General features: G+C 38.6%; 46 protein-coding genes and 3 pseudogenes. 35 read left to right on the forward strand and 14 right to left on the reverse strand.

Translation table 11 applies throughout. The annotated features are described in order from the left end of the window. The first annotated feature begins 133 nt into the window (after positions 1 to 133). The 17 genes and pseudogenes from EDC17_RS10685 (at position 134) to EDC17_RS17270 (ending at position 13,375) form a co-directional block, all read left to right on the forward strand. A complete protein-coding gene (locus EDC17_RS10685) occupies positions 134 to 532 on the forward strand; it encodes a tetratricopeptide repeat protein (RefSeq protein WP_132778072.1) in 399 nt (132 codons plus the stop codon). A 218-nt stretch (positions 533 to 750) separates the two neighbouring features. Continuing rightward, complete coding sequence (locus EDC17_RS10690; RefSeq protein WP_243646121.1) at positions 751 to 1,272, forward strand: sigma factor-like helix-turn-helix DNA-binding protein; 522 nt, start codon at positions 751 to 753, stop codon at positions 1,270 to 1,272. A 188-nt stretch (positions 1,273 to 1,460) separates the two neighbouring features. Next, positions 1,461 to 2,156: an SMUG2 DNA glycosylase family protein gene (locus EDC17_RS10695; RefSeq protein WP_132778073.1), complete on the forward strand. Its 696-nt coding sequence runs from the start codon at positions 1,461 to 1,463 to the stop codon at positions 2,154 to 2,156. Beyond that, a complete protein-coding gene (locus EDC17_RS10700) occupies positions 2,146 to 2,526 on the forward strand; it encodes a DUF488 domain-containing protein (RefSeq protein WP_207895744.1) in 381 nt (126 codons plus the stop codon). The genes EDC17_RS10695 and EDC17_RS10700 overlap by 11 nt, the downstream gene beginning before the upstream one ends. A gap of 430 nt (positions 2,527 to 2,956) precedes the next feature. Further along, complete coding sequence (locus EDC17_RS10705; RefSeq protein ID WP_132778074.1) at positions 2,957 to 3,340, forward strand: metallophosphoesterase family protein; 384 nt, start codon at positions 2,957 to 2,959, stop codon at positions 3,338 to 3,340. A 963-nt stretch (positions 3,341 to 4,303) separates the two neighbouring features. Beyond that, positions 4,304 to 5,761: an alpha,alpha-trehalose-phosphate synthase (UDP-forming) gene (locus tag EDC17_RS10710; RefSeq protein ID WP_262708188.1), complete on the forward strand. Its 1,458-nt coding sequence runs from the start codon at positions 4,304 to 4,306 to the stop codon at positions 5,759 to 5,761. Between the two features lie 12 nt (positions 5,762 to 5,773). Further along, positions 5,774 to 6,466: pseudogene (otsB, locus tag EDC17_RS17260) on the forward strand (trehalose-phosphatase); the annotation flags it as partial. Positions 6,467 to 6,502: 36 nt separating this feature from the next. Then, positions 6,503 to 7,018: a trehalase-like domain-containing protein gene (locus EDC17_RS17490; RefSeq protein WP_317126052.1), complete on the forward strand. Its 516-nt coding sequence runs from the start codon at positions 6,503 to 6,505 to the stop codon at positions 7,016 to 7,018. 206 nt (positions 7,019 to 7,224) lie between these two features. Next, the gene (locus tag EDC17_RS17495; protein WP_317126054.1) at positions 7,225 to 7,395 is read left to right on the forward strand and encodes a glycoside hydrolase family 15 protein; all 171 of its coding nucleotides are present in this window, start codon (positions 7,225 to 7,227) and stop codon (positions 7,393 to 7,395) included. A gap of 82 nt (positions 7,396 to 7,477) precedes the next feature. Continuing rightward, on the forward strand, positions 7,478 to 8,080 hold the full coding sequence (locus EDC17_RS17500) for a glycoside hydrolase family 15 protein (RefSeq protein WP_317126055.1): 603 nt from the start codon (positions 7,478 to 7,480) through the stop codon (positions 8,078 to 8,080). Positions 8,081 to 8,083: 3 nt separating this feature from the next. Then, positions 8,084 to 8,305: a glycoside hydrolase family 15 protein gene (locus tag EDC17_RS17505; RefSeq protein WP_317126053.1), complete on the forward strand. Its 222-nt coding sequence runs from the start codon at positions 8,084 to 8,086 to the stop codon at positions 8,303 to 8,305. A gap of 628 nt (positions 8,306 to 8,933) precedes the next feature. Next, positions 8,934 to 9,530: a phage integrase SAM-like domain-containing protein gene (locus EDC17_RS16870; RefSeq protein ID WP_165894404.1), complete on the forward strand. Its 597-nt coding sequence runs from the start codon at positions 8,934 to 8,936 to the stop codon at positions 9,528 to 9,530. A 212-nt stretch (positions 9,531 to 9,742) separates the two neighbouring features. Next, on the forward strand, positions 9,743 to 10,429 hold the full coding sequence (locus tag EDC17_RS10725; RefSeq protein WP_132778076.1) for a VOC family protein: 687 nt from the start codon (positions 9,743 to 9,745) through the stop codon (positions 10,427 to 10,429). A gap of 187 nt (positions 10,430 to 10,616) precedes the next feature. Further along, positions 10,617 to 10,811, forward strand: a complete 195-nt coding sequence (locus EDC17_RS10730; protein WP_028297204.1) for a hypothetical protein — start codon at positions 10,617 to 10,619, stop codon at positions 10,809 to 10,811. Next, complete coding sequence (locus EDC17_RS10735) at positions 10,811 to 11,221, forward strand: type II toxin-antitoxin system YafQ family toxin (RefSeq protein WP_132778077.1); 411 nt, start codon at positions 10,811 to 10,813, stop codon at positions 11,219 to 11,221. Before EDC17_RS10730 ends, EDC17_RS10735 begins: the two co-directional genes overlap by 1 nt. A gap of 594 nt (positions 11,222 to 11,815) precedes the next feature. Further along, positions 11,816 to 12,595, forward strand: coding sequence for a hypothetical protein (locus EDC17_RS17265; protein ID WP_243646122.1), 780 nt, complete (start codon positions 11,816 to 11,818; stop codon positions 12,593 to 12,595). Positions 12,596 to 12,601: 6 nt separating this feature from the next. After that, complete coding sequence (locus EDC17_RS17270) at positions 12,602 to 13,375, forward strand: Fic family protein (RefSeq protein ID WP_243646123.1); 774 nt, start codon at positions 12,602 to 12,604, stop codon at positions 13,373 to 13,375. A 443-nt stretch (positions 13,376 to 13,818) separates the two neighbouring features. Here the strand turns inward: EDC17_RS17270 and EDC17_RS10745 are convergent, their stop codons facing one another. Then, positions 13,819 to 14,256 carry a Fic/DOC family N-terminal domain-containing protein gene (locus EDC17_RS10745; protein ID WP_132778078.1) on the reverse strand — a complete coding sequence of 146 codons (438 nt, stop codon included), beginning with the start codon at positions 14,254 to 14,256 and terminating at the stop codon, positions 13,819 to 13,821. A gap of 347 nt (positions 14,257 to 14,603) precedes the next feature. Between EDC17_RS10745 and EDC17_RS10750 the strand changes: the two are divergent. Continuing rightward, positions 14,604 to 15,133: pseudogene (locus EDC17_RS10750) on the forward strand (transposase); the annotation flags it as partial. Between the two features lie 80 nt (positions 15,134 to 15,213). On the opposite strand, the gene EDC17_RS10755 reads toward EDC17_RS10750, so the two are convergent. The 7 genes from EDC17_RS10755 to EDC17_RS10785 form a co-directional block, all read right to left on the reverse strand. After that, positions 15,214 to 15,960 carry a dienelactone hydrolase family protein gene (locus EDC17_RS10755; RefSeq protein WP_132778079.1) on the reverse strand — a complete coding sequence of 249 codons (747 nt, stop codon included), beginning with the start codon at positions 15,958 to 15,960 and terminating at the stop codon, positions 15,214 to 15,216. Positions 15,961 to 16,034: 74 nt separating this feature from the next. Then, positions 16,035 to 18,719: a carboxypeptidase-like regulatory domain-containing protein gene (locus tag EDC17_RS10760; RefSeq protein ID WP_132778080.1), complete on the reverse strand. Its 2,685-nt coding sequence runs from the start codon at positions 18,717 to 18,719 to the stop codon at positions 16,035 to 16,037. Between the two features lie 5 nt (positions 18,720 to 18,724). Continuing rightward, entirely contained in the window at positions 18,725 to 19,642 is a 918-nt protein-coding gene (locus tag EDC17_RS10765) for a GLPGLI family protein (RefSeq protein WP_132778081.1), read from the reverse strand. Between the two features lie 65 nt (positions 19,643 to 19,707). After that, a complete protein-coding gene (locus EDC17_RS10770; RefSeq protein WP_132778082.1) occupies positions 19,708 to 20,556 on the reverse strand; it encodes a GLPGLI family protein in 849 nt (282 codons plus the stop codon). A 90-nt stretch (positions 20,557 to 20,646) separates the two neighbouring features. Continuing rightward, positions 20,647 to 21,549, reverse strand: a complete 903-nt coding sequence (miaA, locus tag EDC17_RS10775; RefSeq protein WP_243646124.1) for a tRNA (adenosine(37)-N6)-dimethylallyltransferase MiaA — start codon at positions 21,547 to 21,549, stop codon at positions 20,647 to 20,649. After that, entirely contained in the window at positions 21,546 to 22,718 is a 1,173-nt protein-coding gene (locus tag EDC17_RS10780) for a Gfo/Idh/MocA family protein (protein ID WP_132778083.1), read from the reverse strand. The genes miaA and EDC17_RS10780 overlap by 4 nt, the downstream gene beginning before the upstream one ends. A 47-nt stretch (positions 22,719 to 22,765) precedes the next feature. Continuing rightward, on the reverse strand, positions 22,766 to 23,503 hold the full coding sequence (locus EDC17_RS10785) for a hypothetical protein (protein WP_132778084.1): 738 nt from the start codon (positions 23,501 to 23,503) through the stop codon (positions 22,766 to 22,768). Between the two features lie 84 nt (positions 23,504 to 23,587). Here EDC17_RS10785 and def point away from each other — a divergent pair, with 84 nt between their 5' ends. Next, complete coding sequence (gene def / locus EDC17_RS10790) at positions 23,588 to 24,175, forward strand: peptide deformylase (RefSeq protein WP_132778085.1); 588 nt, start codon at positions 23,588 to 23,590, stop codon at positions 24,173 to 24,175. Between the two features lie 28 nt (positions 24,176 to 24,203). Here def and EDC17_RS10795 read toward each other — a convergent pair whose 3' ends face one another. Beyond that, entirely contained in the window at positions 24,204 to 25,256 is a 1,053-nt protein-coding gene (locus EDC17_RS10795; protein WP_132778086.1) for a sugar phosphate isomerase/epimerase family protein, read from the reverse strand. A gap of 147 nt (positions 25,257 to 25,403) precedes the next feature. Beyond that, positions 25,404 to 26,624 (reverse strand): glycosyltransferase, encoded by a 1,221-nt coding sequence (locus EDC17_RS10800; RefSeq protein ID WP_132778087.1) that lies wholly within the window; start codon positions 26,622 to 26,624, stop codon positions 25,404 to 25,406. Between the two features lie 70 nt (positions 26,625 to 26,694). Between EDC17_RS10800 and EDC17_RS10805 the strand changes: the two genes are divergently transcribed. The 7 genes and pseudogenes from EDC17_RS10805 (at position 26,695) to arsB (ending at position 32,854) form a co-directional block, all read left to right on the forward strand. Beyond that, positions 26,695 to 28,431, forward strand: a complete 1,737-nt coding sequence (locus EDC17_RS10805; RefSeq protein ID WP_132778088.1) for a GMC oxidoreductase — start codon at positions 26,695 to 26,697, stop codon at positions 28,429 to 28,431. A gap of 4 nt (positions 28,432 to 28,435) precedes the next feature. Next, a complete protein-coding gene (locus EDC17_RS10810) occupies positions 28,436 to 29,065 on the forward strand; it encodes a gluconate 2-dehydrogenase subunit 3 family protein (protein ID WP_132778089.1) in 630 nt (209 codons plus the stop codon). A gap of 58 nt (positions 29,066 to 29,123) precedes the next feature. Further along, positions 29,124 to 29,705 (forward strand): tRNA-(ms[2]io[6]A)-hydroxylase, encoded by a 582-nt coding sequence (gene miaE / locus EDC17_RS10815; protein ID WP_132778090.1) that lies wholly within the window; start codon positions 29,124 to 29,126, stop codon positions 29,703 to 29,705. 106 nt (positions 29,706 to 29,811) lie between these two features. Then, positions 29,812 to 30,864, forward strand: coding sequence for an Atu2307/SP_0267 family LLM class monooxygenase (locus tag EDC17_RS10820; RefSeq protein ID WP_132778091.1), 1,053 nt, complete (start codon positions 29,812 to 29,814; stop codon positions 30,862 to 30,864). Further along, positions 30,839 to 31,186, forward strand: a pseudogene (locus EDC17_RS10825) (DUF6428 family protein); the annotation flags it as partial. The gene EDC17_RS10820 and the pseudogene EDC17_RS10825, both read left to right, overlap by 26 nt. Before the next feature lie 18 nt (positions 31,187 to 31,204). Then, positions 31,205 to 31,819: an arsenate-mycothiol transferase ArsC gene (locus EDC17_RS10830; RefSeq protein ID WP_132778092.1), complete on the forward strand. Its 615-nt coding sequence runs from the start codon at positions 31,205 to 31,207 to the stop codon at positions 31,817 to 31,819. A gap of 3 nt (positions 31,820 to 31,822) precedes the next feature. Continuing rightward, positions 31,823 to 32,854: an ACR3 family arsenite efflux transporter gene (gene arsB / locus EDC17_RS10835; protein WP_132778093.1), complete on the forward strand. Its 1,032-nt coding sequence runs from the start codon at positions 31,823 to 31,825 to the stop codon at positions 32,852 to 32,854. An 89-nt stretch (positions 32,855 to 32,943) separates the two neighbouring features. Here the strand turns inward: arsB and EDC17_RS17275 are convergent, their stop codons facing one another. Both EDC17_RS17275 and EDC17_RS17280 read right to left on the reverse strand, forming a co-directional pair. Beyond that, a complete protein-coding gene (locus EDC17_RS17275; protein ID WP_243646125.1) occupies positions 32,944 to 33,477 on the reverse strand; it encodes a transposase in 534 nt (177 codons plus the stop codon). After that, positions 33,431 to 34,021 carry an IS110 family transposase gene (locus tag EDC17_RS17280; RefSeq protein WP_243646126.1) on the reverse strand — a complete coding sequence of 197 codons (591 nt, stop codon included), beginning with the start codon at positions 34,019 to 34,021 and terminating at the stop codon, positions 33,431 to 33,433. The genes EDC17_RS17275 and EDC17_RS17280 overlap by 47 nt, the downstream gene beginning before the upstream one ends. Positions 34,022 to 34,654: 633 nt before the next feature. Here EDC17_RS17280 and apaG point away from each other — a divergent pair. The 5 genes from apaG (at position 34,655) to EDC17_RS10865 (ending at position 41,279) form a co-directional block, all read left to right on the forward strand. Beyond that, complete coding sequence (apaG, locus tag EDC17_RS10845; RefSeq protein WP_132778094.1) at positions 34,655 to 35,041, forward strand: Co2+/Mg2+ efflux protein ApaG; 387 nt, start codon at positions 34,655 to 34,657, stop codon at positions 35,039 to 35,041. An 85-nt stretch (positions 35,042 to 35,126) separates the two neighbouring features. Beyond that, positions 35,127 to 35,792, forward strand: coding sequence for an NAD-dependent epimerase/dehydratase family protein (locus tag EDC17_RS10850; protein ID WP_132778095.1), 666 nt, complete (start codon positions 35,127 to 35,129; stop codon positions 35,790 to 35,792). Next, positions 35,789 to 37,651 carry an ABC transporter ATP-binding protein gene (locus tag EDC17_RS10855; protein WP_132778096.1) on the forward strand — a complete coding sequence of 621 codons (1,863 nt, stop codon included), beginning with the start codon at positions 35,789 to 35,791 and terminating at the stop codon, positions 37,649 to 37,651. The genes EDC17_RS10850 and EDC17_RS10855 overlap by 4 nt, the downstream gene beginning before the upstream one ends. Positions 37,652 to 37,708: 57 nt before the next feature. Next, complete coding sequence (gene mnmG / locus EDC17_RS10860) at positions 37,709 to 39,568, forward strand: tRNA uridine-5-carboxymethylaminomethyl(34) synthesis enzyme MnmG (RefSeq protein WP_132778097.1); 1,860 nt, start codon at positions 37,709 to 37,711, stop codon at positions 39,566 to 39,568. A gap of 151 nt (positions 39,569 to 39,719) precedes the next feature. Continuing rightward, on the forward strand, positions 39,720 to 41,279 hold the full coding sequence (locus EDC17_RS10865) for an Ig-like domain-containing domain (protein WP_243646127.1): 1,560 nt from the start codon (positions 39,720 to 39,722) through the stop codon (positions 41,277 to 41,279). 10 nt (positions 41,280 to 41,289) lie between these two features. Here EDC17_RS10865 and EDC17_RS10870 read toward each other — a convergent pair whose 3' ends face one another. Both EDC17_RS10870 and nadB read right to left on the reverse strand, forming a co-directional pair. Continuing rightward, complete coding sequence (locus tag EDC17_RS10870; RefSeq protein WP_132778099.1) at positions 41,290 to 41,805, reverse strand: gamma carbonic anhydrase family protein; 516 nt, start codon at positions 41,803 to 41,805, stop codon at positions 41,290 to 41,292. 5 nt (positions 41,806 to 41,810) lie between these two features. Beyond that, positions 41,811 to 43,403 carry an L-aspartate oxidase gene (gene nadB, locus EDC17_RS10875; RefSeq protein WP_132778100.1) on the reverse strand — a complete coding sequence of 531 codons (1,593 nt, stop codon included), beginning with the start codon at positions 43,401 to 43,403 and terminating at the stop codon, positions 41,811 to 41,813. A gap of 475 nt (positions 43,404 to 43,878) precedes the next feature. On the opposite strand from nadB, the gene nadA reads away from it, so the two are divergent. From nadA to EDC17_RS10895, 4 genes are all read left to right on the forward strand, one after another. After that, positions 43,879 to 44,877 carry a quinolinate synthase NadA gene (gene nadA, locus EDC17_RS10880; RefSeq protein ID WP_132778101.1) on the forward strand — a complete coding sequence of 333 codons (999 nt, stop codon included), beginning with the start codon at positions 43,879 to 43,881 and terminating at the stop codon, positions 44,875 to 44,877. A 120-nt stretch (positions 44,878 to 44,997) separates the two neighbouring features. Continuing rightward, the gene (gene thiL, locus EDC17_RS10885) at positions 44,998 to 46,044 is read left to right on the forward strand and encodes a thiamine-phosphate kinase (RefSeq protein WP_132778102.1); all 1,047 of its coding nucleotides are present in this window, start codon (positions 44,998 to 45,000) and stop codon (positions 46,042 to 46,044) included. A 90-nt stretch (positions 46,045 to 46,134) separates the two neighbouring features. Beyond that, a complete protein-coding gene (locus tag EDC17_RS10890; protein WP_132778103.1) occupies positions 46,135 to 48,042 on the forward strand; it encodes an acetoacetate--CoA ligase in 1,908 nt (635 codons plus the stop codon). A 435-nt stretch (positions 48,043 to 48,477) separates the two neighbouring features. After that, a complete protein-coding gene (locus tag EDC17_RS10895) occupies positions 48,478 to 48,759 on the forward strand; it encodes a transposase (protein ID WP_165894405.1) in 282 nt (93 codons plus the stop codon). Positions 48,760 to 48,837: the final 78 nt, after the last annotated feature.

Raw genomic sequence — 48,837 nt, forward strand, 5'->3', positions numbered from 1 at the left:
GTATTCATTCTTACCGAATACTCTGCAGTAATTCTTGCCAAAAACTCTGCAGTACTAATTGCCAAAAACTCTGCATTATTATTTACCGTTCACAACTAAGTCTTATCTTTGGCTCAATCTATCTATTTTACCTATGAAGCTCCACATCAAAACTTTATTGGGCGTATTGGCTTTTTTATTTTTTCATCCGTTTAGCATAAATGCACAGGATTTGGATTCGGATCAGCTTTTTGCATTAGCACGTAAAACTGCATTTGATCAAAAAGATTATCCTAAGGCCATTCAGCTTTCCAAACAAGCCTTAGCACGTAGTCCAGAGTATACGGATATTCAAGTATTCTTAGGTCGATTGTATACATGGATGGATGCGGTAGATTCTGCCCGAATGGTTTTTCAAAAATTGGAACTTAGACAGGTTCAAGATGCAGACTTTCACCTAGCCTATGCTGGATATTTCGGATCGATTTGTGCCAGTCATTTAAGTCTGTTAGGGCCAGTTATTACGGTTCAAAATGTGCCATATGACCAGTAATGATTTAGTATATTACGGATCGATTTGTGCCAAGATTAGTTTTTAAGAAAATTTTGGTTTCATATTCTCTCCTTAATTTGTTATTACGGTTCGATTTGTGCCACCGTCCGTCAATCATCATCTATGTCACTACTCTCTAAACAACAGAGGTTTACGTTTTGATTTGTGCCACTTTCTGAGATCAATAAATTACCTTGTCGCCAAAAAAAATCAGCGACATGGCCAATATACTTGATCCAATGGACTTAAAACAGATCCTTACATTACATATTGATGGTTTGAGCAATCGTAGAATAGCCGTCATTTTGGGTATTTCACGCAATACCGTAAATACCTATATCAAACTGTTCTCTGCCAGTGATTACCCTTTCACGTCTCTTCTGGAGTTGGACAATGCCGCTTTAGCTGAATTATTTTCTTCCTATACTACGATCGATACCGACCGTCACAATGAACTGATGCTGTTTTTCGAGGGTGTAAACAGGGCGCGTAACCATCCCGGCTTTACCTTTCTGTACCACTATCAGCAATATGTCGAACAGAGCAAAGATCCATATAGCTATACCCAGTTTCTGGAGCATTACCGCCGTAAATATCCTATAGAAAAAGGCTCCATGAAGCTCGACCATGTTGCCGGGCAGGAAATGTTCATAGACTTTGCTGGAAAGAAGCTCCAGATCGTCGACCGTGATACCGGCGAAGTAACGAACGTTGAAGTATTTGTCGCTATTCTTCCCTAACTGGCATTTTTTTATATTAAAAAGGAATTAACTAATTTGTTTAGACTGGGCACCTTCAGAAATTTTAGTCATCAATCACCTAATAAATTAATTAGAGGATAATATGATAATACGAATTACCCTTTTGAAGCAATTATTCTTCTGTACAATGATTTTTAAATAAAGATAATAGGCAATCCACCAGTCAAATGAATTTTGCCGATAAAATAATTTATTTTAATCAAAACCTCAAGTTTACTGGTAAATTGCCAGTGGGGTATTTTGTGATGAATCCTTTTTTGGATAATCCCGAGACCATAGAGGTTATGAAGCGATTCTATCAAAAATTCTATGCGGATCAGTATGAACGTCGGTTTCTCATCGGCATTAATCCAAGCAGACACGGTGCTGGGGTGACGGGTGTTCCTTTTACTGATACCAAAAGATTGGCATCTGCCTGTGGGGTTCAGATGCTTTCTGCCAGAACGCATGAGATATCATCTGTCTATATGTATGATATGATTGCTGCTTATGGAGGTGCGTCGGCATTCTATAGGAACTTTTACATTAACTCTCCTTTTCCTTTAGCCATCATAAAAGAAGTGACACCCGGACAATTTATAAATGCAAATTACTACGATAAACCTGAGTTATATATGGCCGTTAAGGACTTTATGATTGAGTCCTTGAAAAAACATATTGCAATGGGTTTAAACCAGGAAGAGGTCTTTATATTAGGAAAGAAGAACGCGAAATTTATTGATAAGTTAAATCGAGAAGGAAAGTTTTTCAAGAAACTAACGGTGCTGGAGCATCCTAGATTTATCCAACAATATAAATCCAAAGAAAGGCAATTGTATATCGATAAGTACTTATTGTCTTTTCATCCATCTGATGAAAGTTAAGAAAACCATATACACTATCGGGCACTCTATCCGTCCTATCCAAGAGTTTTTAGATATATTGAAGTCTTTTGAAATCGACTTACTTGTTGATATCTGCAGGTATCCGGGTTCTCGGAAGTATCCCCACTTCAATCAGGAGGCCTTGAAAACAAGTTTAACAGCTGGGGGAATACATTATCAACATTTGATTTCTTTAGGAGGCCGCAGGACAGCTAAAAAAAACAGTTCAAATCAAGCTTGGAAAAACCTTTCTTTCCGGGGTTTTGCGGATTATATGGAAACAGAGGAATTTCGTATAGGAATTCATGAACTTGAGGAATGGGCTAGAAAGCAAAAGACGGTTATCATGTGTTCGGAGGCCGTATGGTAGAGTTGCCACCGACCTATGGTTTCGGATTATCTCAAAGTTCATGGCTGGTATGTATGGCATATTTCTTCAATTGGAAAAGCGAAGGAACACCCTTATACTGCGGTCGCCAAGGTTCATTTGGATAAATTATCGTATTCTGTAAATACATTAATTTAAACTCCATGGAAAGTGAAATTAAAGATGTCAGTTAATGAATCTTATAGCTGAGCGTGTATCGTGCCTTATCAAAGCTCATACACGAATTCGACTATTGGTTTTATACGAATCCTGCAACGGAAGGATTAAAGTAAAATGAGGATAATTCTCATTTTCAATCTTTAAAAGCGGAAATCGCTGTCGATATTCTCCTCTATGGGCTGGCCATCCATGATTAGGGTTACCCTGCACTTGATGTCGGGGTTGCCGATGCTGTGTACGGGAAAGCGCATCTGTGGACAGAGACTTTTCTTTATCCAATAATGGCGATTGGAACCAGCTCAATAAGGAAGTTAAGATTACCCGCACTTCCCAAAATTTTATGCAGGAAGGTATTTTTGTTCCTATGCTGTTACAAAAAGAATTCGAGCGTCTCAAGCGTATACTTGATCATCTCACAGTGCAGCACGCTGTTTTCTTACGAGATCTCTTTCATTCTCCCTGGAATAGAGAGTGCGACGAATTCGAGGTCTATTTACAACAATTTAAGGATATAGCTTTACTCCTTAACATTGGCAATCACGATATTTTTCACGAAGCTCTATTACATCAGCTTCACGTTATGTGGAAGATTACTTCCGGATTGAGCATCACTTTATTCTATCGCACGAACCCTTGACCGAAATTCCTATAGAGGCATTGAGTACCGAAATGCTATCTACATCTGGGTATACAGATACAGGGTCAAGGGAGACAGTAATTCGTTTGCACTGTTTCGCTCTGCAGGATAATGTATTTATACTTCCCGCATTTGATTGTTGGATGGGGCAATATAATAAAAGATACCGCTTAAAGTCGATTATTTGCGGTTGTTAGCAATGGGGTTATAGAGATCTTTTGAACTTTTATTAATGGTACGTGTTCATTCAACAAAAAGATTGATATGGCGCATTTTGAAGTAAAAAGAAAAAAGCCTTCGTCTTTGTGGATATGTTTATTGCTAATACTGGTCCTGCTGGTTTTATTAATTATTTGAAAAAGGGGAGATGATCTATATCCGTCTACGGATAAATTTTCTATTGAAACCAGTGCTAAACTAGTCTCTGATCGAACGGAAGCTATAGCGATTATTGAAACACGATGGGACAGAAAAGACTTTAATGCTAGGGAGATTAATGCACCTGAGATTACAAATACCGATATATCCATCAATGAAAAATATTTGTCTATTCGATATGAGAACTCGAACCACTCGCTAACAACAGGACAGACGAAGGAAAACAACAAAATCCGATTGCACAGATTGTGGTATTTCAGGGCGCACACAGATATAATAAGAAGATAATGGACGCAGGTGTGGAGCACCTTCTAATTGGCAGGAGCAGAAAAATATACAGGGATATATTTTTAGAACGCGCCCTCAAACCAGATCCACAAAGTAATGTAGACATCTTAAACCGGTTAGCCATATTGGCTCATAAGACAGGCCCTAAGACACACATCATACATCCTGGAGAATTCCTACTGACAGAATGAGCCGCTAGAATAGCCCGCTACTAATACTTGATCATAGCTATTCTTACACTCATATAGGTCAACGACCTATTACCGTACCTTTTTTGCAAAAAAAAGAACTATAATTATTTCCAATCGATTACCGGTTCGTATTGAAAAACGTGTCGATGAATTACACTTTATTTCGAGTGAAGGTGGCTTAGCTACGAGCTTAGGATCTTACTACAAGACCAGTAGTAATGTATGGGTGGGCTGGCCGGGCTACATCCCCGAAGATGAAAACGAAGAACAATTGATTCGCATGGAGCTTGCCAAAATGAATCTTATTCCCGTATTTCTTACTGCGGAAGATCTCGAAGGATACTACGAGGGCTTTTCCAATAAGGTACTATGGCCTATATGTCACTACCGATTATCCTATGCCGTTTTTGAGAAATCTTATTGGTTAGCGTATCAGAAAGTAAATCAGTACTTTTGTAATATCGTATTAAAGCAAAATATTACTTCCAAGGACGAATTGAGGGTCCATGATTATCAGCTCATGCTCTTGCCTCAGTTACTCCGGCAGCAACGTAGTGATTTGACGATAGGTTATTTCCAGCACATCCCCTTTCCGACAGATGAAATATTTCGTTGTATCCCGTGGCGCAATGAACTTTTAAAAGGTCTGTTAAGTGCAGATTTAATAGCCTTCCATACGTATCATAATGCCCCGAACTTTCTCAACTCCTGCTTGAATATCTTAGGTCTTTCGCCCAAAAATAATAGTGTTCGCTGTCGCGATCGCTGTGTCCACGTTGAAGTGTTTCCGATGGGTATAGATTTCGATAAATTTAAAGCATTGTCCTGCTCCGAGGTTGTTCTGGCCAAAGCAGAGGTGCTTAAAGACCAATACCAAAAGCGTAAATTAATATTATCGATCGACCGTTTGGATTCCAGCAAAGGTATTTTAGAGCGCTTATCTGCCTACGAAAGTCTGCTACAGCAATACCCCGAGCTGCGCAATAAGGTCGTCTTATATATGCTCGTCGTTCCTTCCCGGGACACTGTAACACAGTATAAACTCCTTCGGGGCGAGATAGACCGCATGGTCGGGCATATTAACGCGGTGTATGGTTCGGACGACTGGACGCCTATTACTTATTTCTACAATTCATTACCTGTCGAAGATCTCTCGGCACTCTATATAGCGGCAGACATCTGCTTGGTGACCTCTCTTCGAGACGGCATGAATCTCGTGTGTAAAGAATACATTGCCAGCAAAGCACAGGATTACAACGGTGTACTTATTTTAAGTGAATTTGCGGGTGCCGCCAAACAACTGTCCGAGACGATACAGATCAACCCCAATGCCATAGAGGACATTATGCAAGCGATGCACTTTGCTATTTACATGCCCAAGTTGGAGCGGCAGCAACGTATGCGAAGCAATGTATCTATGGTCAAAAAATTCAACATTTCGCATTGGGCAAAATTGTTTTTCGCAAGATTGCACGAAGTGAAAAGAGAACAAGAAGCATCCGCTAGCCGCAAGATGCAGGGTGCTACACTCCAGAGGTTGATCGATAAGTTTCAACAAGCCTAAAGGCGTCTATTTTTTCTGGACTATGATGGTACGCTAGTCGGATTTAAGAAGGATGCCAGTGCTACTAAGCCCACCATGCAGGTGCTGGAGTTGCTATCAAGCCTTCAGAGCGAGGATGCCCTTCAGATCACCATAATTAGCGGTCGTCCGCATACCGATATCAAGAGATGGTTTGGAAATACCAATTACTACCTGATCGCTGAGCACGGTGCTTGGAGCAATGTTCCGGATGGTCTGTGGCGGGACAAACCCAGTATGCCTACCACCTGGAAGACTCCGGTAAGACGTATCATGGCCAAATTTACCGACCGGACTCCGGGCTCTATTATCGAAGAAAAAAACTACTCTTTGGCATGGCATTACCGTAAGGTACACGCCGGATAAGGTATTATTCGTGTCCAGGAACTTGCAGATGCGCTCCGACACCTTCTACCGCAATATGACCTGCAACTGCTTGTGGGAGAGAAGGTAATTGAAGTCAAAATAAATAGTTTGCACAAAGGAAAATCCGCTTTAGAAGTAGTAGCTCATTACAGGCCCGATTTCATCTTTGCTATTGGCGACGATTCTACCGACGAGGATATGTTTTACGAACTGCCCGATTCGGCAGTGACCGTCAAAGTAGGTAATAAACAGACCTTAGCGCGTTACTACGTTGAAAACCAGGAGGAAGCGATCAAGCTATTGCAGCAGTTGACGCCATAGCCGACAGAAGTATTAAATAACCCATAAATGATAAAAATGAGAAGACAAAAACATATTTTTAATAGTGGAATAATTGGAAACTGTGCCTATATCGCCCATGTGGGTAATGACAGCAATATCAATTTGCTTTGCTGGCCTTCATTCGAAGACTCCTTTGTGTTCGGTACGCTGCTGGACGAACATCAGGGAGGGCGATTTAGCATCACACCACCCAGCGGCATTATACATTCCAGTCAATATTATGTAGAAAACACCAATATACTCTGTTCCACTATCGAGAGCGCCGAGGGAAGTTATCGGATTACCGACTATGCACCACGTTTTGAACAGTACGAACCTTATTACAAACCACTCATTCTGATCCGCAAGATAGAGCTTATCTCTGGGCATCCCAAGGTACGTGTAGAATGCGATCCCAAATATCACTTCGGAAAATCCTCATTTCAAAAAAACAGAGGTAGCAATCACATCCAGTTTGAATGGGGCGATGTCAAGATGCGTCTGGTTACAAATATGCCAACCAGCCATTCTTCGACGATTGGGCCTATTTGATCAACAAACCGGTATATCTTATCCTCACGTTTGGCAATCCGTTTGAAGCACCTATAGAACGGACGGCCGAAGAGTTTTTGGACCGTACACGTCAGTAATGGCACCGCTGGGTAAAGAATGCATCCATTCCGTCCTTTTATCAAAAGGAAGGGTTACGATCGGCTCTGGCTTTAAAGCTACATCAGTATGAAGACACCGGAGATATCATTGCAGCCAGTACCACCAGCCTTCCCGAACATCCCGGTACAGGGCGCAAATGGGACTACCGCTTCTGCTGGGTGCGCGACAGTTATTACGTGATGACCGCATTAAGTCATATCGGTCATTTCGAAGAAATGGAAAAATATGCTTCTTACATTGCCAATATCACCCAGTAGGATGCAGGACGATTGCAACCCTTTACGGCATCCTGGGGCAATCCAACTTAGAAGAAAAACGCTGGACTTTCTTAAGGGGTATATGGGCAATAAACCGATCCGTATCGGCAATCAGGCCTCCGAACATATACAGAACGATGTATATGGACAGGCTATGATCGACTTACTTCCACTTTTTACCGATTACCGTTTTCGCCATCAAAACAAGGGCTTAGCGTCTCAGTGGACGCGCTTCGTCCTCCAGAAAATGGAACTTACCATCGATGAAAAGGATGCCGGCATCTGGGAGTTCCGCAACATGGAAAAAAGGCATTGCTATTCCAATCTATTTCAATGGGCCGGTGCTACGACGGCGTTAAAAATAGCCCGCCAGTACAGCCTCGAAGAAATATCTATTCAAGCCAATAGTAAACGTGAACGTGCCATCGAGCATATAGAGAGCTGCTACGATGATCAACGGAAGGCATACACCAATGCACAGGATAACACCGATCTGGATGCCTTTACCTTACAATTGATCATGATGGGATACTTAAACCCTAACTCGACCAAAGCGAAAGACCACCTGGTCCAACTGGAAAAAGTATTGAAGGGAGAACATGATCTATTTTACCGCTACCTGCATAAGGACGATTTTGGTCGCCCCAAATCTACTTTTTTGGTATGTTCCTTTTGGTATGTATAGGCATTGGCTTGTGTAGGTCGACTGGAGGAAGCTCAAGACGTCTTTAAGCAGCTCCTCTCCTTCGGCAATCACCTCATGTTGTTCAGCGAAGATGTGGACAATGAGGATGGAAGCCAGTGGGGAAATTTCCCACAGGCTTATAGTCATGTGGGGCTTGTCAATGCGGCCTACCGCATCGCTATCAAATTAGATAATCCGACATTCTTTGACAGCCTATACGAATAATACGGTTTGTACGGATCAACTGGGGTAAATACCTGTTGCAAACAGGCTCAGTAGGTTATTTTTAAGATTTAAACTTGTACCTATTATTCGGATTCCGTAGCTTTAAGCTATATGGCAATTGCAGCAAAAAAGTATGGCATACAAGTGAGTGATTCGGTGAGTCGGCGAAAGTAATGTTTGTAAAACATTGATAATTAGTTCATTGCTTTAAGGGTGGTATTCCCCTACGGGCTACCGAGAGGCTCCAAAGAAAGCCAAGAAGATTCAAAAACCGTCTTTAAATACATTTAAAGGCGGTTTTTCGTTTCATAGGGTTCGCCGAAATTCACCGGAATTCGACAAAAAGAACCCCCAAAAGGAAAGACCCATCGGCGGACTGAAAAGGCTTGAATCGGCCGAGGCGAAAGCCATAGTTGAAAAGCTTGCCACCGTAAGGGCTACGGTTGAAAGCGAGTACCGAAACCACGTGAACAAATTCCAAAGCTATCCCGATAAGGCCATCTTCAAGAAACAGGTAATAGGGCTACTTGCAGGGGCAACCACGGTAAAGGCATCCGACCCCAGCCAATTGCTGATTTCCTTTTTTGACCGACAGGTAAAACTTAGCCGTGAGGGCAAGCGAACCGTGATGAAAGGCAAACGTGCAGGAATGCGTTACAGGGAGAACACCATCCGCTCCTACGAGGGTAGCCGAACGCTATTGCAGGAGTACGTGGAGCATAGGAAGCTGAAAAGGCTGAACTTCGATAACGTGACAATGGATTTCTACCATGACCTGCGGGATTATATGTTCACAGACCGTATTTTTTCGCTCAACTACTTTGGTAAGGTCATCAAGCACATCAAACTTTTTATGGGTGAAGCTAAGGAACTCGGTTGGCATGCCAACGAAATATATAAATCAAAGGCGTTCATCAAGGTGGAAGAGGAAACCGATGCGGTATATAACGATATAGAACAGTTAGAGGCAATACATTCCGTTGACCTAACAGGCCATCCAGGTCTGAAGAACGCGCGTGACCTATATCTGCTCGGCGCATGGAGCGGACTCCGCTTTCAGGACTATTCGGTATTAGCGGATAAAGCACGGGTTCACGGTGACTTTATCCATATTGAAACAGAAAAACAGGGGTTTTCGTTGCAATTCCTATATTGCCGGTCACCCGTGAAATCTTGGAAAACTACCGTGGGGAAGATGGAACCTACCTTTATCCAAAGCCGATAAGCAACCAAAAGCTGAACGATTACATCAAGATTATCGGGAAGATGGCCGGACTTACCCAGCGGAATCCATAAAGTGTTTGTGGATAATTGGCTTCATAAAAATAGTAATATAAAGTATTCACTTGAAGAAATTTGGAGAATAAGGGAGCAATGTATTCAAGATTTGTCAGAATAGGTCGAATAACTCCGATATATACAATAAAGAATTTAAGAATGAAAATCAAAAACTTGACTTTACGAACCAACAAACTTCAAGAGGTAAAGGATTTTTATTACAAAACTTTAGGTTTGGAAATCAATAATGAAACACAAGATACCTTTAGCGTAAAAATTGGTTGGTCAATATTGAAGTTTAAACAATCCACCGAGCCTTTTCTGTATCATTATTGCTTTTTAATCCCATCAAATACGTTGAAAGAGGATTTAAAGTGGATGGAAGAACGGGTTGAGGTTATTAAGTTAGAGGGCGGAGAAAAAGCGGTTGACTTCGAAGATTGGAATGCCGTCTCTTTCTATTTTTATGATGGAGGTGGGAACATTTCAGAATTTATTATCCATCATGATTTAAAGAATGATATAGATAAACAATTCGATATTTCTGATGTGTTGGGTATAAGTGAAATGGGTATTGGAACTGATGACATTAAAAAAGTAAATTTACTTTTAGAAGAAAAATGCCAAACAACGTTATGGAAAGGAAACTTAACGAGATTTGGTGCGAACGGTTCACCCGAGGGGAAATTTGTGATGGCTAATTATAATGAAAAAGAGACTTGGTTTCAGACACAGATGAAAATAAAACCTGTTCCTTTTGAAGTAGATATTGAGAATAATGGTAAATTACATCGATTAGAATATACAGGTCGAGAGTTAAGAAAAAGACAAAATGGATTGTACTAAATTCTCTCCCCTCCGCACATTTGTGGCCTGCGAAACCCCACCGCTCTTACCCTACACCGTTCTCGCTTTGGGCATTTACGGTAAAAAGCTATTCAGCCATATTGGGCTTTCTTCTTTCTTTCGCCAGCCAATAGCGAACAATCTTATTTTTTAGTAACTTTGGGTAGTATCATTAAAATTTGCGGATATGGAAATCACAATAAAGATAGATAAGCGAAGCAAGCAGGCTAAAGTATTCTATGAATACCTTAAAACACTTCCTTTTGTAGAGCTTGAAGAACCTCGTTATAATAAAGATACTGAAAAGGCGATAAAGGAGGCGAAGTCGGGCAAGGCGACCAAAACCACCCTTGAAGATTTTAGAAAAGAACTTTATTCGTAATGTATCAGCTTGAACAGACAGGAAAGTTTAAAAAAGATATTAAACTCGCAAAAAAGCGAGGTTTGGATATGCGACTACTCGATGAAGTCGTGACCCAATTGGTTGAAAAAGGCTCGCTCCCGCCAAAGAACAAACCGCACAAGTTGACGGGTAATTATAAAGGCTTTTGGGAGTGCCATATCCTACCCGATTGGCTGTTAATTTGGGAACAGGGATACGAATTTTTCTTACGTTCATCCTTAAATTGTACTGCTATTACCAATAGTTCTGACATCGTATTTACCAGTTACACAAGCTCAATAGCTATCGTAACTTCTTCTTTGAAGATGGGTAAATCTTCTTTTGTAACCAAGTTTATTTCCATGAAGATTAGTATTAAACTAGATGCTACATTGCATCAGTTAAACTAATCTAGACTAGAATGTTATAATACTTTTATTCTTGACCTTAAGTGGCATAAGTTGGCTCTAGAAGGTGAATACCCCCATTATAGTATACTTAAAAGTATACTAAATATCAATCTAAACTAACAGCAAAATAGATAAGATATATTCAAAGGATACCAGAATCTCCATTTGGACAAGTTAGACCAAAAAAAGTAGGGCTCTGCCCAACTTCCGCTTGCTCAGAAAAAGAAAAGGGAAACTACGGTGTGGTTACCAGCAATATTCCATTTGGTGATACTAAGGTATTTGACCTTTCCTATTCTAGGAGAATAGATTCTGCAAGAGAGCAAGCTATCCTCAGGGTTCACAACTATTTTTTTTAAAGGGAACGGACATGCTCCGTGAAGGCGGTGCTCTAGCTTTCATAACTTTTCAGGGTGTCACTCAAATGCCTCCATTTAGGATGAGTTTTACAGAATTGTAAAATTTCCGAGAGTTTTGAATTATTTTTGCTTAAAAAACACGGTTTAATATAATTACCACATCACAATACAATAAAATAAACACATCTTGTTTTAATAAAAATAGCACCGCAGTGTTTAATAAATTTATAAGGACATGGCAACACCACGTGAAAGATTTCTAGAGGCCCTAAAATTCTTGCAAGAGCTACAGGAAAAGAGAATTGTAGGCGTTCATACAGATCATATGCCGAACAGGAAATACCGTGAGATACTTTCCAAGAATGGTTTTATACGAGAGGTAGTTAAGGGATGGTATATCATCACGAGTCCAGAGGAAAAGGATGGTGAGACAACAGCCTGGTATAGCTCCTATTGGGATTTTGTTGCTATATTTCTGGAAAGAAAGTATGGTGATAATTGGTGCCTGTCTGCCGATCAGTCATTATTGCTACACGCGGCCAATCAATCGGTACCACAGCAATTGCTTGTTCGTTCACCACAAGGAAACAACAATCCTACGCCATTGCCACATAATACCTCTTTGTTCAATATCCGTGGAGAACTGCCATCTGCAGATCAGCTTATCGTAACCCCAAACGGTATCCGGATGTACAATCTACAATCAGCATTAATATACAGTTCTGCCAGCACCTATACCCGTAATGCTATTGATGCACGAACAGTATTGTCAATGATACGCGATGCTTCGGAGCTTTTACCAGTACTTCTAGAGAACGGACATACTACTTTAGCCGGACGCCTTGCTGGCGCTTTCCGTAATATTGACAGGAACAAGATAGCCAATCAAATTATAGACACTTTTAAACAGGCAGACTATGATATCCGTGAAGAAGACCCTTTTGAAAGAAAACTGGACCTAAAGTTGTCCACGCGTGAACGTTCACCCTACGCTAACCGTATACGCCTGATGTGAACACTAATGCGTGAGGTTGTGATCAAAAACTTTCCTGCTGCACCTGGTATTCCAGCCAATCATGATTTATATGTTAAAAATATTGACGATGTATATGTGACAGATGCTTACCACTCACTATCCATTGAGCGTTACCGAGTAACGCCCGAGCTTATTGCCAAGGTAAGTTCAGGCGAATGGAATGCCAAGGAAAATGAGGAAGACCGTAAGCAACGTGATGCGATGGCTGCCAGAGGCTATTATCAAGCTTTCCTGTCTGTAAAAGAAAGTATAAGAGCTGTTTTACAAGGAAAAAGTGCCGGTATACAAGCAGATATGGATCATTCAAAATGGTATAGAGAGCTGTTTGACCCAAGTGTAACTGCTGGAATACTGAAAGCATCAGATCTTGCCGGTTATCGTAATCATCAGGTATATATAGGTAATTCAAAGCATGTTCCACTTAGCGTAGACGCTATGAGAGATGCTATACCTATATTGTTTGAAATGCTCGAAGAAGAACCAGAAGGTTCTGTTAGGGCTGTTTTAGGACATTTTATATTTGTATTCATTCACCCTTACATGGACGGTAACGGACGGATAGGAAGGTTCTTAATGAATGCCATGTTGGCTTCTGGAGGCTATCCATGGACAGTGATACCCGTGGAAAGAAGAGATGAATTTATGCAAGCGCTTGAAAAAGCAAGCGTAGATCAGGATATTGCTCCTTTTGCTGCTTTTGTTGGTTATCTGGTTAATGAGGGAATGAAAGGAAAAGCTGTAGCTGTATTACCGGCATAACCTTTAATCCATAGAAGTTAAATAATCATGTTGAAAGCAAAAAGGATTGGCAGTATTGTCAATCCTTTTTGCTTTCTAACTCTGTACCAAATGCTGTAAATCCATTAGTTTCCTGCAAGATTGACTGATAAAAAAATTGCCTAGCGTGATCTATATCCCTTTCCTCCCGTTCCCCCCACTCGTCAATCCCATATTAGGTTAATTCTGCGACTATCTAAACCATTTATTTACGTTCTATTTTAGTTCAGCGCGCAATTTGGCTTGGATATCCTCAGCGTGTTTGACCAGCTCTTGTCCAGATAGGCAATTTGGCTCTGAATCGATTCCTTCTCGAAATCCGCATTAAATTCCCTCCCCAATTGTAAATCCTCGGGGTCAAAATTGTAATCTTTATTTCCGAGCAAAGTTTGAATGACTCTAATATCCAGGTCCGGGCCAAACACTTATGCGATATTCAAAATAGCTTTGGATTCTCCAGACCCAGCTTCTTCCGCCGCCTTGGTTAGGATATATTTCAGACAAACTCTTGCTGCTTTGTCGATATCGTCTGCTGCGGTAAGCCAATCGTTATCATCCTCTGTTTTAATTTGTTCCATGGTTGCCGGATTAGCATGCCTTTCCTGAACAGTGTCCGAAACAGCTTTATAAAGCTCATCTTCTGTTGTAAAGATGTTTTCTATTGCCGATGATGCTTTAGCTTTTTGAAGTGCAATCGTATTGACCAATATATACGGATTAGGCAGACGTTGAACATTATTATTTACGCCCGCTAATGCTTTGGCAGCGGTAACCAATTTTTTTAAAATATCAATGCCCTCACTAATGGCCACCGGAGGCATTAGCGGAAGATCATTAAAAGGTTTTGTTCTATCGTACGGCATATCTGTTCAATTATCGTCTAATATTGGACATATACACAAGGAAAGAAAATGGACATATTTAGCATACATGTTCATTTTATCAAAAAAAATGAACATGTACTGATTAAAAGTCCACTATTCAGTAAAACTGATAATTCAAGGTTCTAATAGTAATTTACCGTACTTAACCGCTCCAAGTCCTCAAAAATATGTTTCGACATTTGTTCGGTTGGAGCTACAAAAAAACGACTTCAAATGGAAGGGCACTGAAAAAGGCCTCTATTTAGTAAACTGCAATAAAAGGAGTAGAAAACAAAAGGTTTCTGCTCCTTTTTCGTATCTTAAAGTCGTCTATAACGGATACCAAGATGCTCTCTACTCAACAAAAAATACAGTTCAGATCCTATTCAGGATTGTACGATATCATTGTTCCTAAAGATAATCTACTTCGAAAAATCAACGATCTTATCGATTTCAGTTTTATCTACGAGGAGCTGTTAGCTAAATATTGCCATACGAATGGTCGTACAGCAGAGAGTCCAATTAAGATGTTCAAGTACCTTGTTTTAAAAACTATATAAACCGTTTGGGATGTAGATGTTGTCGAGCTAGGTATGATATGTCCTTTAAATACTTTCTTGAAATAGCTCCAGAAGAGGATGTAATCAATTCAAGTTCGCTTACTAAATTCCGCAAACTACGATTGAAAGATATGGATCTATCGAATCTGTTGATTAATAAAACCGTATCGATTGCTCTTGAAAAAGATATTATTAAATCCAAATCTATCATCGTAGAGGCGACCCATACCCATTCCAGATCGAACCCATATACAGCATTAGAAGTACTCAAGGAACGCTCCAAGTTATTAAGGAAGGTGATTTATCAGATCAATGAGGAATAAGGAGAATCTGCCCAAAAAATGAAAGAATCCAATAAGTTGAGACTTTTTCAGTGCCCCCAAATGGAGTCACTTTTTTATTCTAACACTTCTTTTAAAAACATTAAGAGGTGATTCCAAGCACGCTTAGCCATGACGGGATTATAATCTCCCGAAGCAGGATTTGTAAAAGTGTGTCCACTATTCGCATAAGTTATAATCTGGTAATCCGCTTTGCCTTCCTTTAATTCCTTTTCAAGGTTATCATAGTCAGCCTTGCTTACCGATTTGTCCTCTGCAGGATGCTGCACCAATACTTTAGTCTCTATCGGTCCATTAGGCCTGTCGGCCGCCTTGGCCAGCCCTCCATGAATGCTTACCGCTCCTACGACCTTCATATTGGCTCTAGCAACCTCTAAAGCACCCGTGCCGCCAAAACAATAACCAATTACAGCGATTTTATTGGCATTCGCCCCTTGGCGAATGAACTCATCCAGAGCCAGCTGTATACGATGCTGATATGCTTTGAAATCGGACTTATACTGACCCGCCAGTTTGCCCGCAGTTGCATTGTCCTGTGGAATGTTTCCTTCGCCGTATATGTCCGCTATGAATACCTTATAGCCCTGCTTATTCAATGCCACCGCAGCATCTTTAGCTTCTTGGTCTATGCCCTTCCAAGCAGGGAGGATTAGCACGCCAGGCGCTTCTGCCGAGGAAGAAGATAATAAAGCAAGTCCTTTAAGCTTTTGTGAATTATCTTGATAGAGAACTTCTTTATATGTTTGGCTATATCCGTAGGTTAAATTCATGACGATGAATAATATTGTAAATAGATTTTTCATAATTATCTAGATTAGTATGATCTAATTTACAACATATAATACAGAAAATTTGTTCTTAAAATTGAAAATCAATGTTATTCAGTCTTTTTAGAGAAGTTAAACACAGCTTTCAGAATAGCCATTCTTCCACGTAACTCATAATTATTCTGGGACTGCATATTCGCATTGATGTTATACGTTTCAAAATTTTTAATATTTCCAATATTAGTTATGTTCAGCTCAAAATCAGTCTTCCATTTTTTATACGTATAGCGCATAAATGTATCGAGGAATAGATAATTAATATCCTTCAAATTTTGCTGCTGGCTAAACAAATGACGACCACTTACACGCATATGAAAACCTTTAAACAGTGTAATCGGAAAGCCCAAATTCTGCGTAATATTAAAGGTATTTCGATCGAGTCCGTGATTTGCTTTTAATTGTTTAGTCGTTGTCCAACCTAAATTCCCGAAGTAAGATAAATTCAGTTTTTTCCATACCTTGGCCTCGATTCTCGGACTTATAGTATATGTCGTATTTAGAAAAGGCAGCAATTCATCATTGAAAATCTGATTGTAATCTGTCCAGGCGATAGATGAACCAATCTTAATCGTGGTTGCCCAATTGAATAGGTATTTATCAAAACCGACATTCACGCCATAATTCTTCACTTCATTTTCCTGCTGAACCAAAATAACTTGAGAATTATCTTCTTCAATCCTATTTGAAATCATAGTAGTTGCTTGGGAAATAGTGTAGGTTAATCCTACATTATAAAAAAGAAGCTTTACGGTCCTACCCGTCTTATAATTCAACCCAAAATTATTTGAGATAGATTCATTTATACCCGCCGTATTATTAGAAATCATACGGTAATTGCGTACAATCAGACCGCGATACACATCTTCAATATTGCCGAACGTATTGCTCCTTTGATAATTGAAAGACAATTCATTTTCGGGATCTAAATTATATTTGCTTGAAAAGCTGGGGCTAAACATAACTTTATCCAAATTCTCACTTAGTTGAAAAAGAGGATCTTTATAGGAGGTATTTTGTAAAGCCAAAGGCAAAATCAGCTGTGAAGAAAAACGACGGTATCTATAATCATAGGACGCCTGAATCCCTATAGAAGATCGTAACCACAGCATATCGTTCTGGGTATCCTTAGCATCTAGCTGTATCGGTGATCCCCCATCCAAGATTGCAATATCCGATTGTAAGTTTTGCTTGTCTGCTATAAAATTCACACTATAATACTGCCCAATTTTACCCTTTGGCAATCTATAGCCCAAACTAAGGTTTGTCAGCCATGAAGGAACCTCAACATTTTGAATGGTTCGGTCGTAAGGCTCAGCTTCCTTTAATAAAACATTAAATACTCCCGGAATAACTTCTAACGTTTGTGGTTTAGACCCATAATTTAAGTACCAACCGAATTGTATTATATTCCCATTATTCAATGCGGGTACATAATCTACTTTATTTTTGAACCCCTTAATCAAGTGATTGCGCGATAAATCAAATATTGAGGTATTAGATGTTACCGTCGCTAATGAATTTTCATCTTCATATTCCCAAGCAAACTCATTGTTGAAATAGAATCTTTCAATGTTCTTTGCTAACGCAAAATTGAATGAGCCTAACCATTCCCTCGTTTTGGCGTATTGACTTTCATCAAAACTTATATTTCCATTTTCAGTCAAATAAGTGGTTCTCCCTGCAAAATTTTTGGTGCTACGTTCGTATACACCTTGGATATTAGAGGTAAGCTGCCAATCCTTTTTCAACTTATACATGTTATTGGCATTCACCCCAACCGAATTATTCATGAAATAATGTGCTTTTGCTAAAGGAGGATTCCCAACGGTTCCTAGAGTTAATAGATTATTAATCTGCGTTCGGCCTAATCGAGCTAATATTGAGGAAGAATTAAAACCAACTAAATCCCCTTGCAATTCATTTCCAATATTATTTCCTTGCAATACATTTAACCCTTTGTATCTTTTGTTGAATAAAACCGTATTTGATTCCAAATCATATTGTTTGGGAAGACCCGCTCCAAGTTTAGCTTGTCCAGAAACAGAAATTTTTGCTTCATCCTTGATTACAAGATTTATTGCCACCTCTTCGGTATACCGCTTGTTTTTGAGCACTTTCATATGCTCATGATTATTGAGCACCTGCACATCCTGTACCAGTTTGTGCGCTATAGTTTTAGTACCAATGCTATATTTGTCCTTCAGCAAATCATCACCATCTAGATAAAAATTAGAAACCGATTTGCCTTGGTATTTTATCTGTCCCGATTCCGAAACCTCAATACCCGGCATCCGCTTTAACACATCACCTATCGAACGGTCCTCATCTTGAGCAAAAGAAGAAACATTGTATGAAAGTGTATCGCCTTGTTGTCGTACATGAGGTCTACTCTTTATTTCGACATCTTCGAGCAAAATGGTGTTTTCTTCCAGTTCAATTGTCTGTACCGCCCCTATTCCCACACCATCAATTCTCTTTTTCTTATAACCCAAATGATTGACTTCAATATAAGCACCTGTTATATCTTTTGAGGTCCGTAGACTAAAGCTGCCGTCTTTATCTGAAGATTTAAAAGCAATGATCTTATTTTCATTGTTTTTTAGAAGTACCGTAATGGCCTGAAGTCCTTTCTTGGTTTTAGCATCAATAACTTTACCCGAAATTTCTGTTCCTTGTCCAAAAGCATTTGTAAAGAATAGAAAACTACAAAACAGAACTAAGATGTATTGACGCATACAGATTAAGGAATAAGTTCAATTGGATTATTTGTCACCCTAGACGGTTTATACCCTTCATCATTCTTTATATTCACAGATTTAATTTTAGAAGCATCTAATTGTGGTGCTGGCGCTCTATCAACAGACCCTGAATTTCTACCTACAACCGTAACAGTAGCCGTTGAGCCTCCTGAATTGCCCGAAGACACGACTCTGCCACTTCCTCCACTTTGTGCCGACATAAATGCAGATGGATTTTCTTTAAATGCCTTATCAAGCTTATTTACTTCTTCTTGAGTAACCTTCGTCGCATTCATGGGAATATCTATACGAACTGTAGAGTTTCCTTCCGTTTTTTCGAAGCCTGCATACTCAAAAATGACTTCATTCTTTGTGTCAGCTGCGGCTAAAATCAAGCCGGGTAAACCTTGTAATTTCCAAGGACCGAAAGGCATGGGAATTTCTGTAGTGAACCAAGCTTCATACACCCTTCCTTTAAAATTTGCAACAGCCTTTTGACATGTATATCCTCCGATTTCTTTAGTATCTTCTAAAATTTCCCAATCAAGTTCTGGCATTTCTTCATCAAGAAGATAATCTCTACCTGCAATCTTATAGATATGGTCAATTTTGTTTTTGTGAACATCTATTATGTACGAGGATTTGATTGCCGTCCCGCTACGGCTTATCACTAGGTTTCCATCGAATGATGCACTGGACATTTGTTGATTTATTGCTGCTTCCATCTTCTCTTGCGAGGCAGTCGTGTAGTAGCTACTATATTGTCCCAAAAGTGTCTTTACATCATCCTGCAGAAATTTATCTCGCTGCGTGGTGTCATTAATATGTTTGAACACATAATAAATCTTTGCAATCGGCACCTCCTGCGCATAGGAAATGAAACTCGTTAACGAAAAGATGATTAAAACAAAATGTCTCATAATGATTGGTTTTTACTATTTTATCGTAATACTACGAAAAAATAGTAATCAATGCAAATGTTTTTCTACTTCAATAATTCTAGGGGATTATTGGTAGTAAAGGAAGGCTTATAATTTTCATCGGTCTTGAAGTCGAAACTATGCTTCGAATAATCTATACCAAAAAAGTCGTTGGATAACGCCATTCTTCCTGAGTTTTGTAAAGATTGAAAGTATTTTCCCTGATTTTCTTTAAATGTTTGCTTTAATTTTTCTATTTCAAAAGGAGTTGACCGAATGACATAGTAAGGTAATTCTACTTTAATATTATCGTGAGACTTGTCGAAGCCGCCATATTCAAACCTTACCTCCCCCTTATCATCACGAGCCTCTAAAATAAGCCCTGGCAAACCATGTAACTTCCATGGTCCAAAAGCAAAAGGAAGTTCGGTCGTAAACCATGCTTCATACCCCCTCCCTTTGAAATTTGTAATCGCTTTCTGACAGGAATAACCTCCAATTTCCTTAGTATCATCTAGGATTTCCCAATCCTGCTCCTCCCAAGGTACAGAATAAGTAAAAGCATCAAACGAGGATGAAACAGCTTCTACTTTCTCCATCCGTTTAATATCCGATTTTAATAAATAGAATTCACCGATTGCTGTAGTGTTAAAATGTAGCGTCATATGTCCTTTAAAATCAGCAATAGCTTTCTGAGCAGCAATATCCTTTCTCATAATTTCAGGTGTATAAGACGTATAATAAGCGGATGTCTTTCCGAGGTAAGTCACCACATCATCACGTTGGGGTTGGTCTCGTTTTGTCGTATCGTTAATATGATAAAATTTATAATGTACTTCGGCTATCGCTTTTTCTTGTGCTGCACAATGATAAGACATAAAAAGAAGAAATAATAAGACTGATGCTCTGCTCATAATAAATTGTAAATTGGAATGAATGTATAAAAGGGTGCTATCTAGAGCAGATTACAAAATACGAAAATTTTTCGTGTATCTTATCAGCCTTTATATCCAATTAATTTTTATTCCATCCTTCTCCATTTTACGGAAATAGGTCATTTGACGTTTGGCATAGCGATGGATTTCGGTTTCGAGTTTTTTGTAAAAATCATCATAAGAAAGCATCCCTTTGAGATAATAGGAAATGTACTTGTACTCCAATCCATAGTATTCCAACTCTTTGTGCGAAATGCCTCTATCCAGCAAGTTCTTTACTTCGTCCAACATTCCTTCGTTCAGCCGCTCCTTCAACCGTTTAGAGATCCGCGCACGACGAACATCGACAGCGGGATTTAATCCTAACACCTTATAACCAAAAGTTTGTGTATTGTTGATTTCAAAATCAGGATTAGAAGCCACGTAGGCACAAATTTCTATAGCTCGAATAATTCTTTTACGTGTAGACACATCCACTTTAAAATTCTTTGGAAGAGGTTGTTTATCCAACAAATTAAGGAGTTCTTCTTTGTCCAGTGATTCGATTTCAGCCCTAAGCACGGGATTGATTGGGACGTGAATAAATGGCTGTGGCTGTAGTAGGCTTTGTATATAAAACCCTGTTCCTCCGCAAACTATCACTCGTTTTCCGCGGTTTAGAATATACCGGTAGGCCTCCTGAAAATCGGAAACGAAAGCATCTATATTATACTTTTCTCCCGGATCTAAAATATCAATCAAATGATAGGGAATATTTTGGTATTCGTGCAAGTCCTTGCCAGTACCTAAATTCATATGCCGATATACTTGCCGGGAGTCGGCAGATATGATTTCGGCATTGAGCTGTTGTGCAAGTTCTACCGCCAATTTGGTTTTGCCGCTAGCGGTTGGCCCTAAAATGATTAACACATCTTCAGGAAGAAAAGTAGGGTCTTCCTGAAGATGTGTTATAATATTTTGAGAGTTTATCACATCTCAAATTTAGTCCATTTTTCGTTACTTTCGTTGCTTTTTACAACAGTATCAATAAATGCCATGCCTCTTACACCGTCAGCGACAGTAGGAAAATCCATCTCCTCAGGAGTCGGCGTTCTTCCTTCACGTTTGGCAGAAACAGTCAAGGCAAAATTGCGGTATATATTTGCAAAAGACTCCAGCAAGCCTTCTGGGTGTCCCGCTGGTATGCGCGTATTATGCGTAGCAAAAGAGCTTAAGGTGAATGGAGCCGCATAATTATTTCCTGTGCGGTACAATTGACGTGGCTGATCAAGCATTTTCACAATCAGATTGTTTGGATCTTCATTCGCCCATTCCAAACCGCCTTTTTCTCCATATACACGGATTCGGACGGCATTTTCCTCTCCTGCAGAAATCTGTGAAGCCATCAATACCCCTTTTGCGCCATCTGCAAAACGCAACAGCACCGAACCATCATCGTCCAAAAGACGGCCTTCTACAAATGTAGTTAAGTCAGCACACACCTCTTGAATGCGCAATCCTGTAACATACTCCGCTAAATGTGCAGCATGCGTACCGATATCACCCATCACTAATGATTTTCCCGAACGCTTCGGGTCTGCACGCCACGCAGCGCCTGAATTTCCTTCGCGCTCGGTAAGACGGCTCAACCAACCTTGCGGGTATTCCACCACGATTTTACGGATTTTGCCAAAATGTCCTTCCGCTACCATTGCTTTGGCTTGCTTCACCATTGGGTAGCCCGAATACGTGTGTGTCAGGCAGAGCGTACGACCAGTTCTGTCGACTATTTCTTGGAGCGATCTTGCTTCTTCTAATGAAACGGTGATCGGTTTTTCTACTACAACATCAAAACCAGCTTCCAAAGCTAATTTCGCTGGCTCATAATGCAAAAAATTTGGCGTTACTATTGTTAAGAAGTCCATACGTTCGCCCTCAGGCAATTGTGCTTCTTGCGCGATCATCGTCTGATAATCTGGATAAACTCTATCATCGGTAACAAATAGCTCTCTTGCCGATTCTTTAGAAATTTCTGGATTAACACTAAATGCACCACAAACCAGCTCTATTTTGCCATCCATGAATGCAGCTATACGGTGTACTGAGCCAATGAAAGCATCTTTGCCTCCACCAACCATACCCATGCGTAGTTTTCTTTTCATTATTGTTATAAGTTTATATTGACACTGTCTAAATTAATAAAAACTTATCATAGATACAGTTTCAATTTGATGCTTCCTTTATTTTTTATTTCATAATCATAGCCATGACCCTCCGTATGTGGAGCCAGTCGCTTGCCATCTTTGACATAAAAAGTTTGTTGTCCAGTCATACCGGTCGCTTTGAAGCCAATAGATTCTAAAGAGGAATGTTGGGACCAATCCCTATCGGCATAGGTCATGATATCATTGGGACGAAAGTCCTTTACAAAAGCCTTTATAAGCTTTGATATGCCACCAACGACCAAATATCCCGCCTTATGGCAAAACCGTAACAGCTCAAACGATCGGTGATCCATACTGATGTCGCTCATTATACGTCCACCGCTGAAGACCGCAACTGAGACCAACTCTCCCTGGTAAAATAGACCGTAGCGATATTTACCCGCCAAAGGGGCGTTGAGATGATGTTCTACCAGAAAATCAAGCGCTATGCGTTTATCAATTCTTGCGACCACCGTATTACGCGCATATACGCGCTCACCGACACCACATAGACCCCTTATTCGATTGAAAACTTTATCGTAAGCGGTATTCAACAAATCTATATCTAAATGGATGGCTTTGATTTGGCTGTCATTTTCCCACCGGGGAGAGCTCCCCAAATACACAAACAAGACATATTGCTGCAGATAGATACTCGCCATATTATCATCTATAGTATAGCGTTCTAAAAACCCTTCCTTTCTTAAATCCTGTACAAACTTCTCAATCAAGTGTATATCCATCCGTATGGTCAAAATTACAAAAATAAAACGGCCGCCTCTATTATAAATAATTTGGTAACTTTGCCTTCTGAATATTTTTATAGAATGAAATTACCTATAGTAGCATACGGAGATCCGGTATTGAGAAAAAAAGCAGAAGAGATCGACGAGGATTACCCGAACTTAAAAGAATTGATTGACAACATGTTCGAAACGATGTACGCCGCGCGTGGAGTGGGATTAGCCGCTCCTCAGGTTGGATTGCCGATTCGTTTGTTTGTAGTGGACGGTTCACCTTTCGGAGAAGATGATGAGGACGGACCTGGAGATCCTACCGTAAAAGATTTCAAAAAAGTTTTTATCAACCCGATTATCGTAGAAGAATCAGGAGACAAATGGTCTTTCAACGAGGGCTGTCTTTCTATTCCAGATGTTACGGAAGAAGTGATGCGTCACTCCAATATTACTATCAACTATTTAGATGAAAACTTTGAGGAGCATGAGATCGAACTATCAGGTTTGGGTGCTCGCATAGTCCAACATGAATACGACCACATTGAAGGAAAACTCTTTATCGACAAAATAGGACCGTTGAAAAAAGCCATGCTTAAAAGTCGGTTGGATTCCATATCCAAAGGATTGATCCGTGTAGGATATAAAATGAAATTCCCTTTCCAAAAGAAAGGTAGATAAAAACAGCGACCCAAGGGTCGCTGTTTTATTATAGTCCTAAAATCTCTTTGTTGAATTTTGCGTCAGCGCCTGTGGAAGCAAAATCATCGAAAGCTTTATCCGTCACGCGAATAATGTGGTCTTGAATGAACCTAGAGCCTTCTGTCGCGCCATCTATCTGATTTTTGATACAGCACTCCCACTCCATTACTGCCCAACCATCGTATCCATATTGCGTCAGCTTGCTGAAAATGGTTTTGAAATCTACCTGACCATCGCCTGGAGAGCGGTAACGACCGGCACGATTTAACCAAGATTGGTAACCACCAAAAGTACCTTGTTTTCCCGTCGGGTTAAATTCAGAATCTTTCACATGGAAAGCTTTGATTCGATCATGGTAGAAATCTATATATTGTATATAATCCAATTGTTGCAATACAAAATGTGATGGGTCATACAATAAGCAAGCGCGAGGATGGTTATTTACTTTTTCCAGGAACATTTCATAAGTAACTCCGTCGAACAAGTCTTCTCCGGGATGAATTTCGTAACACACATCTACTCCAGCTTCATCAAAAGCATCCAAAATCGGGGTCCATCGACGTGCCAATTCAGTGAAAGCTTCATCCACCAAACCGTCCGGACGCTGTGGCCATGGATGAAAATATTGCCATAATAACGAGCCGCTAAAGGTGGCATGTGCTTTCAATCCTAAATTTTGTGAGGCTTTGGCCGCATATTTCAATTGTTGGATGGCCCATTCTGTACGGGCTTTCGGATTATTTCTATATTGTTCAGGAGCAAAAGCATCGAATAATTTGTCGTATGCGGGGTGCACTGCGACCAATTGTCCTTGCAGGTGTGTAGACAGTTCTGTTATCTCCAATCCCAGTTCCTGCAATTTTCCTTTATATTCATCGGCATAGGTCTTGCTCTCTGCAGCTTTTTGCAAATCAAAATATTTGGGATCTCCTGTCGGAATCTGTAATCCTTTAAAATTTAAAGATTTCGCCCATTGGGCAATGTTTTCGATAGAATTAAACGGTTCTTGATCGGAAATAAACTGCGCTAAAAATATACCTGGTCCTTTTATCGTTTTCATAATTTGAAGTTTTTACTCCTTAAATATAGAAATTAAAATACTTCTTCAAAAGGCCCTTAATCAGGTTGGTACAGAAATTGTACAATATCCATAGAAAGAAAAAACATTTTTCTATCAATTCTAACACCAATAGCACACTAATTCTTGTTAGTGTGCTTTTTTATTTTTCTCTTCTATCCACATAGACATATATTTTGTGGCGTGTAATTGCTGATGCTGCAGGATTTCCCCAATGAAATTCTTTCGCCTCAAATGAGCTACCTGGGACAGATCATCTTTAATCCGTTGTATGAAACGAATGGAATAACTTTCGTCAGCAAAATATGTATTAAATAAGGAGAAACCTATTTTCTGTTTGTCCAACCACAATTCATCTTGCATATATAACTGGGAACAACGCTCGATAAACTGCGTCATATCATCTTCTATAAAACCACTCCATTCGGATTTTACCATAGATTCGGCCCCTATGGCTGTGGTCACCGAAGGTAGCCCTGCCGCCATTGCATCTAAAAATTTGCCTTTGGCACCTGCGCCAAAGGCAATAGGAGCCACCAACACGCGATAGTTTGCCAAGGTGTCACGAGCAATCTCAGCTCTGCCTTTTATGATAAATTTTTCTTGCACATTGTGGAGCTGAAAAACCTTCTGTGAGGGATAGGATCCATATATATGCAATTCAGATTTCGGACATTTTTTGCGCAGAATGGGCCAAATATCTTTTTTTAGAATTTCCACTGTACGCCAATTCGGCTCATGGTTAAAATTTCCTATAAAAACAAAATCATTGCGATCCGCTAGCGGCGGAAGTGCTTCTATATCGCTTTGTGTGACCTTGTCTTCTTGAAATGGTAAATAGAAAATCTTTTCTTGGGGAATATCAAAAACGTCTTGTAGCAAGTTCATCTCAGTATCCGAGATAATAAGGGATATGTCGGAGCGCAATATAGCAGCCAGTTCACGTTTGGCGGTGGTAGTATAGTAGTCAATTTTTTGGTTCTTTTTGAAGGCCTCCTGACGAGCCTGTCTTACAAAATGAAGGTCTTCGGTATCGAGAATACGAAGCGCATTAGGGCAGTGCTCGGATACCCTCCAACCATACTGCTCTTCGACCATGAATCGGTCGAAAATAACGATGTCTGGATTCAACGTTTTGATGTATTCATCGAACGAAGAATCGTTCAATTGTGTAACACTTTCGTGAACTCCTAAAGATTTTAAATCCGCGCTATAAATCGTTTTAGTCGCTGCAGAAACGAAGTAAACCTCGCCTAGTGCGCGGAAAAGCTTAATTAAGTGTAATATCCGCCATCCGGCTGCCGATGACGTGGGCTCAGGCCATACCAATCCCAAAAATAATATTCTCAAGGCTTTAAACTACTTAATGATTTTTTTCTATATTTATTGCTCTACAAAAGTAAATTTATAAACCGAAATAATGTCTAGTTTACAAATTATTGAAGAATCTACAGTCTATGATGCAATTGTTGTGGGCTCAGGTGCTGGAGGTGGTATGGCGGGCTATATATTGGCAAATGCCGGCCTCAAAGTATTAATGTTGGAGGCGGGTCCATTCTTTGATCCTGCTAAAGATGCACTACAGTTGCGATGGCCATGGGAATCTCCTCGTCGAGGAGCTAGTACTACTCGTCCATTTGGCGACTTTGATGCTGCTTTTGGTGGTTGGCAAATCGAAGGTGAGCCATATACACACGAAAAAGGAACTGAATTTGACTGGTTTAGAGCTCGTATGCTGGGGGGACGTACCAATCACTGGGGTAGAATATCCTTGCGTATGGGACCGGATGATTTCCAGCCCAAAGACAGCTTGACTGACGCTTGGCCAATATCTTATGACGAAGTAAAACCTTTTTACGACCGTGTAGATCGGATGATTGGTATATATGGTACCGTAGAAAACCTACCAAATGAGCCCGATGGAATTTTTATGAAACCACCGAAACCGCGTCTAAATGAGCATTATATTATGCGTGGTGCTAAAAAATCGGGTGTAACTGTAATTCCGGGCCGCGGATCCGTTCTCACTGAAGCACTACCCGGCAACAAAGATAGGGGTACCTGTTTTTATTGTGGTCAATGTGGACGTTCATGTAAAGTGTACGGTGACTTTTCGTCTTCATCCTGCTTGGTAATGCCGGCGATGAAGACCGGGAACCTTACAGTAATAGACAATGCTATGGTGCGCGAGATTCATAGTAATGACGAAGGTCTTGCTACTGGCGTATCCTATGTCAACACCAGAGATCTAAAAGAATATAGTGTAAAAGGAAAAACGATTATTCTTGGTGCGTCAGCTTGCGAAAGCGCCCGCTTGATGCTAAACTCTAAGTCCAAAGCACATCCAGCAGGAATAGGCAACTCTTCGGGTCTGGTAGGAAAGTATTTGCACGATTCTACAGGTGCGGATCTGGGCGGATTTTTGCCACAACTAATGGATCGCAAGCGATACAATGAAGATGGCGTAGGCTCTGTACACATCTATTCTCCATGGTGGCTGGGCGACAAAAAATTAGATTTTGCACGCGGTTATCACATTGAATATTGGGGTGGTATGCATATGCCATCGTATGGTTCCTTCCACGGCATCCAAAACTATAACCACTTAGCTCCACGTAAAGATGGTCTTCCACAACTGTCGGGAGGATATGGTCAGGCTTTAAAGCAAGATTACCGTAGATTCTATGGTGCTAGCGTGGGCATGTCAGGCCGTGGTACCGCTATTGCGCGCAAGGAAAACTATTGTGAAATAGACCCTACTCGTGTAGACAAATACGGTATTCCTGTGTTGAAATTCAATTATACATGGTCTAATGAGGAAATCAGACAGGCCAAGCATATGATCGAGACTTTCCAAGAAATTATGCACAATATGGGCGCTGTCATTACGTCCAGTATCCCTGGAGAGGATCAATTGTATGGTCTTGCTACACCGGGCAAAATTATTCACGAAGGCGGAACAACCCGTATGGGCAACGATCCAAAAACCTCGGTATTGAATAAATGGGGACAGGCACACGACTGTAAAAACTTGTACGTAGTAGATGCAGGACCGTTCGTACAGCAAGGAGACAAAAACCTTACTTGGACAATCCTCGCGCTATCGATGCGTACATCTGAATATATTTTACAAGAGAAAAATAAACTTAACAGCTAACACCATGAACAGAAGAGATTCCTTAAAAGCATTAGGATTGATAGCTGCGGGTTCGGCAGCTGTTATATCGACCAATTCTTGTGACAACAACAATAAGACAAAGTCCGTAGAAAACGCGGCTGGAGAAAAACTTCCGGGTGTACAAGACTTTGAACACGAGCGCACGCAACAACTCTACAAAGAACAATATTTCAATGAGCACGAAATGGCTACTATTGCCGTGCTAGCGGATATCATAATCCCAAAAGACGACACCTCTCCTTCGGCTACCGAGGTGGGTGTCCCAGATTTCATCGAATTCATTGTAAAAGACATTCCAAGTCATAAGCTGCCTATGCGAGGCGGATTAAAATGGCTGGATGTCTATGCACAGAAAAAATTTGGTAAAGTCTTCATCGAAATAGCTGACGAAAATAAAATCAGCATAATAGATGAAATCGCCTACCCTTCCAAAGCGAAGCCTGAGGTATCGCAAGGTGTTAGTTTTTTCAACTTAATGCGAGACCTTACTTCATCGGGCTATCTAACGACCAAAGAAGGCCTTCAATTTTTAGGATACCAAGGCAATCGTCCTGGTGTGTGGACCGGTGTTCCAGAAGATGTACTCAAAGAGCATGGTTTTGATGTTGCTTAATGAGAGTGTATTGTAAGAAGTTTTAGTAATTTTGCAGTTCACAAACTTTATATAGTATATGTTAGGTTTAAAATTGCTTACTGATCCGCGCTGGGCTAATATTGCAGAGTCTAATTTAGAAGAGATTCTGACAGATCATGCTTGGTGTGAACAAAAGGCTGCTTCGAATGCAATTACGTTGATTACACAAAATCCAGAATTAGAAGACTTGGTTCATGAACTGACGGCTATAGCCATTGAAGAAATGGAACATTTCAAAATGGTTATCGAGATAATTAAAGACAAAGGTTATACGTTGGGGCGTGAACGTAAAGATGATTATGTAGGGCAACTGATGAAGTTTTCTAAAAAAGATGGCTCCCGCAATCAGGCTTTTATTGATCGATTGTTGTTTGCTGCGATGATCGAAGCGCGTAGTTGCGAGCGATTCCGCGTACTCAGCAAAAACATAAAAGACAAAGAGCTGGCTACCTTTTACTACGACCTCATGGTCTCAGAAGCAAACCACTATACGACCTTCCTTAATTTTGCCCGCAAATATTCGGTGGACGTAGATGTGGATGCGCGTTGGCAAGAGTGGCTGGACTTCGAAGGAAAACTTATACAATCCTACGGTACTAAAGAGTACATACATGGTTAATATACAAAAGGCACTTGAGGTGCCTTTTTCATTTTTTTCTTAATCTACATTAAGAATCCCCCCTATCAAATAGCTTAATTTTGAATAAATAAGAAAGGAGAACATTATGTTAGAGTTAGGTGTTGGAATGTTTGGCGATTTGCAAGTCGATTCTGCTACAGGAAAAATCCAATCTCCACAACAACGATTACAGGAAATCATTGAAGAAGTTAAGCTAATGGACGAAGTTGGCTTAGATTTTTTCGGAATGGGCGAACATCACCGTGAAGATTACGCGGTAGCCTCCCCCGAAATTATATTAGCCGCCGCTGCTTCAGTGACTAGAAACATAAAATTAGGATCAGCTGTATCGGTTATCAGCTCCACAGATCCTGTAAAATTATATAAGGACTTTGCGACAGTAGATTTAATATCTGGCGGTAGAGCGGAGATAATGGCGGGCCGTGGCTCTTTTATCGAGTCATTCCCCGTGTTTGGTTATGACTTGAAAGACTATAGTGAGCTATTCGAAGAAAAACTTGATTTATTATTGAAATTGAGAAGCAATCCAACCATCAATTGGACAGGAAAGTTTAGAAAATCACTCATTAATCAGGATATTTTCCCACGTGCTACAGAAAATGGATTGCCGGTATGGATTGCTGTCGGAGGAACTACCTCATCAGTCATCCGCGCAGGTAAATTAGGCCTTCCTGTAATGTTTGCTATTATCGGGGGTGCATGGGAACAATTCCAGCCCTTGTTTGAAATGTATCAACAAGCGTACGCAGATCACGGATATGATATGGACAAATTTGAGGTAGGTGTGCATATGCACTCTTTCTTTGGTGAAGATAATGAACATACAGGAAATGCTTATTATCCTACATATGCGTCCCAAATGAATCGTATAGGAGCTTCTAGAGGCTGGCCTCCATACCAGCGCTCGCAATATGATTTTGGACGTTCAGCTTTGGGTCATCTCATAGTAGGCGACGCTAATCGCGCAATAGACAAAATATTAGCCGTGCAAGAAAAATTTGGATTGACAAGATTTTCAGCCCATATGGATGTAGGAAGTCCAAATCATCAGGATATGATGAAATCTATAGAAATATTCGGAACTAAAATAGCTCCAAAAGTTAGAGAAGCAACTAAATTGTGGCGGAGTAATCCGTAAGGAAAAAGTAGTCAACTTTCAATTGTGGAATGCCGATGATTATGAGCATAGGTTGAAACCAGGAAAGCTATTAAGTATAATTAAACTTTCAGAAGATAAATTAGAAATTGAAGATGCGGAGATAGAAGTGGAATATCAAAGCGATACTATTGGTAAATACGATTTGGATTTCAATGGAAATACATTTGTACTGAAAAACAAAGCGACTGCCTGCTTGGCTCAGGATGCTTGCGGAATTACTTCTGAAAAACAAAACAAAAGCCTTTCCGAATTAACAGCAAATCTATCAAATTCATGCACTCCAAATTCAGGATGCTGCTAAACCCTAAATCGAATATCTATGTATCCAACATTATCAGAGACAATTCAACAGTTAGAATGGGAGAAAATCAATAACGATGAGCGTAAAAGTACCTTGCAGCCGTTGATTGATTTTATTCAATTAAAAATAAATAGCAAGCAGCAAATAAATATAAATTTCATTTGTACCCATAATTCGCGCAGGAGTCATTTATCACAGGTGTGGGCACAAGTAGCAGCCTCTCATTTCGGTATTGAGAATGTGATTTGCTATTCAGGAGGTACTGAAGAAAACGCATTATTTCCAAAAGTAGCAGAAACATTATCCGATCAGGGATTTAATATTTTCAAAATAAATGATGGCTCCAATCCTGTTTATGCTATAAAATATAGTGATAATTCCCAACCGATAATTGGATTTTCTAAAAAGTATGACAATCCTTTTAATCCAGTATCTGCTTTTGTAGCTATAATGACCTGTTCACAAGCAGATGGTGGATGTCCATTTATCGCTGGTGCGGAAAAAAGAATTCCCATCACATTTGAAGATCCTAAAATTTCAGATAACACTTCCGAACAGACAAAGATATATTCAGAAAGAAGCTTACAGATAGCATCGGAAATGTTTTATGTTTTTTCAAAAATTACTAAATAGCCGATGCAACCAAAACTAAAATTCTTAGACAGATATCTAACTTTATGGATATTTCTAGCTATGGCTCTTGGCCTAGGCTTAGGATATTTCTTTCCGGGTATTTCAAATATTACAAATACACTATCTGTCGGCACTACAAATATTCCGTTGGCAATAGGTTTGATATTGATGATGTACCCGCCACTGGCAAAGGTGGATTATTCATTACTGCCTATAGTATTGAAGGATAAAAAAGTTGTTAGTATTTCTTTATTATTGAACTGGATTATCGGGCCTATTTTAATGTTCGGATTAGCCATTCTTTTTCTAAGAAATGAGCCTGATTATATGATTGGCTTGATATTGATAGGCTTGGCAAGATGTATTGCAATGGTCATAGTATGGAATGACCTTGCAAAAGGTAACAGAGAATATGCAGCCTTATTAATTGCATTAAACAGCATCTTTCAGGTATTTTCTTATAGTTTCTTAGTTTGGCTGTTTATCAATGTACTGCCAAACAGATTAGGCTTGGCAAGTTTCAATGTAAGCGTATCTATAAAAGACGTGACTGAAAGTGTAATGATTTATTTAGGGATCCCTTTCTTGACTGGTTTTCTTAGCCGTTACTTACTTGTTAAATCCAAAGGCATAGAATGGTATAACCGTAAATTTGTACCCAAAATATCGCCGATTACATTATACGCATTATTGTTTACCATAGTATTAATGTTCAGTCTTAAAGGTGATAAAATAATAGAGTTGCCAATGGATGTCATTACGGTCGCTATACCGTTAGTCATCTATTTTGTACTAATGTTTTTCGTAAGCTTCTTTATCAATAAATCTTTGAATGTTCCGTACGATAAAAATGCAGCAATTGCATTTACCGCCACAGGAAACAATTTTGAACTAGCTATTGCAGTGTCCATAGCTGTATTCGGAATCCATTCACCTCAGGCATTTGTAGGCGTAATTGGGCCATTGGTAGAAGTTCCCGTTCTGATATTATTAGTAAAGATAAGCTTGTGGCTTAAAAAGAAATATTACAAATAAATAAAATGTAAAAAGAGTGCAGGGCTTGAGCTAAAAGCTAAACCTCTTAAACAGATTACAGGGGGAGTGACTTATAAACTTCCCCTTTTTTATAATGATACTTCCTGAAATGGAATAATTTGATACTCGTGCTCTGAATTATAATAGGAATTATTTTTCCATAAGATAAAAGTCAGTTCCAGCAGTTTTCTTTGGATGGCAACTATAGCTTTCATTTTAATTCCATGCCTTGAAACTATTCTTAAGAAAATATCTCTAAACCTTTCATCGGTTCTTATTGCAGCCAGTGCAGGAAAGTGCATTACTTTCCTTAAATTCCGATTACCACGCTTGGATATTCGGGGTTTGGATTTTACTGAAGTTCCAGATGTCTTTTCTCTTACATCTAATCCTGCATAACTAACCAACTGTCTTTTATTCTTTATTAACTCGAATCCGTTGGTTTCGGCGATAATTGTTACAGCAGTCAGATTTTCTATTCCCGGAATTGAAGATACTATTTTCATCTTTTCTACTAGAGTTTTATCTCCTTTGATGAGGATAGCAATTTCGCCTCTAATCTCCTTTTCCTGCAAATCAATAAGAGCTATTCTTTTTTTTAGTTCGATTAACTGAGCTTTCACTTGAAGTTGCAGATTTACGTTCTGCGTGCAGTTGATTTTTCAACATTGTACGCTCATGTACAAGCTGCTCACGTTCCCGACAAAGCTGTCTCAAATCATTAAATATTTTTAAAGGAGGTTGCCACACTTCCAATTGCCTTTCCAAACCAAATCTAGCAATCGCTTGTGAAGCGCTCTTATCAGTAATGGTTTTTATGTCAAGTGTTTTTGCATAATTACTGATCTTGTTTGGCAAAACGATGCTGACTTGTTTTCGAATACTGTAAAGATAGTAGGCTAAGGATTCATGGTAAACTCCTGTTGCTTCCATTACATAACGTACTTCTGTTCTAGTTGATGTCTGTTTATTTACCCACGCGACAAGACTTGAAAATCCTTTTTTAGTATTGGGAAATATTTTGTAGCCATAGACTTCTATGCTGATCTGTTCATCCATTCTACCAAGCGATACAACTAATTCATTTTGTGCAACATCAATTCCTACTGTCTGCTTTAATAATACCTTAATCTTATATGGTTTAGGTAAGTGATAACCTTTCTTCATCTTTTCTCCAGACTGGATATACTGGCTATAAGACTCATAATAATGAGCAAATTCCTTACATTCTGTTCAGATTCTAAAAGGTTAAAGAAGAGGCTGTCTCTTTTCTTGAATATACCATAAGGCTATTTAAAGCAAAATCTGCTCTCGCTCTTCTTCACTTAGATTATATTATACAAACATAGGAGAAGCAACTAAATAATTTTTAAGTCCTACTTTACCCACGTAGGACTTTTTATTTAACAATTGTATTTAATCCCAAATTTTCGTTAAAACACCCTATTTACCTCCTTTTGTACCCATTTGTGTGTCAAAATGCCCTATATTTTATCATTTCTCCCGCATTATATTATTTTGGATAGGTTTTTGATAGGACCTGATTATATCAAAGAGAATATTCATTTTCTACGCAAAGGGCTCTACATTAGTTGACTAGCGTTACAAATATGGAAAGTGAAAGAAAAAGAAAAGAGCAAAAATATTTTACTTTTTGTTATTTGGATGGTTAACAAATAGGACAGGTAATTAACGAATTGATAAAAGTGCGTTTATCGGCGATATATCAATTAATGGCTTACAAAACATACAAACTATTATGATAATAGTGCGTAAGTTCTTAAATTTGAAACAATTAGTATGATAACAAAAGCTACATCAGGCGTAATCATTTCAGTAGAAACCGAATATCAGACGGAATATTCAAATCCTGAAAATATGCACTACATGTTTGCATATCGCATCACCATTGAAAACACATCTAGTCATACCATTCAGCTGGTAAACAGACATTGGGACATTTTTGACTCCATAGGCGAAAATAAAACTGTGGATGGCGAAGGTGTGGTCGGCACACAGCCCGTTCTTGCGCCTGGCGAATCTCATCAATACGTGTCTGGGTGTAACCTAAAGAGCGAAATAGGTTATATGCAGGGATTCTATACGATGAAAAGAGAGATAGATGACTACTATTTCCAGGTAGATATTCCGCGATTTAATTTGATTGCTTCATTTAAATTAAATTAACACTTCTTTGTCATAAACCCGCAGAGTATTATAGTTTTTTAACGCATAAAAACGAATTTATCTGTATTTTTGTATTTGGATAAATATGCCTGATACAAAACACATAGCGCTGGTATTAGGGGCTTCTGGTCTTATTGGAAAAGAAACCCTGAATTTATTATTGGAAAACAATAAATATAAAACCGTATATGCTATTACTCGAAAACCTCTAGGGATAACCCATCCCAAATTAACTGAAATAATTGCTGATATGTCTACAGTTGATGAGGCTCTAAAAGAGCTCCAGGTAGATCATTTATTCAGTGCAATCGGCTCCACTAAATCCAAGACTCCCGATAAAAAACAATACTATGAGATTGATTTAGAATATCCACTTAAAGTCGCGAAAAGCTTACATCAAAATGGTTGTAATACCGTATGCTTGGTGAGCAGTATGGGCGCTGATGCAAATTCTTCCAATTTTTATCTTGAACTAAAAGGTAAAGTGGAAGAGGCTATGCAAGCCGTTGGTTTTCGCAGTGTACATTTATTCAGACCTTCCTTACTCCTGGGCAAACGCAAAGAAAAAAGATTCTTTGAGCAACTGGGTAAAGTTTTATTCCCGGTTATAAGTTTCCTTTTTATAGGCAAACTAAAAGACTATAAAGGTATACAAGCTAAAGATGTTGCCTCGGCTATGGTTAATGTGGCTACACAAGGCAATACAGGCGTACATATATACCAAACACAACTTATAAAAGAATTAGCGTGAGTATTATTAGCACAGAACAGTTAGGTCATTCCTTTAATGACAAATGGTTATTTAAGAATCTTCATTTCGCTTTACAAAAAGGTGATAGAGTCGCGCTCGTAGGTATTAATGGAACCGGCAAGTCTACCCTACTCAAGCTCATGGCCGAACTCTTTCCTCCTCAAGAGGGAAAAATCGTAAAAGAAAAAGGCCTACGTATAGGTTATTTATCACAAGAGCCAGACTTTTCGGGTTTGACTACGATCAATGATTTTATTTACTCATCGGATAATGAACAGCAACAGCTGATCAAAGAGTACGAGTTATTGGTGGAGCAAGCTGATGTTGATCAGAAAAAATTAGCGCAGGTTACAGATAAACTGACCGCATTGAATGCTTGGGAATATGAGCATAGTATCAAAACTATTTTAAATAGATTACAGATTTCAGACTTTGAGCAGGACATCAATAGTTTGTCTGGTGGACAGAAGAAACGTCTCTCCTTGGCTAAACTTCTCATCGACGAACCTGATGTATATATATTAGATGAGCCTACCAATCATTTGGATATTGAAACTATTGAATGGTTGGAAAAACTACTTACTACCGGACATAAAACTGTTTTGGTGGTTTCTCACGATAGATATTTTCTGGATAATGTATGTACACATATTAAGGAACTTGATAAAGGAAACTTTTATTCCTACGCGGGCAACTACGCTTATTTCTTGGAGAAAAAAGCAGAAAGAGAATATAATGACGTATTATCCGCTGAAAAAGCTAGAAATCTTCTTCGCAAAGAATTAGACTGGATGCGCAGACAGCCACAAGCACGTGGTACAAAATCTAAAGCTAGAATTGAAGCTTTTTACGATTTGGAAGAAAAGTCAAAAGGTCCTAAGAGTCAGGATAAGGTGCAACTTAGTGTTAAAGTAGCACGTCAGGGCTCGAAAATTTTAGAGTTGGAACATGTTTCAAAATCTTTTGATAGCAAAACTATCATAGATGACTTTTCATATACGTTCAAAAAAGGTGATCGAATAGGCCTTTCCGGCAAGAATGGTTCGGGAAAAAGTACTTTCCTTAATCTTATTACTCAAGAGATCTTCCCCGATAAAGGTGAGGTCAATGTTGGTGAAACAACTAAATACGGATATTATAAGCAAGGCGGTCTGAGTTTTTCTGATGACAATCGAGTAATCGATGTCGTGAAATCCGTTGCCGATTATATACAGATGGCCAACGGAGATACGATTACAGCTTCTCAGTTGTTGACCTTATTTTTATTTCCGCCAGAAAAACAGCATGGCTTGGTAAGCAAGCTGAGTGGTGGCGAAAAGAAAAGATTGCAATTGATGCGAGTTTTGATGTCAAATCCTAATTTCTTAATTCTGGATGAGCCATCTAATGATCTTGACATTGACACGTTGAATGTGCTGGAAGATTTTCTCCTCTCCTATTCGGGAATACTTATACTCGTTTCTCACGACAGGTATTTAATTGACAAGTTGACGGATCAACTATTTATTTTTGATGGTTCTGGCACAGTCACTATTTATAACGGAAATTATGCTGACTTTAAATTTGAGCAGGAGCAAAAAATAAAAGAAGAGAAGCAAGCAGAGAAGAAGAATAAAGAACAAGAAAAAATAATTGCTGAAACAGCGAAAAGGAAATTGTCATACAAAGAACAGAAAGAGTATGAACAATTAGAAGAAGAAATTGAAAAGTTAGAGATCATTATTCAAGAACGAACAGAAGAATTAAATAAAACTACAGATCATTTGCAATTGTCAGAATTGGCAAGCCATATTGAAAAGTTGCAAATTGATCTGGACAGTAAATCTGAACGTTGGTTGGAGTTAGCAGAGTATGTATAGTTTCACGTGAAACATTGATGTTTTTAAGAGGTTTCACGTGAAACAAAGAATTTGAATATGTTTAATAAATATAATGTAATTGTTGTTGGTGCAGGACATGCGGGTTGTGAGGCGGCCGCAGCAGCTGCAAACTTGGGATCATCCACCCTATTAATCACAATGAATATGGGTGTTATAGCCCAAATGAGTTGTAATCCTGCAATTGGTGGTGTGGCAAAAGGACAGATCGTACGTGAAGTGGATGCAATGGGTGGATATACTGGAATCATCGCGGATAAATCCACAATTCAATTTCGTATGCTTAATAAATCGAAAGGTCCAGCAATGTGGAGCCCTCGTACGCAAAATGATAGAATGAGATTTGCGGAAGAATGGAGATTACAACTCGAAGCATTACCCAATTTAGATATTTGGCAGGATACAGTTAAAGAGGTAATTGTTGAAGGCAATACAGTAAAAGGAGTCATTACATCTTTAGGAATACGTATAGAAGCGGATGCTGTTGTACTAACAAACGGAACATTCTTAAATGGTATAATACATATCGGTGAGAAAAAATTTGGTGGAGGACGTACAGGTGAAAAATCAGCAACGGGATTAACGGAACAATTGGTTTCATTAGGTTTCGAAGCTGGACGTATGAAAACAGGAACACCTCCGCGTATTGATGGAAGAAGTTTGAACTATGCTGTCATGGAAGAACAGTGGGGTGATGAAGAACGTGGTCGATTCTCCTATACTGATGTTGAAATTCCTACAGAACAAAGATGTTGTTGGATTACATATACTAATGATAAGGTCCATGAAATTCTTAAAACCGGATTTGAAAAATCTCCGATGTTTACAGGAAGAATCAAAGGTTTAGGTCCTAGATACTGTCCATCCATCGAGGATAAAATTAACCGCTTCGCAGAAAGAGATAGACATCAAATATTTGTAGAACCTGAAGGTTTTAAAACAGTAGAAATATATGTAAATGGATTTTCCACTTCGCTGCCGGAAGATGTACAACAAAAAGCTTTGCGTCTGATTCCAGGTTTTGAGAATGCGAAAATGTATAGACCAGGGTATGCCATAGAATATGACTACTTCCCTCCTATGCAGTTGGATCTAACTTTAGAAACACAACTGGTAAAGAACTTATTTTTTGCAGGACAGATCAACGGTACGACTGGTTATGAAGAAGCAGCAGCCCAAGGTTTCGTTGCTGGTGTAAATGCGCATCAAAAAACAAATGATCTTCATGAGCTAATTCTTAAGAGATCAGAATCATATATTGGTGTATTGATTGATGATTTAGTAACTAAAGGTACTGAAGAACCATACCGTATGTTCACTTCAAGAGCAGAACACCGTCTTCTACTTCGTCAAGATAATGCAGATATACGTTTAACTCCTATCGCGCATAAATTAGGACTTGTATCTGATGAGCGTTTAGCTAAAGTAAATAAGAAAATAAAAGATTCGGAAGAATTGGTACAATACATGAAAGATAATTCTATTGAACCAAATGCAATGAATCCACTACTACAGGAAATTGGTTCAAGTGAGCTTACGCAGAAATCGAGAATGTACAATGTCCTAACACGACCACATGTAAACATTCAACATCTTATGTCAGCTGACAACGCATTACAGAATGTATTAGAGCAGTACGATAAAGAAACTATAGAACAAGCTGAAATCAAAGTGAAATATGATAGCTATTTTGAAAAAGAAATGGAGATCGTAAACAAAATGAAGAAAATGGAAGACAAAGAAATTAATCCAGATTTTGATTATTCTTCATTAACTTCACTTTCTATTGAAGCAAGAGAAAAGTTATTAAAAGTAAAACCGCGTACCTTAGGTCAAGCATCGAGAATATCCGGTGTATCTCCTTCTGATATTAGTGTGTTGATGGTACATATGAACTAAAGAATATATTGGCGCTATAAGAGCAAATAATTTTATGGATAAAAATAGTATTAACTACTTCGCAAACTTAAAAAGCAGATTAAGTTTACAAAACAACTTTTTGTTTGTATTAGCTTTACTTATATCGCTAACTTCTATTCGGTGTGCTAACATGCAAACACCTACTGGAGGACCAAAAGATTCAATTCCTCCAGTAATTTTAAATGAATTGCCTGCTAATCTAACGCGTAATTTTAAACAAAAAGAGATTGTACTTACTTTTGATGAATATATTAAGCTAAACAACCAACATAAGGAGTTTAGTATATCTCCAGATCTAGACAAACAACCAGAATATCGAGTAAAGAAAAAAGATCTGATCATTACCCTACCCGATTCACTGGAAGAAAATACAACATACACAATTAATTTCGGTAAAGGTTTAGTTGATTACAACGAAAGCAATCCCATAGCCAATTACAATTATGTATTTTCTACAGGACCTGAATTGGATTCTCTTTCTATCGCTGGTTCCGTTCAGAATGCATACACCAAAACATTTGATCCTAAGCAAGATTTAGACGTACGTGTATTATTAATCCCAACTAAGCAAGACAGTATTTTTGGAAAAAGAAAAGCTAATATATTTACAAGCGTAGACAGTACAGGTAATTTCACATTCAAAAACTTAAGAGAAGATACTTATAGAATATACGCTCTTAAGGAAGAGAACAATGATCGTATCTATAATCAACCGAACGAGCTTATTGGATTTCTATCGGACTCTATCGTCTTAACCCAAAATATTCAAGATATCAAAATTGAATATTCGAAAGGAAAACCAAAAGAATTTAGAGTCAATGATCGAAAAATAGAAAAAGATAGTCGCGTATTAGTCACATTCAATCAGCCTATCGACTCCCCTTCTATCCAATTCTTACATCCTCAAAATATCGCGTATGATAAGGTGCATTTAGAATATAGTAAGACAAAAGATTCACTTAAGTTCTTCTTTGAAGAAGTAGATTTTGACTCGCTGAAATTCGAACTGCTGGATCGCAATACAGTACTCGACACGGTGATTATACGCAGGGGTAAAAATGATAAATACGAGCGCGAACTAAAACCCCAACTCAATATTTCGAATAAGGTTGAAAAAGTAAATCATATTAAAATAACGGGAAACTTTCCAATCTTGAATATTGATAAAGATAAAATTACGCTGTTGGAAGATTCTACTTCCAGACGCAATTTTCAATTGCAAAAAGATAGCGTACTGACAAATGTATACCACCTACGTTATAATTGGAGACCTAAAAGAAACTATGAATTAACCATTCAAGAGAATGCAATGTCTTCTATTTTTAATGATAAAAACAAAGAAGTAAAGAATGCTTTCACCTTAGATGAGACAGAAAACTTTGGGGACATTAAATTCATTATAAATGGCCTAGACAGTAATATCAATTATATTGTTGAACTTACTAACGAAAATAAGGACAAGATAATTGATCAGAAAATTATAAGAAATAGTAGCGAGCTGCGATACAGCAAATTCCCAGGTGGGAAATACGTATTACGAATGATTAAAGATATGAATGGAAATGGCAGATGGGATGGTGCTGATGTATTTAATAGAATTCATGCAGAGCCGATTTGGTATCTGGAAAAACCTATTACCATTCGTGCCAATTGGGAGCAATCGGAGACGATTACACCCAAATTTGAATGATAGAAATGTACTATTTTTCCGAAAACCAGCTCGAATACATCACATAATTGTGCGGAAGATTTTCCAATAAAGCCATTTGCTCATCAGTAAGTGGCTTTATTATTTTTGCAGGCACACCAGCATATAAATAACCGGACTCACAAACCGTATTTTCCAATACAACGGCACCAGCTGCTATGATTACCTTAGATTGAATAATAGCACGGTCCATAACAATAGCACCCATACCGATCAATACATAATCCTCTATGACACAGCCGTGTACAATAGCATTATGCCCAATATTGACATAATTGCCAATATCTGTACCATTACGTTGATAAGTGCCATGAATGGTTACATTATCCTGTATATTGCTATAATCTCCTATTTTGATGTAATTCACATCTCCCCGTACCACAGCATTAAACCATATCGAACAATGTTTTCCAATGCTTACATCACCTACGATAGTACAATTAGGAGCTACAAAGGTATGCTCATCAATAAAAGGAAAGCTTTCTTTTACAGGTAAAATAGTAGCCATAAATATTACAATATAGTGTCTTCTAAAATATTTGCGTGATTAGGAAAGTCAGTTGTATAATGCAGTCCCCTACTCTCTTTGCGTGTCATCGCCGATTTAACGACTAAATACGCTACTTGAATAACGTTTCGAAGTTCACAAAGTTTTACAGAAAGCTTAGTATTCTTATAAAAAGACTCCGTCTCTTCGTGTAAGAGCCCTAAACGTCTCATAGCGCGCTGCAGACGAAAGTCCGAACGTACGATACCCACATAATCAGACATAAACTTCTGCGTCTCACGCAGATTGTGCGTGACCAAAATATCCTCATTTAATAAATGCGTATCTGAATCATCCCAATTAGGGATATGTTCTTTATAAGAAATATTTTTAATCTTCTGATTTGCATTTATAAAAATACGATGTGCATATACAGCAGCTTCTAGTAACGAATTGGAAGCCAAACGGTTAGCTCCATGTAATCCAGTCGATGAACATTCTCCACAAGCATACAAATTATTAATCGTACTCGCACCATAATCGTCCACCATAATACCACCACACAAATAGTGGGCTGCTGGCGTCACCGGAATATAATCTTTGGTCATATCCAAACCAATGGAGAGACACTTCTCGTATATATTTGGGAAATGAGATAATAAATCTTCTTTATTGCGATGAGTAATATCCAGGTATACATAATCCAAACCTGATTTTTTCATTTCGGCATCAATGGCTCGCGCTACAATGTCCCTCGGTGCTAATGATCCACGTGAATCATACTCTTCCATAAAAGATTCACCATTTGCTCTCCGCAAAATTCCACCAAAACCGCGTACAGCTTCAGAAATCAAAAATGCTGGATATTCGCTCGGATTGTATAGCGCCGTCGGATGAAACTGAATAAATTCCATATTACGAACCTTACCCTTGGCTCTATAAACCATCGCTATACCATCCCCTGTGGCTATAGTAGGATTTGTAGTGCTGGAATACACATGCCCCGCACCTCCCGTCGCCATCAGCGTAATTTTTGAAAGAAACTTCTCAACAATACCTGTTCGCGTATTAAAAGCATAGATGCCATAACACTCAATATCGGTAGATTTCTTATCCACATGTACACCCAAATGATGCTGTGTGATCAAATCTACTGCAAAATAATGCGTCAGAATTTCAATATTTGGATGCTGATGCACCTTTTCTAATAAGGCACGCTCAATTTCATATCCCGTAATATCTTTATAATGTAGAATACGATGTGCAGAATGACCTCCTTCTTTCGCTAAATCATACTCTCCAGAATCTTCTTTATCAAATGAAGTACCGTAAGCAATCAATTCTGCAATACGATCCGGACCATCCTTAATTACGTTTTCCACAACTTGTGGATTACATAATCCATCACCTGCAACGAGTGTATCTTGAATGTGATTTTCGAAGCTATCTGATTGACCTGTAACAACTGCCACACCACCTTGAGCATACTTTGTATTTGATTCATCTTCGTTGGATTTTGTCACTATTAACACTTTACCAACATCCGCAGCCTTCAATGCAAAACTTAAACCCGCAATTCCTGATCCAACAACCAAAAAATCAACTTTTCTTTCCGACATAAAATTTTTACATGCTAAAAATTGAAACAAATTAACAAATAATGTGGAAAACGTGTAAACAAAAAGTTAATTAAATTTTAAAACTATTTATTATTCCACAATCCCACCTATTTCCACACAAGTTTCACGTGACAAGTGAGGAAAAATTCATCATATATTAACATTATCTAAACGATGAGATTCTCACAAAAAATTATGGAAAAGAAAATCAAAGAAAAATCACAGCATTGAAAATCAGCACTAAAAGATTCGGATACTGTGGATAATTTGTGGATAAGTAATAAATAACCGAAAAATAAAATTAAAATTCATACAGTTATCCCCATTTTCCACAGACTAATAAACAATAAGATTCTTCTTTTAAAAAAAGATTATTATTTATTGAAAAAAAGGAATGTGAATTTCGTTTGAATTTCTTTGTTTACTTTTGTGAACTGGATTAGTCAAAAGGATTAACCAAATTACAGAAGACAGCATGGACAAAACGTATCAAAGAGATTTAGAAGCAAAAGGCTTCATTGATGTTCCTGTGGATCCAAGTTTGGATCTTATCGAAGAAATTCAACGATTGAAAAAGGAAAAAAATGCAGTAATTTTAGCACACTACTATCAAGATGCTGAAATTCAGGATTTAGCAGATTACATTGGCGACAGCTTAGGACTTTCTCAACAAGCTGCCAAGACAGATGCGGATGTAATTGTGTTTGCTGGTGTGCATTTTATGGCCGAAACAGCAAAAATTCTTTCTCCAAGCAAGAAAGTGTTACTTCCAGATCTCAAAGCAGGTTGTTCTTTGTCAGATTCTTGTCCTCCACACCTTTTTGCAAAATTCAAAGAGCAATATCCTGATCATTTGGTCATTACATACGTGAATTGTACAGCCGAATTGAAAGCGCTGTCGGATATTGTGTGTACTTCAAGCAATGCTGTGCAGATTGTAGAATCTCTTCCTGCAGATCAAAAAATTATTTTTGGTCCAGATCGCAATTTGGGCGATTACGTAAAGAAGAAAACAGGTCGTGATTTGATATTGTGGAATGGAGCTTGTATGGTTCACGAGATTTTTTCACGTGAAAAAATTGAAAATCTACGCGCAGAATATCCTGGAGCAAAATTTATTGCACATCCAGAGTGTGAAGATCACATTTTGGCAGAGGCGGATTACATCGGTTCTACTTCGGGAATGCTTAAATATACAATTGAAGATGAAGCTAATACATATATAGTTGCCACAGAATCGGGAATTTTGCATCAAATGCAAAAATCTAGCCCACACAAAACATTTATTCCGGCTCCGCCAAATAATGCTTGTGCTTGCAACGATTGTCCACATATGAAACTCAATACATTGGAAAAATTATACAATTGCATGAAATACGATCAGCCAGAGATAATTCTTCCGGAAGATGTAATTGTACGCGCGCAAAAACCTATTGAGCGTATGTTGGAAATATCAGCTCGATTAGGTTTGTAAACCTATTCATGTTTCACATGAAAAATATAGAAAATAGGGCAATTTTTACATTAGCCCTATTTTTATCACTTACGGGCAAGGAATTTTTATACGTATCTTTGTTGTGGAAAAAATGTTAATATGTTTGATAATATAGATAAAACTGATATAAATGAATTGGGTGAGTTTGGCTTAATCAAGCACCTGACTCAAACTGTAGAATTAACACAAGAATCTTCCAATAAGGGCATTGGAGACGACGCGGCTGTACTTGATTTTTCGGGATACAAAACGTTGATTTCTACGGATTTACTTTTAGAAAATATTCATTTTGACTTGCGTTATGTTCCCCTTAAACACTTGGGTTACAAGGCAGTACAAGTCAATTTGTCTGATATATACGCGATGAATGGTATAGCGTCGCAGATTACTTTCTCCATAGGTTTATCTTCTAAATTTCCGCTGGAAGCGATCGAAGAAATTTATGAAGGTGCTTTAATTGCTTGTAAAAAATACGGTGTTGATTTAATAGGTGGTGATACTTCGGCTTCGGCACAAGGATTGGTGATTTCGGTGACCAGTATTGGATATGCGAAAGAAGAAAAAATAGCTTATCGTTCGGGTGCACAAGAAGGTGATTTATTGTGTGTCTCTGGTGATTTGGGTGGTGCGTATGTTGGCTTGCAATTATTAGAAAGAGAAAAACAGATTTATTTGGAAAACCCTAATATTCAGCCTGATCTGGAAGGAAAAGACTATATTGTCGAACGTCAACTCAAACCAGAAGCTCGTAAAGATGTGATTGATTTATTAGCACATCTGGATATCACTCCTACCTCTATGATAGATGTATCGGATGGATTGGCATCTGAGATTTTGCATATATGTAATGCCTCGAATGTTGGCTGTAAATTATACGAAGAGAAAATCCCTTTAGATCCAATGACTTACGAAACGGCACGTGAATTTGGATTGGATCCTACCGTATGTGCGTTAAGTGGTGGAGAAGATTACGAATTGCTTTTCACGATTCCGCAAGCAGACTATGATAAGGTAAAAGGGCAGTTGGATATTTCTGTAATAGGCTATATTACAGAGCCTGCAGCTGGAAAAGAAATGATTTCAAAATCGGGTCATGTGCATGAAATCAAGGCGCAAGGCTGGAATGCTTTTAAAAATAAAAGCTAATTTGTAGGGCTTAACTTTATCAAAAATAAAAGGTCATTGTGATAAGCAATGACCTTTTTTGTATCTTTAGATACACCAATTTATAAATGTATGGCAGCTCCTTTGTGGACACCTTCGAAGCAGTATACTGAATCTTCTCCTCTATTTGCATTCAAAAATTATATTGAGGCAAAATATAAAAATAATATCCCTGATTATCCTTCTTTGCATCAATGGTCTATAGATCATTTGGATTCATTTTGGGAATCGGTTTTAAATTATTTTGATATTTCTTATTCTGGAAATTATACGAATGTATTAGATTGGGAAGCGAATAGCCCTGATTTTATTGCTGCGAAATGGTTTGAAGGAATGGAATTGTCTTATGCGGAGCATATTTTTAAATCGTATAAAGCGAATGGTGTTGCTATCAAGTTTCAATCCGAATACGAAGAATATCAAGAAGTTAAATGGGAGGAATTGAAAAGTAAAGTCAGTAAAATACAGCAATATTTAATTGATCAGGGGATAAGTAAAGGCGACAGGATTGCTGCTGTATTGAATAATAGAGTAGATACGATTGCTATTTTCTTGGCTGCTAATTCTTTAGGTGCAATATGGTCTTGCTGCTCACCAGACTTTGGCGATAAAGCAATTGTGGAGCGATTTGAACAAATAGAACCTAAACTTTTATTTATTGAAACAAAATATCAGTATAATGATAAGACATTTTCAAAAAATGATACTTTGATTATGTTGATAAGTAAGTTAATAACTCTGCAATCTGTTGTAAATCTGAATGATAGTATGTGGAATACGGTAATGGAGAAATATACACCAAAAGCGTTAACATTTGTCCGTGTACCTTTCTCCCACCCTATTTGGATATTGTATTCATCAGGAACGACTGGGAAACCTAAAGCTATTACACATAGTACAGGAGGTAATCTATTGGAACATTTCAAAGCATTAGCATTACATCAAAATGTACAAGCTGGTGAAAATTTCTTGTGGTATTCCACTACAGGTTGGATGATGTGGAACTATGCATTGTCTTCTTTGCTGTGTGGCGCTACGTTGTGTTTGTTTGAGGGGATAATAAATCATAATAATCATCAAACATTTTGGAGTTTTTTAAAATCCGCTAAGGTAGACCACTTAGGAGCAGGAGCAGTTTATTTTACCTCTATTGAGCAGTTAGAAATAGATGACTATCAGCCAAAAGTGATTGGTTCTACCGGATCACCCTTACCTGCTTCAACTTTTGAGGCTTTACAGAAAAAATTCCCTGAGGTACATATCATTTCATTAAGCGGTGGTACGGATGTTTGTTCGGCATTCTTGTCGGGCTCTTCGATGTTGCCTGTATATGCAGGCCAATTGCAGTGCAAGACATTGGGATCAGATATTGTAGCATTCGATGAGGATGGTATGGAAGTATGGGATGAGGTAGGTGAATTGATCATAAAGAAGCCTATGCCGTCGATGCCTGTATATTTTTGGAGTGATAGCGACAATGCGAAATATCGAGACAGTTATTTTGATAAATTTCCGCACGTATGGGCTCATGGTGATTGGATAAAAATAATTTCTGATGAAGGAATAATAATTTATGGTCGCTCCGATGCTACGCTGAATCGTGGGGGCGTACGTATTGGTACGGCTGAAATATATAATGCCGTAAATGAATTGGAGGAAGTACAGGATGCGCTGGTGATTACTACCGATGAAAGCGATGGTTCTTCTAAAATGTTGCTTTTTGTACGACTTGTAGAGAATTTGAAATTAGATGATGCAATTCAAAAGCGAATAAAAAGCAATTTGAGAAAGCAATATAGCCCCAGACATGTTCCGGATTCTATTTTTCAAGTAGCAGATATTCCTTATACCTTAAGCGGTAAAAAGTTAGAAATACCGGTGAAGAAGATATTTGCAGGTATCCCAATTGATAAAGCTGTTTCTAAGGATATAATGCGTAATCCAGACTGTTTAGAAGAGTATTTGTCGTTCCCTGGATAGGATTAGTGTCAAGACTATTATATAGATATTTCGCTTAGCTCAATATGACAGCTGCTGGTTGTTGTCATTCCGACAATAGAAGGAATCTCTAGATTAATTTAACGATATTTCTCTTTGCTCAATATGCCAATTGAAGGTTAATTGTCATTCCGACCCTAGGAGAAATCTCTAGATTAGTTTACAGTTATTTCGCTTCGCTCAATATGACACAGTTAAGGTTGATTGTCATTCCGACTATAGGAGGAATCTCTAGATTAATTTACAGATATTTCACCTCGCTCAATATGACAGTTGATTGTTGACATTCTGATGACAGGAGGAAGGGGCTGTATCATAAATAAGTGGTACAGTCTTTTTTTTGTGTTATATTTCCTCTTATTCTTATTGATATAATTATTTGATTTCCTTATATTTAAGTGTTAAAAATCGATGATTATGTCTCGGAAATTACCTAATTTCAAACCCTACTATCAGCATCAATTGATGGCCTTTCCACCAACCTTTGATGAATTGATTCCCCAAGATCATCCTGTTCGAATCATTGATCAAGTGATCAACTCCATTAACATAGACGGTATTCTTGACAAATATTATAAAACTGGTGCTTCAAGTTATCATCCTTTGATGCTTTTAAAGGTATTGATCTATGGCTATGTTTCCAACACGTACTCCAGCAGAAAGCTCGCGCTCGCTTGTAAACCTGAATTCGATAATTAAAAAGCGTACAATTGGTTAGTTTTTACCGTTTGATATTTGATTGAAGGTTTCTTAGGGAAGAAACTGTATGCTGCTAAT

Source organism: Sphingobacterium alimentarium (assembly GCF_004342685.1).
In the GTDB taxonomy this organism is placed as follows: Bacteria; Bacteroidota; Bacteroidia; order Sphingobacteriales; family Sphingobacteriaceae; genus Sphingobacterium; species Sphingobacterium alimentarium.

Bases quoted from the DNA above. Each gene is read 5' to 3' on its own strand.
- EDC17_RS10685 (WP_132778072.1), top strand. From the start codon at position 134: ATGAAGCTCCACATCAAAACTTTATTGGGCGTATTGGCTTTTTTATTT.
- EDC17_RS10690 (WP_243646121.1), top strand. From the start codon at position 751: ATGGCCAATATACTTGATCCAATGGACTTAAAACAGATCCTTACATTA.
- EDC17_RS10695 (WP_132778073.1), top strand. From the start codon at position 1,461: ATGAATTTTGCCGATAAAATAATTTATTTTAATCAAAACCTCAAGTTT.
- EDC17_RS10700 (WP_207895744.1), top strand. From the start codon at position 2,146: ATGAAAGTTAAGAAAACCATATACACTATCGGGCACTCTATCCGTCCT.
- EDC17_RS17490 (WP_317126052.1), top strand. From the start codon at position 6,503: ATGAGAAGACAAAAACATATTTTTAATAGTGGAATAATTGGAAACTGT.
- EDC17_RS17500 (WP_317126055.1), top strand. From the start codon at position 7,478: ATGGGCAATAAACCGATCCGTATCGGCAATCAGGCCTCCGAACATATA.
- EDC17_RS16870 (WP_165894404.1), top strand. From the start codon at position 8,934: ATGAAAGGCAAACGTGCAGGAATGCGTTACAGGGAGAACACCATCCGC.
- EDC17_RS10725 (WP_132778076.1), top strand. From the start codon at position 9,743: ATGAAAATCAAAAACTTGACTTTACGAACCAACAAACTTCAAGAGGTA.
- EDC17_RS10730 (WP_028297204.1), top strand. From the start codon at position 10,617: ATGGAAATCACAATAAAGATAGATAAGCGAAGCAAGCAGGCTAAAGTA.
- EDC17_RS10735 (WP_132778077.1), top strand. From the start codon at position 10,811: ATGTATCAGCTTGAACAGACAGGAAAGTTTAAAAAAGATATTAAACTC.
- EDC17_RS17265 (WP_243646122.1), top strand. From the start codon at position 11,816: ATGGCAACACCACGTGAAAGATTTCTAGAGGCCCTAAAATTCTTGCAA.
- EDC17_RS17270 (WP_243646123.1), top strand. From the start codon at position 12,602: ATGCGTGAGGTTGTGATCAAAAACTTTCCTGCTGCACCTGGTATTCCA.
- EDC17_RS10745 (WP_132778078.1), bottom strand. From the start codon at position 14,256: ATGCCGTACGATAGAACAAAACCTTTTAATGATCTTCCGCTAATGCCT.
- EDC17_RS10755 (WP_132778079.1), bottom strand. From the start codon at position 15,960: ATGAAAAATCTATTTACAATATTATTCATCGTCATGAATTTAACCTAC.
- EDC17_RS10760 (WP_132778080.1), bottom strand. From the start codon at position 18,719: ATGCGTCAATACATCTTAGTTCTGTTTTGTAGTTTTCTATTCTTTACA.
- EDC17_RS10765 (WP_132778081.1), bottom strand. From the start codon at position 19,642: ATGAGACATTTTGTTTTAATCATCTTTTCGTTAACGAGTTTCATTTCC.
- EDC17_RS10770 (WP_132778082.1), bottom strand. From the start codon at position 20,556: ATGAGCAGAGCATCAGTCTTATTATTTCTTCTTTTTATGTCTTATCAT.
- EDC17_RS10780 (WP_132778083.1), bottom strand. From the start codon at position 22,718: ATGAAAAGAAAACTACGCATGGGTATGGTTGGTGGAGGCAAAGATGCT.
- EDC17_RS10785 (WP_132778084.1), bottom strand. From the start codon at position 23,503: ATGGATATACACTTGATTGAGAAGTTTGTACAGGATTTAAGAAAGGAA.
- def (WP_132778085.1), top strand. From the start codon at position 23,588: ATGAAATTACCTATAGTAGCATACGGAGATCCGGTATTGAGAAAAAAA.
- EDC17_RS10795 (WP_132778086.1), bottom strand. From the start codon at position 25,256: ATGAAAACGATAAAAGGACCAGGTATATTTTTAGCGCAGTTTATTTCC.
- EDC17_RS10805 (WP_132778088.1), top strand. From the start codon at position 26,695: ATGTCTAGTTTACAAATTATTGAAGAATCTACAGTCTATGATGCAATT.
- EDC17_RS10810 (WP_132778089.1), top strand. From the start codon at position 28,436: ATGAACAGAAGAGATTCCTTAAAAGCATTAGGATTGATAGCTGCGGGT.
- miaE (WP_132778090.1), top strand. From the start codon at position 29,124: ATGTTAGGTTTAAAATTGCTTACTGATCCGCGCTGGGCTAATATTGCA.
- EDC17_RS10820 (WP_132778091.1), top strand. From the start codon at position 29,812: ATGTTAGAGTTAGGTGTTGGAATGTTTGGCGATTTGCAAGTCGATTCT.
- EDC17_RS10830 (WP_132778092.1), top strand. From the start codon at position 31,205: ATGTATCCAACATTATCAGAGACAATTCAACAGTTAGAATGGGAGAAA.
- arsB (WP_132778093.1), top strand. From the start codon at position 31,823: ATGCAACCAAAACTAAAATTCTTAGACAGATATCTAACTTTATGGATA.
- EDC17_RS17280 (WP_243646126.1), bottom strand. From the start codon at position 34,021: ATGAAGAAAGGTTATCACTTACCTAAACCATATAAGATTAAGGTATTA.
- apaG (WP_132778094.1), top strand. From the start codon at position 34,655: ATGATAACAAAAGCTACATCAGGCGTAATCATTTCAGTAGAAACCGAA.
- EDC17_RS10850 (WP_132778095.1), top strand. From the start codon at position 35,127: ATGCCTGATACAAAACACATAGCGCTGGTATTAGGGGCTTCTGGTCTT.
- mnmG (WP_132778097.1), top strand. From the start codon at position 37,709: ATGTTTAATAAATATAATGTAATTGTTGTTGGTGCAGGACATGCGGGT.
- EDC17_RS10865 (WP_243646127.1), top strand. From the start codon at position 39,720: ATGCAAACACCTACTGGAGGACCAAAAGATTCAATTCCTCCAGTAATT.
- EDC17_RS10870 (WP_132778099.1), bottom strand. From the start codon at position 41,805: ATGGCTACTATTTTACCTGTAAAAGAAAGCTTTCCTTTTATTGATGAG.
- nadB (WP_132778100.1), bottom strand. From the start codon at position 43,403: ATGTCGGAAAGAAAAGTTGATTTTTTGGTTGTTGGATCAGGAATTGCG.
- nadA (WP_132778101.1), top strand. From the start codon at position 43,879: ATGGACAAAACGTATCAAAGAGATTTAGAAGCAAAAGGCTTCATTGAT.
- thiL (WP_132778102.1), top strand. From the start codon at position 44,998: ATGTTTGATAATATAGATAAAACTGATATAAATGAATTGGGTGAGTTT.
- EDC17_RS10890 (WP_132778103.1), top strand. From the start codon at position 46,135: ATGGCAGCTCCTTTGTGGACACCTTCGAAGCAGTATACTGAATCTTCT.
- EDC17_RS10895 (WP_165894405.1), top strand. From the start codon at position 48,478: ATGTCTCGGAAATTACCTAATTTCAAACCCTACTATCAGCATCAATTG.